34 protein-coding genes and 2 pseudogenes are annotated in these 42,520 nt (G+C 72.5%); 22 read left to right on the top strand and 14 right to left on the bottom strand.

What is annotated here, in order from left to right; genetic code table 11:
• Positions 1–156 precede the first annotated feature (156 nt).
• Positions 157–876, bottom strand: coding sequence for a ferredoxin reductase (locus ACFYXC_RS39265; protein ID WP_389557607.1), 720 nt, complete (start codon positions 874–876; stop codon positions 157–159).
• 85 nt (positions 877–961) lie between these two features.
• Entirely contained in the window at positions 962–1,567 is a 606-nt protein-coding gene (locus ACFYXC_RS39260) for a sulfite oxidase-like oxidoreductase (protein WP_388910392.1), read from the bottom strand.
• A gap of 301 nt (positions 1,568–1,868) precedes the next feature.
• Here ACFYXC_RS39260 and ACFYXC_RS39255 point away from each other — a divergent pair, with 301 nt between their 5' ends.
• Both ACFYXC_RS39255 and ACFYXC_RS39250 read left to right on the top strand, forming a co-directional pair.
• On the top strand, positions 1,869–2,789 hold the full coding sequence (locus ACFYXC_RS39255; RefSeq protein WP_389557602.1) for an NADP-dependent oxidoreductase: 921 nt from the start codon (positions 1,869–1,871) through the stop codon (positions 2,787–2,789).
• Positions 2,786–3,487 carry a GNAT family N-acetyltransferase gene (locus ACFYXC_RS39250; protein ID WP_389557600.1) on the top strand — a complete coding sequence of 234 codons (702 nt, stop codon included), beginning with the start codon at positions 2,786–2,788 and terminating at the stop codon, positions 3,485–3,487. The genes ACFYXC_RS39255 and ACFYXC_RS39250 overlap by 4 nt, the downstream gene beginning before the upstream one ends.
• Before the next feature lie 117 nt (positions 3,488–3,604).
• Here ACFYXC_RS39250 and ACFYXC_RS39245 read toward each other — a convergent pair.
• Positions 3,605–3,929, bottom strand: a pseudogene (locus ACFYXC_RS39245) (MarR family transcriptional regulator); the annotation flags it as partial.
• 240 nt (positions 3,930–4,169) lie between these two features.
• Here ACFYXC_RS39245 and ACFYXC_RS39240 point away from each other — a divergent pair.
• The 3 genes from ACFYXC_RS39240 (at position 4,170) to ACFYXC_RS39230 (ending at position 7,820) form a co-directional block, all read left to right on the top strand.
• On the top strand, positions 4,170–4,961 hold the full coding sequence (locus ACFYXC_RS39240) for a putative protein N(5)-glutamine methyltransferase (RefSeq protein WP_389557598.1): 792 nt from the start codon (positions 4,170–4,172) through the stop codon (positions 4,959–4,961).
• Positions 4,962–5,196: 235 nt separating this feature from the next.
• Entirely contained in the window at positions 5,197–7,212 is a 2,016-nt protein-coding gene (locus ACFYXC_RS39235; protein WP_389557596.1) for an FAD-dependent oxidoreductase, read from the top strand.
• A gap of 53 nt (positions 7,213–7,265) precedes the next feature.
• Positions 7,266–7,820, top strand: a complete 555-nt coding sequence (locus ACFYXC_RS39230; protein ID WP_389557594.1) for a PadR family transcriptional regulator — start codon at positions 7,266–7,268, stop codon at positions 7,818–7,820.
• Between the two features lie 146 nt (positions 7,821–7,966).
• Here ACFYXC_RS39230 and ACFYXC_RS39225 read toward each other — a convergent pair whose 3' ends face one another.
• Positions 7,967–8,503, bottom strand: a complete 537-nt coding sequence (locus ACFYXC_RS39225; RefSeq protein ID WP_389557593.1) for a hypothetical protein — start codon at positions 8,501–8,503, stop codon at positions 7,967–7,969.
• Between the two features lie 172 nt (positions 8,504–8,675).
• Positions 8,676–9,659: a fibronectin type III domain-containing protein gene (locus ACFYXC_RS39220; protein ID WP_389557605.1), complete on the bottom strand. Its 984-nt coding sequence runs from the start codon at positions 9,657–9,659 to the stop codon at positions 8,676–8,678.
• A gap of 372 nt (positions 9,660–10,031) precedes the next feature.
• On the opposite strand from ACFYXC_RS39220, the gene ACFYXC_RS39215 reads away from it, so the two are divergent.
• A complete protein-coding gene (locus ACFYXC_RS39215; RefSeq protein WP_389557591.1) occupies positions 10,032–10,790 on the top strand; it encodes a glycoside hydrolase family 75 protein in 759 nt (252 codons plus the stop codon).
• 84 nt (positions 10,791–10,874) lie between these two features.
• Here ACFYXC_RS39215 and ACFYXC_RS39210 read toward each other — a convergent pair whose 3' ends face one another.
• The 5 genes from ACFYXC_RS39210 to ACFYXC_RS39190 all read right to left on the bottom strand — a co-directional run bounded on the left by ACFYXC_RS39210 (position 10,875) and on the right by ACFYXC_RS39190 (position 15,810).
• Complete coding sequence (locus ACFYXC_RS39210; RefSeq protein WP_389557589.1) at positions 10,875–11,318, bottom strand: PTS fructose transporter subunit IIA; 444 nt, start codon at positions 11,316–11,318, stop codon at positions 10,875–10,877.
• Positions 11,311–11,910, bottom strand: coding sequence for a dihydroxyacetone kinase subunit DhaL (dhaL, locus tag ACFYXC_RS39205; RefSeq protein ID WP_388910424.1), 600 nt, complete (start codon positions 11,908–11,910; stop codon positions 11,311–11,313). The genes ACFYXC_RS39210 and dhaL overlap by 8 nt, the downstream gene beginning before the upstream one ends.
• 65 nt (positions 11,911–11,975) lie before the next feature.
• Positions 11,976–12,968: a dihydroxyacetone kinase subunit DhaK gene (gene dhaK / locus ACFYXC_RS39200; protein ID WP_388910427.1), complete on the bottom strand. Its 993-nt coding sequence runs from the start codon at positions 12,966–12,968 to the stop codon at positions 11,976–11,978.
• Between the two features lie 199 nt (positions 12,969–13,167).
• Positions 13,168–14,028 (bottom strand): hypothetical protein, encoded by an 861-nt coding sequence (locus ACFYXC_RS39195; protein ID WP_389557586.1) that lies wholly within the window; start codon positions 14,026–14,028, stop codon positions 13,168–13,170.
• Between the two features lie 333 nt (positions 14,029–14,361).
• Positions 14,362–15,810, bottom strand: coding sequence for a glycoside hydrolase family 43 protein (locus tag ACFYXC_RS39190; protein WP_389557585.1), 1,449 nt, complete (start codon positions 15,808–15,810; stop codon positions 14,362–14,364).
• 358 nt (positions 15,811–16,168) lie between these two features.
• Here ACFYXC_RS39190 and ACFYXC_RS39185 point away from each other — a divergent pair, with 358 nt between their 5' ends.
• The 6 genes and pseudogenes from ACFYXC_RS39185 to ACFYXC_RS39160 all read left to right on the top strand — a co-directional run bounded on the left by ACFYXC_RS39185 (position 16,169) and on the right by ACFYXC_RS39160 (position 22,727).
• Entirely contained in the window at positions 16,169–16,540 is a 372-nt protein-coding gene (locus tag ACFYXC_RS39185; protein WP_389557583.1) for a ferredoxin, read from the top strand.
• Positions 16,541–16,741: 201 nt separating this feature from the next.
• Entirely contained in the window at positions 16,742–17,977 is a 1,236-nt protein-coding gene (locus ACFYXC_RS39180; RefSeq protein WP_388910439.1) for an acyl-CoA dehydrogenase family protein, read from the top strand.
• Positions 17,978–18,066: 89 nt separating this feature from the next.
• Positions 18,067–18,225, top strand: coding sequence for a hypothetical protein (locus tag ACFYXC_RS39175; RefSeq protein ID WP_389557581.1), 159 nt, complete (start codon positions 18,067–18,069; stop codon positions 18,223–18,225).
• A 117-nt stretch (positions 18,226–18,342) separates the two neighbouring features.
• Positions 18,343–18,566, top strand: a pseudogene (locus ACFYXC_RS39170) (DUF2236 domain-containing protein); the annotation flags it as partial.
• 60 nt (positions 18,567–18,626) lie between these two features.
• Positions 18,627–20,867: a tetratricopeptide repeat protein gene (locus ACFYXC_RS39165; RefSeq protein ID WP_389557580.1), complete on the top strand. Its 2,241-nt coding sequence runs from the start codon at positions 18,627–18,629 to the stop codon at positions 20,865–20,867.
• A gap of 297 nt (positions 20,868–21,164) precedes the next feature.
• Positions 21,165–22,727, top strand: coding sequence for a phytoene desaturase family protein (locus tag ACFYXC_RS39160; RefSeq protein ID WP_389557578.1), 1,563 nt, complete (start codon positions 21,165–21,167; stop codon positions 22,725–22,727).
• Between the two features lie 88 nt (positions 22,728–22,815).
• Here the strand turns inward: ACFYXC_RS39160 and ACFYXC_RS39155 are convergent, their stop codons facing one another.
• Entirely contained in the window at positions 22,816–24,615 is a 1,800-nt protein-coding gene (locus tag ACFYXC_RS39155) for a serine hydrolase (protein ID WP_389557576.1), read from the bottom strand.
• Between the two features lie 181 nt (positions 24,616–24,796).
• Here ACFYXC_RS39155 and ACFYXC_RS39150 point away from each other — a divergent pair, with 181 nt between their 5' ends.
• Both ACFYXC_RS39150 and ACFYXC_RS39145 read left to right on the top strand, forming a co-directional pair.
• A complete protein-coding gene (locus ACFYXC_RS39150; RefSeq protein ID WP_389557574.1) occupies positions 24,797–25,906 on the top strand; it encodes an NAD(P)H-dependent flavin oxidoreductase in 1,110 nt (369 codons plus the stop codon).
• Complete coding sequence (locus ACFYXC_RS39145; RefSeq protein ID WP_389557572.1) at positions 25,903–27,462, top strand: acyl-CoA synthetase; 1,560 nt, start codon at positions 25,903–25,905, stop codon at positions 27,460–27,462. The genes ACFYXC_RS39150 and ACFYXC_RS39145 overlap by 4 nt, the downstream gene beginning before the upstream one ends.
• Positions 27,463–27,519: 57 nt before the next feature.
• Here the strand turns inward: ACFYXC_RS39145 and ACFYXC_RS39140 are convergent, their stop codons facing one another.
• Positions 27,520–29,979 (bottom strand): penicillin acylase family protein, encoded by a 2,460-nt coding sequence (locus ACFYXC_RS39140; protein ID WP_389557570.1) that lies wholly within the window; start codon positions 29,977–29,979, stop codon positions 27,520–27,522.
• 180 nt (positions 29,980–30,159) lie between these two features.
• Here ACFYXC_RS39140 and ACFYXC_RS39135 point away from each other — a divergent pair, with 180 nt between their 5' ends.
• Together ACFYXC_RS39135 and ACFYXC_RS39130 are read left to right on the top strand one after the other, a co-directional pair.
• Positions 30,160–31,710: an acyl-CoA synthetase gene (locus tag ACFYXC_RS39135; RefSeq protein WP_389557568.1), complete on the top strand. Its 1,551-nt coding sequence runs from the start codon at positions 30,160–30,162 to the stop codon at positions 31,708–31,710.
• 128 nt (positions 31,711–31,838) lie between these two features.
• Positions 31,839–33,992, top strand: coding sequence for a hypothetical protein (locus ACFYXC_RS39130; protein ID WP_389557567.1), 2,154 nt, complete (start codon positions 31,839–31,841; stop codon positions 33,990–33,992).
• A 64-nt stretch (positions 33,993–34,056) separates the two neighbouring features.
• On the opposite strand, the gene paaK is transcribed toward ACFYXC_RS39130, so the two are convergent.
• The gene (paaK, locus tag ACFYXC_RS39125; protein ID WP_389557565.1) at positions 34,057–35,358 is read right to left on the bottom strand and encodes a phenylacetate--CoA ligase PaaK; all 1,302 of its coding nucleotides are present in this window, start codon (positions 35,356–35,358) and stop codon (positions 34,057–34,059) included.
• Positions 35,359–35,539: 181 nt separating this feature from the next.
• Between paaK and ACFYXC_RS39120 the strand changes: the two genes are divergently transcribed.
• Positions 35,540–36,004 carry a hypothetical protein gene (locus ACFYXC_RS39120; RefSeq protein WP_389557563.1) on the top strand — a complete coding sequence of 155 codons (465 nt, stop codon included), beginning with the start codon at positions 35,540–35,542 and terminating at the stop codon, positions 36,002–36,004.
• A gap of 48 nt (positions 36,005–36,052) precedes the next feature.
• Here ACFYXC_RS39120 and ACFYXC_RS39115 read toward each other — a convergent pair whose 3' ends face one another.
• Positions 36,053–37,681 carry an acyl-CoA synthetase gene (locus ACFYXC_RS39115; RefSeq protein WP_389557561.1) on the bottom strand — a complete coding sequence of 543 codons (1,629 nt, stop codon included), beginning with the start codon at positions 37,679–37,681 and terminating at the stop codon, positions 36,053–36,055.
• Between the two features lie 197 nt (positions 37,682–37,878).
• Between ACFYXC_RS39115 and ACFYXC_RS39110 the strand changes: the two genes are divergently transcribed.
• The 5 genes from ACFYXC_RS39110 (at position 37,879) to ACFYXC_RS39090 (ending at position 42,354) form a co-directional block, all read left to right on the top strand.
• The gene (locus tag ACFYXC_RS39110) at positions 37,879–38,679 is read left to right on the top strand and encodes a crotonase/enoyl-CoA hydratase family protein (RefSeq protein WP_389557559.1); all 801 of its coding nucleotides are present in this window, start codon (positions 37,879–37,881) and stop codon (positions 38,677–38,679) included.
• 150 nt (positions 38,680–38,829) lie between these two features.
• Positions 38,830–39,801 carry a Zn-ribbon domain-containing OB-fold protein gene (locus tag ACFYXC_RS39105; RefSeq protein ID WP_389557557.1) on the top strand — a complete coding sequence of 324 codons (972 nt, stop codon included), beginning with the start codon at positions 38,830–38,832 and terminating at the stop codon, positions 39,799–39,801.
• Complete coding sequence (locus tag ACFYXC_RS39100; protein ID WP_389557555.1) at positions 39,802–40,866, top strand: thiolase domain-containing protein; 1,065 nt, start codon at positions 39,802–39,804, stop codon at positions 40,864–40,866.
• Positions 40,863–42,029, top strand: a complete 1,167-nt coding sequence (locus tag ACFYXC_RS39095; RefSeq protein ID WP_389557553.1) for a thiolase domain-containing protein — start codon at positions 40,863–40,865, stop codon at positions 42,027–42,029. The genes ACFYXC_RS39100 and ACFYXC_RS39095 overlap by 4 nt, the downstream gene beginning before the upstream one ends.
• Positions 42,030–42,111: 82 nt before the next feature.
• Positions 42,112–42,354 (top strand): DUF397 domain-containing protein, encoded by a 243-nt coding sequence (locus ACFYXC_RS39090; RefSeq protein ID WP_123962873.1) that lies wholly within the window; start codon positions 42,112–42,114, stop codon positions 42,352–42,354.
• The last annotated feature ends 166 nt before the right edge of the window (positions 42,355–42,520 follow it).

Raw genomic sequence — 42,520 nt, 5'->3', positions numbered from 1 at the left:
GCGGTGGGGGGCCGCCCCCCCCCCCCCCGCGGCGGGGCGCCCCCCCCCCGCCCGCGCCCCCCCGGGGGGGGCCGGGGGCCCGGGGCCGGGGGGGGGGGGGCGCCCGCCCCCCGGGCCCGCCCGGGGGCGCCGGGCCGAGGCGTCCGGGCGCGGCGGTCAGCCGAAGCGTTCGATGCGGATACGGTCCACCGGCTGGCCCGCGTCCACCAGCAGCCGTGAGGCATGCTCGGCGAACCCGTTCGAGCCGCACACGTAGGCTTCCCACCCGCCGTCCGGCCGGTCGGCCAGGAGCCGCTCCACCTGCGCGGCCGCCACCCGGCCCACGGGCACACCCTCCGGGGCGCTGCGCGTGAACACCGTGGTGGTCTCGGCCCCGTACTCCGAGGCGTAGATCAGCTCCTCGGGACCGCGCGCCGACACGAGCAGCCGCAGCGGCACCGTCAGGTTCCGCGCACGGTGGTGGCGGACCATCGACATCAGCGGTACGACCCCGGAGCCGGCGCCGACGAGCAGGGCGGGCCGGTCACCGGGCCACGCGAAGAAACCGCTGAGCGGTCCGCGCAGTTCGACCTCGTCGCCGGGCTTCGCGACGGTGTGGAACCAGCCGGACACCTCGCCGCCGTCGACATGGTCCAGGGTGAGTTCGATGTGTCCCCCGTCGTCGGGGGGCGAGGCGATCGAGTAGTGCCGCTGGGCGACATAACCGTCCTGCGCCCGCAGCCGCAGCATCAGATGCTGCCCGGGCAGATGGCCCGCCCACCGGGGCACGGCGAACCGGAAGGTCGACGCGAGCGCCGTCTCCCGGCGGATCTCGGTGAGGGTGGCGCGCTGCCAGGTGGCCGCCGCGCTGTCGTCGACGGCGATCCGGCCCGGCACGGCGAACCGCGTCGGGGGCGTCCAGCCCGGGGACGTCCGGTCCGACGACTCGGCGCCCGTCGCGGAAGGAGCGGAAGGCGGGGTCTCAGTCACCGGAGTACCGCTGCTCCTCCCAGGGGTTGCCGCGGTGGTGGTAGCCGTTCTGCTCCCAGAAACCCGGCTCGTCGTGGTCGAGGAGACGGATGCCGGCGATCCACTTGGCGCTCTTCCAGAAGTACAGATGCGGCACGAGCAGCCGCGCCGGACCACCGTGCTCGGCGGGCAGCGGCCCGTCCCCGTACTCGAAGGCGATCCAGGCGCGCCCGCCCGTCAGATCCGCGAGCGGCAGGTTCGTGGTGTAGCCGGTGTGCGAGTAGGCGACCGCGTGGGTGGCCTCCGCGGCAGGGCGGACCGCCCCGAGGAACGTGTCCAGGGACACGCCCCCGAAGCGCACCCCGAACTTCGACCAGCTCGTCACACAGTGGATGTCGCCCTCGTAGGCGGACGGCGGCAGCGCGTGCGCCTCGTCCCAGCTCCAGGTGCGCGGCTCGGCGACCAGTCCGTCGACGGTGAACGTCCACTCCGCCGGCGCCAGCTCCGGCGTGACCTCCGCGGACAGGACGGGCCAGTCGTCGCCGGCGTCGTACTGGCCGGGCGGCAGTCCTTCGTCGCGGACGCGCGGACGCCCGGTGAATCCCCGGGTCACGTTCATCGGGTCACGCCCATCGGGTCGCGTTCATACGAGTGGTGCCTCCAGGCCGGCCGGGCGGCGGCCCCTGATCGTGGTGTACGTCTCCCACGGTACCGAACCCGCCGGCGGGTCCCGTGCCGGGTCCGTTGCCGCCGTATGAACACTCTCCGGTCCCGGACCTGCCCGGGAATAGCGGCACCCGCGATCTTCCTTCCCGATAGTGCCCGCTGCACAGTGCCCACCGGGAGCCGGCCACGGAGCAGCGCGCACCGACAGTGCCCACACCGGCGTGAACCCCGGCGCGAAGGAGAGTGACGGAGCGATGCCCAAGGCGTACGTCTTCACCCAGTACGGCGGTCCGGAGACCGAGGCCCTCGTGGAGCAGGACCGGCCGCGCCCCGGCCCCGGCCAGCTGCTGGTCGCCGTCCGGGCGGCGGGTGTCAACCCCGTCGACTGGAAGCAGCGCACCGGCTACCAGCGGCCCGGCCAGCAGCGGCGTGAGCTGCCCGCCGTCCTCGGCAACGAGGCCGCCGGTGTCGTCGAGGAGGTCGGCGAGGGCGTCACCGGCTTCGCCGCCGGGGACGAGGTCTTCGGCAATCCCGTCGCCGGCGGCTACGCCGAGTACGCGCTGTTCCCCGTCGCGGTGACCGCGCACAAGCCCGCCGGGGTCTCCTTCACCGACGCCGCCGCCCTGCCCGTCGCGGCGGCCACCGCCTACGACGGGGTGCGTCAGCTGGCCCTGCCGGCCGGCGCGACCCTGCTGGTCACGGGCGCGGGCGGCGGTGTGGGCGTCGCGGTCGTCCAGATCGCCCGCGCCGACGGACTGAACGTCATCGGTGTGGCGAGCGCCGGCAAGAAGGACCTGGTCGAGTCGCTGGGCGCCGTGCACGTGCCCTCCGGCCGGGACTTCGCCGCCGGCGTCCGCGCCGTGGCGCCGGGCGGGGTGGACGCGGTGTACGACCTGGTCGGCGGCGAGGTCCTGGAGGCCGCGGCCGAGCTGGTGACGGACCGCACGAAGCTGATCACCGCGGGCGGCAAGGACATCGTGGCCGGCCTCGGCGGCTCGCCCGTCGTACGGGCCCGTACCGCCGCGGTGCTCGACGAGGTGGTCCGGCTCGTCGTCGACGGCAGGCTGGACCCCTTGGTGACGCGGACCTTCCCCCTCGAACAGGCCGCCGAGGCGCTGCGCACCGTCGAGGAGGGCCACGCCCGTGGCAAGGTCGTCATCGAGGTCGCCGCGTGAGCGCCGCCCCCCACCCGCTCGACCGTCCCGCGTGGGCCTCGCTGGCCGGTCCGCACGCCCACTTCGCCGAACGCCGCGGCCGCGTGCTGCGCTACCCCGTCGACGTGTCGCCCTGGCTGGCCCTGCCCGACGAACCCGACGCCGCCGACTGGGCGGACGTCGCGGTGCTCGCGGGACCGGGCCAGGACGTCGCGCTGCCCGCCTTCCGCGGCGAGGTCCCGGACGGCTGGGAGGTGTCGTGGCACGTGGACGGTGTGCAGTTCGTGGACGACGGCCTGGCCGCCGCGCCGGACCCCGAAGCGGTACGGCTGGGCCCGGCCGACGTGCCGGAGATGCTCGCCCTCGTCGAGCGCACCGGCCCCGGGCCGTTCCTGCCACGCACGGTCGAGCTGGGCACGTACCTCGGGATACGCCGGGAGGGCGCGCTGGTCGCCATGGCGGGGGAGCGGCTGCACCCGCCGGGCTGGACCGAGATCAGCGCGGTCTGCACCGACCCCGCCGTCCGCGGCGAGGGCCTGGCCACCCGGCTGACGCTGGCGGTCGCCCACGGCATCCGCGCCCGGGGCGAGACGCCGTTCCTGCACACCGGGGCGAGCAACACGGGTGCCGTGCGGCTGTACGAGTCGCTGGGCTTCAGGCGGCGGCGCCGGACGATGTTCCTGGGACTGCGGGTGCCGGAGCGGTTGCCCGTCGGCTGACGGACAGACCGGCCGGCCCGAGCTGCCGGTCAGGTCTCGGCCCGGGCTCCCCGCCCGGGGGTCCGGCCCGGTCAGCGCGTCCGTGGGTACGTCGTCGTCCGCCTGCCCGCCCGCGCGCCCGGTCGCGTCGCCGCCCGGCGCGTTGTACCGCCGCAGGTACCCGCGAACCGTCGCAGGTCCTCCTCCGCCGGCCCGCCGGCCGCTCCTGGAAGGACACCCGGCGGCTCGCGGTCACCTGGGCGAGGATCTCCGTCCCGGCCGGCGTCGGACGCAGGATTTGGACGTGCGGGTCCCGCGGATCGGGGCGCCGCTCGACCAGCCGCGCGCCTTCGAGGGCCGACACCTGCTCCGGGTGCAGCCGGCCCGCCGAGGCCCGGGCGCGACGGGCGAACGCCGTCATCCCGCGGTGGATCGTCTCGACGGCCTCGTCGGCTGCGCGCACGGGTCTGATCTTCCTGCGCCGGTGGCAGCTGATTGCACACCACAACCGCTGGTTGCACCCGCACGGTGCCCGGTGGCCGTGTACTGTTGCCGTCCGGCTGAGGACCGCCCCAGCCGTGCAGGACCGAGGAGGTGAGCCCCATTACCGCTGTGTCAGCTCGGGTGCTCCCGACTCAGGACCTCACCGGCAGCAGGTGACCTGGAGAGCGCCCTTCGGCTTCCCGAAAGGCCCCCGGCTTCCATGCCACCTTCTTACGCGCACGTCGTCACCGCGCTCCGGTCCGCAGGCTGTGTCTTCGCCGAGGACGAGGCCCGACTGATCCTCTCCACCGCCCGCACCCCGGTCGAGCTCGCCGCCATGGTGGACCGCCGTGCGGCCGGCCATCCCCTCGAACACGTCCTCGGCTGGGCCGAGTTCAGCGGTCTGCGGATAGCGGTGGAGGCCGGTGTCTTCGTGCCCCGGCGGCGTACCGAGTTCCTCGTCCGGCAGGCCGTCGCCGTGGCCCCCGGATCCCCGGTCGTCGTGGACCTGTGCTGCGGCTCCGGCGCGGTGGGGGCCGCGCTCGTCGCGGCGCTCCCCGGTGCCGAACTGCACGCCGCCGACATCGATCCCGTCGCCGTCGCCTGCGCCCGCCGGAACCTCGGCACTCGCGGCCTGGTCCACGAGGGTGACCTCTTCGCGCCGCTGCCGCGCCGCCTGCTGGGGCGGGTCGGTGTGCTGGCCGCCAACGTGCCGTACGTGCCCACCGAGGAGGTGGGGCTGTTGCCGCCGGAGGCCCGTGACCACGAGCCCCTGGTCGCGCTGGACGGCGGAGGCGACGGGCTCGACGTGCTGCGCCGCGTGGCCGCCGAGGCCCCCCGGTGGCTGGCTCCCGGCGGGGCGCTGCTCGTCGAGACGAGCGAGCGGCAGGCGGGGCGGGCGGTGGAGGTCTTCATCTCCGCGGGGCTGGTGCCGCGGCTGGAGGTGTCGGAGGAACTGCACGCGAACGTGGTGATAGGCGTCCGGGCGCGTGGCGGGGGTGCGGGCATGTAGGTGCGGGTCCGCTGTGGCTTGTCGCGCAGTTCCCCGCGCCCCTGAAGGCCCCTGGGGCCCCGGTCCTTCAGGGGCGCGGGGAACTGCGCGCTCAGCCACGACGGACCCGCACCAGAAATCCGGCACCCTCCGGGAGGAACTCGTCACATTGGCGGTCCGTCCTTTTGCAACTAGTTGCACAAACGCGGGAGTGTCGTCTACAACCAAGGGGACGACACCGCGTACGGAGGACCCCATGAGTCGCTACCCGCATCTCCTGAACCCGCTGGACCTCGGGTTCACCACACTCCCGAACCGCGTCCTCATGGGCTCCATGCACGTGGGCCTCGAAGAGGCGGAGCGCGGTTTCGAGCGCATGGCGGAGTTCTACGCGGCCAGGGCCCGCGGCGGCGTCGGCCTCATCGTCACCGGCGGCATCGCGCCCAACGAGGCGGGCCGCCCGTACGAGGGCGGCGCCAAGCTCACCACCGAGGCGGAAGCCGCACAGCATGCCGGGATCACCGCCGCCGTGCACCGCGAGAGCGGGCGGATCGCGATGCAGATCCTCCACTTCGGCCGCTACGCCTACCACCAGGACCTGGTCGCGCCGAGCGCCCTCCAGGCACCCATCAGCGCCCACGTCCCGCACGCCCTCACGGACGACGAGGTCGAGCAGACCATCGACGACTACGTCCGGGCCGCCCGCCTCGCGAGGAGCGCCGGCTACGACGGCGTGGAGATCATGGGCTCCGAGGGCTACCTGATCAACGAGTTCATCGCCACGCAGACCAACCGGCGCGACGACCGCTGGGGCGGCTCGTACGAGAACCGGACACGGTTCCCGCTGGAGATCGTGCGCAGGGTGCGTGAGGCGGTCGGCGAGGACTTCATCATCATCTACCGCCTCTCGATGCTGGACCTGGTGCCGGGCGGCTCCTCCTTCGACGAGGTGATCACCCTGGCCTGGGCCGTCGAGGCCGCCGGGGCGACCATCATCAACACCGGCATCGGCTGGCACGAGGCCAGGATTCCCACCATCGCGACCTCGGTGCCGCGCGGTGCGTACGCCTGGGTCACCAAGAAGGTCATGGGCGCCGTGTCGATCCCGCTCGTGACGACGAACCGGATCAACACCCCCGAACTGGCGGAGCAGTTGCTCGCGGAGGGGCACGCCGACCTGGTGTCGATGGCGCGCCCGATGCTCGCCGACCCCGACTTCGTGAGCAAGGCGGCGGCCGGGCGTCCCGAGGCCATCAACACCTGCATCGGCTGCAACCAGGCATGCCTCGACCACACCTTCGGCGGCAAGATCACCTCGTGCCTGGTCAATCCGCGGGCCTGCCACGAGACGGAACTCGTCCTCGCCCCGACCCGTACCCGCAAGCGGATCGCCGTCGTGGGCGCGGGCCCGGCCGGACTCGCCTGCGCGGTCGGCGCCGCCGAGCGCGGCCACCACGTCACCCTCTACGACGCCGCGGCCGAGATCGGCGGCCAGCTGAACGTGGCGCGCCGGGTCCCCGGCAAGCAGGAGTTCGACGAGACGATCCGCTACTTCCGCACCCAGCTCGCACTGCACGGCGTGGACGTCCGCCTGGACACTCCGGTCGCCGCGGGGGACCTCGCCGGATACGAGGAGGTCGTCGTCGCCACGGGCGTCGGACCGCGTACCCCGGAGATCCCCGGCGTGGACCACCCCAGCGTCGTCGGCTACCTCGACGTGCTGCGCGACGGCGCCCCCGTCGGGGACCGGGTCGCGATCCTCGGCGCCGGCGGCATCGGCTTCGACGTCGCCGAGTACCTGACCGACAGCGGCGACAAGGCGAGCGAGGACCCGGCGACGTACTTCCGGCACTGGGGCGTCGACATGGACTACCGGGCACCCGGCGGTCTCGGCGCCCCCGAGCGGCCGGCCCCGCCGCGCAGCGTCCACCTCCTGCAGCGCAAGGCGTCCAAGGTCGGCGCGGGCCTCGGCAGGACCACCGGCTGGATCCACCGCACCGAGCTGAAGCACCGCGGCGTCACCATGACGCCGGGGGTGCGGTACGACCGGATCGACGACGCGGGGCTGCACGTCACCGTCGACGGCGAGAGCTCCGTCCTGCCGGTCGACACCATCGTGCTCTGCACGGGCCAGGAACCGCGCCGCGACCTGTACGACGCGCTGCGCGCCGAGGGCCGCAGCGTGCACCTCATCGGCGGCGCCGACGTGGCCGCCGAACTGGACGCCAAGCGGGCCATCAAGCAGGGCACCGAGCTGGCGGCGGCCCTGTAGGTCCGCGGCCCGGCCCCGTGAGAACCCGTCAGGCCCGTCCCTAGGATGACCGCATGTCACTCCCGCACGCGATCCTCACCGCCCTGCTCGAGAAGCCGTCGTCGGGGCTGGAGCTGACCCGTCGCTTCGACAAGTCCATCGGCTACTTCTGGTCGGCGACGCATCAGCAGATCTATCGCGAGCTGGGAAAACTCGAGACGGAGGGCTCCATCAGGGCCCTCACGCCGCGGCAGCCGGCCCGCGGGCAGAAGAAACGGTACGAGGTCCTGCCGGCGGGCCGTGCCGAACTGGCGCGCTGGACCGCCGCGTCCCAGGATCCCAAGCCCCTGCGCGACACGCTGCTGCTGCGGCTGCGGGCGGCCGCGGTGGTGGGCACCGAGGGCATCGAGGCGGATCTGCGCCGGCATCTGGAGCTGCACCGGCGGCAGTTGGCGGAGTACGAGGAGATCCAGGAGCGGGACTTCCCGCCCGGCAAGGACGCTCCAGCGGACCGGCTGCAGCACCTCGTCCTGCGGGCCGGGATCGATCTGGAGACCTTCTGGACGGGCTGGCTCACCCGCGCGCTGGAGGAGTTCGACCGGCTCCCGGCCGAGGGCTCCGCGACCTGACCGGCCACGGCGGGTCCGGCGTACGGGAGGGGTACGGCGTGCACGAAGGGTCCGGCCCGCGCGGGGCCATCCGGCGGGTCACCGCCGCGACGGTGGGCGGTGGTCCGGCGGCCGGTCCCGGCCCGAGTGCCGGACCACCGCCGGTCTCACAGCCGGCCGGGGCCGGAGCGCCGGCGCAGGACCCAGACCGTGGCTCCGACTCCGGCCACCACCAGGACCCCGCCCACGGCGTAGGTGACGCCGCCGTAGTCCCTCGTCGTGCTGCCCATCCCGCCCATCACCCCGCGCGACGGTGACGCCGTCGCGGAGATCGTGGGCGTCGAGACCGGGGAGACGGTGACGGACTGCGTGCCCGCCGTCGAACCGTCCGCGCAGACCACGATGACGGTGTAGGTGCCGGCGGTGACGCCCGACCAGGCGGCGGACTGACTGCTGCTGATCCCGGACAGGGTCACCTGGCGGCCCTGTGCGAAGTTCGCCTGGCCGCTGGAGAGCAGTGAGGCGTTTCCCATCGAGCCGCTGGACCTGGTGACGCACTCGCTGGTGGTCACCTGCACCGTCGCGCCACTGGTGGTCACGTCGATCCCGGTGGCCGCCGCGGCCGGACCGGCGACGAGGGCCAGTGGCAGCGCGGCGACGGCCACGGCCGGGCCGGAGCGGACGAGTGTCTGAGTGATACGCATAGGACTGCCCTCCGACGGCACGGTGGCGGTACATCCCATGAGCCGCCGAGGGTGGGGAACGCCCGTGCTGCCTTCGGACCGAGCCAAAGCGACGGTCACCGTTCCCGCACCCGGCCAGGACCGTGCGGGTGAACAAATCCTTCGTCCGGCCGACCACCGATGGCGCCCGGCCTCATTCCTTGGTCGTCACCGTCCGCTCCGCCGAGAACGCGCCCCAGGTTCCGTCGGGCAGCTTGGCCCGGATCCGCACCCGCTGGGTGAGCCCGGCCTCCCGGCCGACGTAGAAGCTGTACGTGGCCCTGCCGCGGGGCGGCGTCGCGCCCCAGACCAGCGAGGTGACCGGCTTCCGGTCGAGCTGGATCTGGTACTCCGTGATCACGCCGTCCACCGCGGGCGCGGTCCAGGACAGGTCGAGGTAGTGGGCGCCGTCCTTGCGGTGCGTCGTGGCACGGAACCCGGTGGGTGCCATGCCCGTCCCGGTGGCCGTGCCCTTCTCGTCGTCAGGGCCGGCCGGGGTGGTGATCCGGACGGCGGCGCTGCCGGGCGAGACGTTGTCCGCCGCGTCGCGCGCCCGGACCGTGAACGAGTAGCGCGTGCCCGGCCGCAGCCCGGTGACCACGGTGGCCGTCTGCGCACCGCCCACACTGTGGATCTTCGTGGTGCCCTGAAGGACGTCGTACGAGGCCACACCCCGGTCGTCCGCGGACCGGGCCCAGGACAGCTGGACGGCCCGGCTCCCGGCCGCCTCGGCGCGCAGGCGCTCCGGGCGGCTCGGGGCCCGCCCGTCGGCGGCGGTCGCGGCGGGCGTGGTGGCGCGGACCGGCTCGCTCGGCGGTCCGAGCCTGCCGTCGGCGTCCCGCGCCCGTACGGAGAACGCGTAACCGGTCGACGGCTTCAGCCGGGTGACGTCGACCATGTGCTGCGAACCCGGCACTTCCTTCACCTTCGTGGTGCCGCGGTATATCTCGTAGCGGGTGACCTCGGGTTTCCCGGAGGCCCGGTTCCACATGACGTGCACGCTGGTCGCGCTGCCCGCCGCCGCGGTGACACCGGCCGGAGCCGCGGGCGGGCGGCCGTCCTCGCCCGGGCCCGGTCCGCCCGGGCCACAGGAAGCCATCGTGAGCAGTGCGCCCCAGACCACGGTGGTTCGCAGCATTGTGCCTCGCACGGCCCTGCCCTCCCTCGACGGGATTGGTCCGGACCAATATGGCGCGGCCGGTACGCACACATCAAGAGGGCCGCCGTTCGCGATATCGACCGTGCGTTACGTATGCTGATCCTTCAAGCGGCTGAACTCGCTTCTGTCGCAGCGGAGTTCATGCCGCCGGTGCGGAACGCTGTCGTCGCTGATCCCGCGCCGGCGAGGGCGGCCGGGCGGCCGGAGTCTTCGACGACCCGGCCACCCGGCCCCCGACGGCACGTCACCGGGCATGCACCGGACGGCCCCCCAGCAGTGGCCCCACGACCGGACCCCCGCCAGATTGGGCCGAGTGTCCGTCAGTACCCGCTCACGAGAGGGCCTCCTACCGTGCGAGTCCGGTCGCTGATGCTGGCCGCGGCCGGCGCCGCACTGATCGTCCCCGCCGCACTCCCCGGCACCGCCCCGCCCGAGGCTGCCCACGAGCGAACCGCGCACGCCCCCGGCGCCAGGCACGTCCCGAGCGCCGGGCACGCCAGGGGCGGCCGCCCCGGACCAAGTGCGGGGAACGTCGGGGCCGCGGAACTGCTGGCCGCGGTGCGCGACTGCGCGCCCGTCTCGAGCGCCCCCTACCGCACGGACGACGGGGAGCCCGCGGACATCGACGTGTGCGGTACGCGGGACGCCGTCTTCTGGCACGCCGACATGGACATCGACTGCGACGGCAGACCGGGCCGGCACTGCAACGAACACACCGACCCGCTCTTCGGCGACGCCACCGCCTACCAGCAGTCCGACGGACGCCAGCTGAGCGCCGAACGACTGCCGTACGTGGTCGTGCCCGCCCCGAGCCACCGCTGGAACTACCACGAGCACGACGTCCGGCGCGGGACCGTCGCCGCCGTCGTCCACGGCGACCGGGTCCGCTACGCGGTCGTGGGCGACGTCGGCCCCGACGACATCATCGGCGAGGCGTCGTACGCCCTCGCGCGTGACCTCGGCATCCGCCCCGACCCACGGGGCGGCGGGGTGCCCTCCGGGGTCACCTACATCCTGTTCAAGGGCTCCGGCGCCGCACCCATCGAGAGCCGCCGGGCGGCCGTGACCCAGGGGGAGCGCCTCGCCCGCGAGTTCGTCGCACGAAGCTGACCCCTCCCGACCCTCCCCGAGCCGCCGTCCCGGGCGGATCCGCTCCCTCTCCGTCCGGCGGGTCGCCTCCGGGCGGCCGCCCGCTCACACCTTCCGGTACGCGTACGCCTCGGCGGCCGCCGCCTCGACCGCCGCCAGGTCGGCCCCGGCGGACGCGGTGACCACGGCCGCCACCGCGCCCTCGACGAACGGCGCGTCCACCAGCCGGGTGTCCACCGGGAGTTCGTCGCCCTCGGCGAGCAGGGCCTTCACGGTCAGGACCGCGCTGCCGAGGTCGGTGAGCACGGCGACCCCGGCGCCGCGGTCCACGGCCGCCGTCGCGGCGGCGATCAGCTCGGAACTGGTGCCGAGACCGCCGTCCCCGTCACCGCCCGCCGGGGCCACCGGGGCGGTCGTACCGCCGCCCGCGAGTCCCGTCGCCAGCTCGGCGACCGAGGCGGCCACCGCCGCGCTGTGCGACACGAGCACGATGCCGACGAGCCCCGTGCCGTCCGTCGCGTCCGCCGCGCCCCGCACGACGTCACTCACCGGCCGTCTCCGCGAGCGCCGCGATCAGCAGGGCCGAGGAGGTCGCGCCCGGATCCTGGTGTCCGATGCTGCGTTCGCCCAGATAGCTCGCCCTGCCCTTGCGCGCCTGCAACGGCGTGGTCGCGAGCGCGCCCTCCTCGGCCGCGGAGCGTGCCGCGGCGAAGGACTCGCCGAGCGCGTCGACGGCCGGCACGAGCGTGTCGATCATCGTCTTGTCGCCGGGCGCCGCCCCGCCCAGCTGCATCACCGCGTCCACGCCGGTGCGCAGTGCCTCGGTGAGTTCCCGCTCGCCGACCTCGGCCGCGTCACCTAGTGCCTTGCCGGTGCGGCGCAGCAGGGTTCCGTACAACGGCCCCGACGCACCGCCCACCGTCGAGATCAATTGACGTCCGGCGAGCGTCAGGACGGCACCGGGGGTGGCCGGCTCCTCCTTCTCCAGGACGGCCGCCACGGCCCGGAAGCCGCGCTGCAGGTTGCTGCCGTGGTCGGCGTCGCCGATGGGTGAGTCGAGGGAGGTGAGCCGGTCCGCCTCGCGTTCCACGGACACGGCGGTCGCCGTCATCCAACGGCGGAAGAAGTCGGCGTCGAGCACGGGATCTCCTTGCGTGGTGGTGGGGGTGCCGGCCGCTCGGGCAGCGAGCCGAAGTGGTTCGCGCCTCACATGCCCCAGCGCAGGCCCGCCGTACGCACCGGCGCGTCCCACAGCCGCAGCAGGTCCTCGTCGACCTGGCACAGGGTCACCGAGGCGCCGGCCATGTCGAGGGACGTGACGTAGTTCCCGACGAGGGTGCGGGCCACCGGGACCCCGCGGTCGGTCAGTATGCGCTGCACCTCGGCGTTGAAACCGTACAGCTCAAGGAGGGGCGTGGCACCCATGCCGTTCACCAGGACCAGGACGGGGTTGCGCGGGTCCATGTCCTCCAGGATGGCGTTCACCGAGAAGTCGGCGATCTCCCGTGAGGTCATCATCGCCCGCCGTTCCCGGCCCGGCTCACCGTGGATCCCGACGCCCAGCTCCAGCTCGCCGGGCGGCAGGTCGAAGGTGGGGCTGCCCTTGGCGGGCGTGCTGCAGGCGCTGAGCGCGACGCCGAAGCTGCGTGAGTTCTCGTTGACCCGGCGGGCCAGCGTCTCGACCTGCTCCAGCGGCCGGCCCTCCTCGGCCGCGGCGCCCGCGATCTTCTCCACGAACAGGGTGGCGCCGGTGCCGCGCCGGCCGGCGGTGTAGAGGCTGTCGGTGACCGCCACGTCGTCGTCCACGAGCACCTTGGCGATCTGGATGCCCTCGTCCTCGGCGAGCTCCGCCGCCATGTCGAAGTTGAGCACGTCACCGGTGTAGTTCTTCACGACGAACAGCACGCCGGCGCCGCTGTCCACGGCGGCCGCGGCCCGCACCATCTGGTCCGGCACCGGGCTGGTGAACACCTCGCCGGGACAGGCCGCGGAGAGCATCCCGGGACCCACGAACCCGCCGTGCAGCGGTTCGTGCCCCGATCCGCCGCCGGAGACGAGCCCTACCTTGCCGGCCACCGGGGCGTCCCGCCGTACGATCACCCGGTTCTCGACATCCACGGTCAGCTCGGGGTGCGCGGCGGCCATGCCTCGCAGCGCGTCCGCGACAACCGACTCGGCGACGTTGATGAGCATCTTCACGGGTACCTCCTGGTGGGACTGCCGGGCGACCGCGCCGGCGGCTCGGCGGACTCTCGGGACGAACGGACGGGGGCAGGTCGAAGTGCCGTCATGGGCAGTATTGACCTTGCGGCGGCGAAGGTCACGTGCGGACGCCCGCGAAGGCCGGCCGGGCTGTCCGCACGGCGGGTGTGCCGGGGCGCCGGGAGACCTCGGACGCTCAGCGGCGGACGGCGCCGCTGTCGCCGAGCAGGCGGTGGAGCGCTGCCGTCAGGCTCGCCACGAAGGAGTCACGGGTGCCGTCGTCGAGGAGGTCCAGGGACAGATAGGGGTTCAGGTCCTCCAGTTCGACCAGCAGGAGTCCGCCGTCCGGGGCGCGGCAGGCGTCGACGCGCTGGATGCCGTGGTCGATGTCGTTCCAGTCGATGAACCGCCCGGCGAACTCCAGGTCGGCCGGGGTGGGTTCGTAGCGTTCGAGGTGCCAGCGCCGGTCGGGGCGGGGCGCGTACAGGGCGTACTGGAAGGTGTGGTCGACGTAGTAGAACGACACCTCGTACCGGAAGTCGATGCGTGGCTGGACGAGCATCCCGGGGCCCTCGCCGAGGGCCAGGGTCCGCAGCCGGTCCCGGGGGACGAACTCCAGGCCGATGGAGTCCGCGCCGAGTCTCGGCTTCACCACGTACTCGGCCGCCTCCGGGAGCAGACCGAGATCCTCCGGCCGGTCGACGGTCGGGATCACCGGGAACCCCTGGGCGGTGAGATCGAGGAGGTACTGCTTCCCGGCCTGGTCCCCCTTGCCCGTCAGCTGGGTGAAGACCCGCACCCCACGCTCGACGGCCCGCTCGCGGAAGTCGTCGTAGGCGGCCTGGTGGTGCAGGACGGGGCCGCTGTTGCGGACCACGACGGCGTCGAAGCCGGGGGAGTCCATCAGCGCGGCGGCGTCGAGCGGATGGCACAGCGCGAGGTCGAAGTCCTCACGCAGCCGGGAGGTCAGGAAGATGTCCTCGTCGCAGTAACGGCGTCCCGCGGCCTGGTAGGCCAGGTCGGTCACGAACAGCAGTCTGGGCCGGCCGGACGCCATGTCACCCCTCGGTCGATCGGTGTGTGGCCCCCATTACACACCGGGCGGTTCCGTTTGGGCGCCGCCCGCCCGCGGCGCGAAGTCGGCTGAATGCGTACTGCGCCGGGCGTTGACTAGAAAGCGCTTACCGCATACGTTCCGGTTCATCAGCGTGACCCATGTCCGGAAACCCGAACGCACGACGCGCCAAGAAGCTCCCACCCCCGGTCGGCGGTTCCCGGCCCCACCCGGAGCCGGCCGCCCGGACGACCGCCCAGGACGCACCGCCCGCGGCGGCCGGTCGGACCTCTTCTTCCCCCATGGAGGTCCGCACGGCCGCCGGTCGCGCCGGTGTCAGGCCCAGGCGGTGGTGGCGACGAACGAACTGTCCTGCCGGAACAGGTCGGTGCCGTCCGACGGGTCCACCCGCAGCTGATAGCCGTAGTGGCGCAGATAGTGCCCGGGGTAGTTGTACGACTCCAGGCGTACGGAGCCGCCGGCGCTGCCCGCCCGGGCGATGAAGGTGGCGTCCCTGGCGAACGTGGACGTGCCGTTGTTCGCGTCGAAGCGGCCCCGGAAGTCCCAGTGCCGCAGGTAGTTGCCGGCCGCGTTGCGGAAGGAGTAGCCGTTCCCGTCGGCGAGGCCCGCCACGACGGTGAACGTGGACGCCTGCTTCTCCGCGGCCGTGCTGGAGGCGGTCACCACGGGCAGGTTCAGCAGGGCGGACTGGTCCTGCCAGTAGCGGGTGGTGAAGTTGCCCGACCGCAGCGAACGCGTGACCCCCGTCGGCAGGGCCGCCCCGCCGGAGACCGTCTCCTTCAGCACGGTGAAGTGGCGCGCGGTGCCGGAGATGCCCGGCAGTGCCCTGGGCGCGGTCCAGGTGGCGAAGGTGTCGTAGCTGTCGCTGTAGTAGTAACTGCCGTCGCCGTAGCCGTCGAAGAAGATGCGCCACGCGCCGTTGTCGAGCTGGATCAGCGCGGCACCCTCACGCGTGCCGCCCCAGCCCGCCCAGTTGCCGGTCCGGCTGATGGTGTAGGGCCCGGTGAGCGAGGAGGCCGTGGCGTACTCGATGTACTTCGACGTCTCGTTCTTCGTGAAGGCGTGGTAGGTCGAGCCGGTCCGCACCACGAACGTGTCGATGTGGTTGGCGCCTATCCCGGACAGCGCGACGGGTGAACTCCACGCGGTCAGAGCGGAGTTGGTGGCCCTCAACCGGTACGGGGTGAAGATCCACTCGTCGTTGGCCGTCGAACAGGAGACGAGGATGTTCACGCTGCCGTCGCTGTCGACGAACCACTCCGGCGCCCAGGCGCGCGACAGGTTCGCGATGGGGACGGTGTGGTCGTACAGGAACGTCCAGTTGACCCGGTCCTGACTGCGGGCGAAGCCGATGGTGGTGCTGGTGTCCTGCCAGGTGTGCGTGGTGTAGGTGATGTAGTAGTGGCCGTCGGTGTGTCTGAGGATGCTGGCGTCGCGGATACGGCCGGCGGGCGGGGTGTACGCGGAGGCCCGCAGCAGCCGGAAGTCCGTGGCGTCGTCCGACTGGTAGACGTTCACGGTGCCGTCGTTGCTGTTGAGGAACGGCACGATGGTGTAGCGGGTGGCCGATCCGCTGGGCGGCGCGGCCGCCGTGGCCGTGCCGGACAGTCCGGGCAGCGCGCCCACGGCGAGGGCCGAGGCGGGCAGCGCGGCCAGCGCCCGCAGCAGGCTCCGGCGCGAGGGCGCGAAGGGTGCGTACGGCTGGACGGACGCGGGGGGCCGGATGCCCGGGGGCGGTCCGGCGGGTCGGGCGGGCGTGGTCATGTGCGGCTCTCCTCGCTGGCTGGTGGTGCGGGCCCCGCGGCCCGGGGGTCGTCCGTCCGGTGGTGAGGGAGGGCGCCGGCTCCGTGGTCGCCCGACAGTGCGGCGTGCGTCGCGGGTCCGTGGTCACCCGTACTGTTCCGGCGGTCGCCCGCACTGTTCCGGTGGTCACCCGCACCGGGTCGGTTGCCGGGGCACGTACACCTACTGACTGGACGATATGTCGAACAAGGTTCGGTAAGTCGGTCAGACCGTAGAGCGCGGCCATGGTCACGTCAATAACTTCGACACGCCTGACCTCCTGGGTCCCGCCCGCGTCCCCGGCGGGTTTGGCGGGACGGGGTCCGGCTACCCGGACCATGTGTCAGTGACAGAGCTGCAGAAACTCGTCCGTTTCCTCGAGGACCGGTTCGCCTGCGCGCAGGCATGCACCGAGTGCGCGCGAGTCTGTTCCCTGCGTGCGAGCCTCGCCGATCTCGACGGCCCCGAGGACCAGCAACTGATCCGCCGCAAGGGCATCCTGTGCGCCGAGGTCTGCGACACGACGTGCCGACTGCTTGCCGAACAGGTCACGCAGTCCGAGGACGTGATGCGCGCCCAGGTCGAGTGGTGCCGCACCGTCTGCCTGGAGACCGCCCACGCCTTCGACCGCAGCCCCGGATCGGAGGAGGACGCCGAAGCCTGCCGTGACTGCGCCCGCGCCTGCACGGAGTTCCTCGCCCTGCTGCGGTGACCCGCCCGAGTGGGCCGCTGGAGCGGCCGGTGCGGGGCCGCTCGGTGAAGTGGCCTGTCGGGCTGCCGTGCCAGGGAGCCCTCTCGCGGTGACCCCACCCGGGCCTGTCACCGCCATTCCCTATTTCTGGAACACGTTCTACGGTGTGCGCCGTCAGGTCCGGGTGGCCCGGCAGCGGGCCACGCAAGCCAGGGAGGCACCGTGCATCTCGAATACACGCCGGAGCAGCAGCGGTTGCGCACCGAGCTGCGCGCCTATTTCGCCGAGCTCGTCCCGAACGGCGTGCACACCCTCCCGCACCGCCCCGACAGCGGCCCCGACGACGCGAGGAAGACCCCTGCCGACGGCCCCGCGGCACAGAAGCGCTTCTACCGGCGGACCATCCGCCGGCTCGGCTCCGACGGCTGGCTCGGCGTGGGCTGGCCGAAGGAGTACGGCGGACGCGGTCTGACGCCCATGGAGCAGTTCATCTTCTTCGACGAGGCCGCCCAGGCGGGCGTACCGCTCCCGCTGATGGCGCTGAACACGGTCGGACCGACGATCATGAAGTTCGGCACGGACGAGCAGAAGGCGTACTTCCTGCCCAGGATCCTCTCCGGCGAGATCGACTTCGCGATCGGCTACAGCGAGCCCGACGCGGGCACGGACCTGGCCGCCCTGCGGACGAGGGCGGTCAGGGAGGGCGACGAGGAGAGCGGTCACTACACGGTCGACGGCCAGAAGATCTGGACGACGAACGGCGACACCGCCGACTGGGTCTGGCTCGCCGTCCGCACCGACCCCGACGCCCCGCCGCACAAGGGCATCACCATGCTCCTCGTGCCGACCTCCGACCCCGGCTACTCCTGCACGATCATCAACACCCTCGCCTCGCACGACACCACCGCCAGCTACTACGAGAACATCAAGGTCCCCGTGTCCCGCCGGGTCGGCGAGGAGAACAAGGGCTGGCGGCTGATCACCAACCAGCTCAACCACGAGCGCGTCACCCTCGCCGCCCACGGCACGACGGCCGTCCGGGCCCTGCACGACGTCCAGCGCTGGGCCATGGAGACCAAGCTCGCCGACGGCCGCCGGGTCGTCGACCTGCCCTGGGTGCGCCGCGTCCTGGCCCGGACCCACACCAGGCTCGACGCGATGAAACTCCTCAACTGGCAGATGGTGAACGCCGTCCAGGAGGGCACCCTCACCCCGCAGGACGCCTCCGCGGTCAAGGTGTACGGCTCCGAGGCCCGCCGCGACGCGTACGCCGCACTCATGGAGGTCGTCGCCGTCCCGGGCGTCCTCAAGGAGGGCTCGGCCGGCGCCGTGCTCCGCGGCGAACTGGAGCGCGGCTACCGGTCCGCGGTCATCTTCACCTTCGGCGGCGGCAACAACGAGATCCAGCGGGAGATCATCTCGTGGATCGGCCTGGGGATGCCGAGGGTACGGCGCTAGCCCCATGTGGCGGGAACCCGTGGTCGCCCTCCGGTCTCCCGTCGGCCTGTTCGCAGACACGCCGCGGGAAGCGGGTGCGGCGTGGCACCGTGGTCGACGACGATCTGGCGAGCGCGTCGCTGATCGTCGATCACCTGGCGCATCTGGGTCACCGGCGCATCGCCCGCATCGAGCACCCGGAGACGGATCCGACCCGGATCGCGGAGATGCCCACACGCAGCGCACGGAGGGCTGTCGACGGGCCATGAGCGCGCGGGGTCTCGCGGACGAGACGGATGCCGTCTCCACCGGCTGCACCCACAGCACGCCCGGTACACACACCCGGTACCCCCACGGACACCGCACGCGCGCCGCCGCGGCCCCCGGTGGCGCAGACCGCGTACGCCGCACTGCCGCCGTACGCCCATGAGTTGTACGCAAGATCCGTACGTCACCCCGGACGGTGACCCGGTGGCCACGTCCCACCGGCACCGTGCCGCGCTGTGTTCCCGCACGTCTGCGGCGGCCACAGCCGCCCAAACACATTATCCGCGCCATGTCACGGCTCGGCCCCGGCTCGCGCCCCGCACCGTACAAAGTCGGACCATAGCTCGCCATACTGGACGGGCCAGGGGAGGGCGGGTCCGGACGACGGGGGCGATCGCGGCAGATGGGGGAGACCAGGCTCATCCAGGGCCGGTACCGGTTGCTCGACCTGATAGGTCGAGGAGGCATGGGAGAGGTGTGGCGGGCCAAGGACGAGTCACTGGGCAGACAGGTCGCCGTCAAGTGCCTCAAACCGCTGGGTCACGGCCACGACCACTCGTTCACCCGTGTCCTGCGGGAGCGGTTCCGCCGCGAGGCCCGGGTGGCCGCCGCGCTGCAGCACCGCGGGGTGACCGTCGTCCATGACTTCGGCGAGTCCGACGGCGTCCTGTACCTGGTGATGGAGTTGCTCGACGGACGCAACCTGAGCCAGCTCCTGGAGGACAACAAGCAGCATCCGCTGCCGGTCGCCGACATCGTGGAGGTCGCCGAGCAGGTCGCCGCCGCCCTCGCCTACACCCACCAGCAGGGCATCGTGCACCGCGACCTGAAGCCCGCCAACATCATGCGGCTCGACGACGGCACGGTGAAGATCTGCGACTTCGGCATCGCCCGCCTCGGCCACGACATCGGCTTCACCTCACGCCTCACCGGCACCGGCATCGCCATGGGCACCCCGCACTACATGTCGCCCGAACAGATCGGCGGCTCCGAGGTCGACCAGCGCAGCGACCTCTACTCGTTCGGCTGCGTGCTGTACGAGATCGCCACCGGCGCCCCGCCGTTCGACCTCGACGACGCCTGGGCGGTCCTCGTCGGGCACCGGGACACCTCGCCCGAACCGCCGCGCAGCCACCGGGCCGAACTCCCCGAGTTCCTGGACCGGATCATCCTCGACCTGCTGGCCAAGGACCCCGGACGACGGCCGCACGACGCCCGCGAGCTGGGCCGCCGCATCGGCGCCGGCCGCACCACGCCCGCGTACGTGCCGACGGTGGTGTCGGCCCCCGTGCGGCGGGAGGCGACGCAGCGGCCCGTCTCCCGCGAGGCACGCCTGCCGTCCTGGACGCGCGGAATGACCACCGGCCACAAGGCGACCGGGGCGGGGCTGCGCACCACGCCGCCGGACGCCGCCGCGGGCCTCACCGGCGACTGGATCGCCCGCACCGACACCCGCCGGGCCCCGGAACCGGTGCCCGCCGAACGGCCCACCCCGGCGCCGGAGCTGCTGACCGCGCTCACCGGCCGCCACAACGCGGGCCTGAGCCTGGGACGGCTGGGCCGCTGGCCGGAGGCCGGTGAGGTGCACCGCGCCGTCGCCGCCGAACGCGAGCACGCCCTGGGGCCCGACCACCCCGACACTCTGGCCAGCCGTTACGAGGTCGGCTTCACCCTCAGCCGTACGGGCCGGCCCGCCGACGCGCTGCGCGAGTACACCCACGTGGCCCGGATCCGGGAACACGTGCTCGGCCCCGACCACCCGGACACGCTCGCCGCCCGCCAGGAGATGGCGTACGTACTGGGCCAGCTGGGGCGGCACTTCGAGGCGCACCAGGTCTACGCGGCCGTGCTCGCCGCCCGGGAACGCGCCATGGGGCCGGACCACCCAGACACCCTGCGCTGCCGCCACAACCTCGCCTTCAACCTCAGCAGGCTCGGCCGGCTGGAGGACTCGTACCGGATGGCGAGCGAGGTGGCCACGGCGCGCGCCCGGGTGCTCGGCGCGAACCATCCCGACACCCTCGTCACCCGGTACGAGGTGGCATACGCGCTCGGTCAGCTGGGGCGGTGGCCGGAGGCGCTCGGCACCTACCGGGAGGTCGCCGCGGCCCGGGCGCAGGCGCTCGGCCCGGACCACCCCGACACGCTCGCCGCCCGCTACGAGGTCGGCATCAGCCTCGGTCGGCTCGGGCACAGCGGACCGGCTCTCGAGCTGTACCGGGACCTCATCGACGACCGCACCCGCGTCCACGGCCCCGCCCACCCCGAGACCCTGCGCGCCCGGCACGGGCTCGGGGTCAACCTGGGGAGACTCGGGCGCTGGGAGGAGGCTCTCGCCGAGTCCCGTGACGTGTGCGCGATCCGGGAACGCGTGCTCGGGCCCGACCATCCCGACACCCTGGTGAGCCGGCGGGAGGTCGCCGTGGGGCTCGGCTGGCTCGGCCGCTGGGGTGACGCCCTCGCCGAGTACCGGCAGGTGGCCGCCGCGCGGGAGCGGGTGCTCGGTGCCGACCATCCCGATGCGCTGGCCAGCCGGAATGACGAGGCGCACTGTCTGGAGCAGTTGGGGCGGGGGGTGGAGGCGGCGGAGTTGTACCGGAGGGTGGCGGCGTTGCGGCAGCAGCGGGTTTCCGGGGCGTGGTGACGCCCCGGGCTACCTTTCGGTGATCCGGGGCTACGCCCCCGGGCCCCTGTCGTTCTTCGGCTGCCGGCCGGGTGTGGCCGGGCGCGCAGTTCCTCGCGCCCCTTGCGGGGCCGGTGGTCGGGTGTGGGTGGGTCGGCCCCTGTCGTTCTTCGGCTGCCGGGCGGGTGTGGCCGGGCGCGCCGTTCCCCGCGCCCCTTGCGGGGCGCCGTTCCTCGCGGCCCCCTTGCGGGGGCGGTGGGTGTCGGCCGGGTGCGTGTAGGGCTGGTCGGTGTGGATCAATCGGTGTTACCTAGGGGGATGGCTGCTCACGAGGGATATCGGGAACATGACGTCGTCATTGTCGGTGGCGGGCACAACGGGCTGGTCGCCGCCGCCTACCTGGCCCGGGCGGGGAAGTCGGTCCTCGTGCTGGAGCGGCTCGGCAACACCGGGGGCGCCGCCGTCTCCACACGGCCGTTCGCCGGTGTCGACGCCCGGCTGTCGCGCTACTCCTACCTGGTCAGCCTGCTGCCCCGCAAGATCGTCCGGGATCTCGGGCTGGACTTCCGGGTCCGCGGCCGCAACGTCTCCTCGTACACCCCCACCGAACGCGACGGCCGGCCCACCGGACTGCTCGTCGGGGGCGGCGAGCGGCGCACCCGGGAAGCCTTCGCCAAGCTCACCGGATCGGGCAGCGAGTACCAGGCATGGCAGCGCTTCTACGGCATGACCGGCCGGGTCGCCAAGAAGGTCTTCCCCACCCTCACGGAGCCGCTCCCCACCCGCGACGAACTGCGCCGCCGCGTCGACGACGAGGAAGCCTGGCGCATCCTCTTCGAGGAGCCGCTCGGAGTCGCCGTCGAGGACACCTTCGCCGACGACCTCGTCCGTGGCGTCGTCCTCACCGACGCGCTCATCGGTACCTTCGCCGACGCCCACGACCCGTCCCTGCTGCAGAACCGCTGCTTCCTCTACCACGTGATCGGCGGCGGCACCGGGGCCTGGGACGTCCCGGTCGGCGGCATGGGCGCGCTCACCGACGCGCTGGCCCGGGCCGCACGTGGCGCGGGCGCGGTCCTCGCGACCGGCCACGAGGCGGTCCGTGTGGAGACCGACGGACGCGCCGCCGAGGTCACCTACCGCACCGCGGAGGGCGAGGCGACCGTCGCGGCCAGGCACGTGCTCGTCAACGCCTCCCCGCAGGAGCTCGCCCGGCTGACCGGCGACGAGCCACCCACCCCCGCCGAGGGCGCCCAGCTCAAGGTCAACATGCTGCTGAAGCGGCTGCCCCGGCTGCGCGACACGTCCGTCGACCCGCGTGAGGCGTTCTCCGGCACCTTCCACATCGCCGAGGGATACGAGCAACTGGCGGCCGCGCACGCGCAGGCCGCGTCCGGCGCGCTGCCCGAGGCACCGCCCTCCGAGATCTACTGCCACTCGCTGACCGATCCCACGATCCTGGGCCCCGACCTCGTCCAGCAGGGCTACCACACGCTCACGCTCTTCGGACTCCACACACCCGCCCGGCTCTTCGCCGACGACAACGACGGCACACGCCAGGAACTGCTGAAGTCGACCCTGGCGCAACTGGACGCACACCTCGCCGAACCGATCGTCGACTGCCTGGCGGCCGACGCGGACGGCCGCCTGTGCGTCGAGGCGAAGACCCCCCTCGACCTGGAACGCGACCTCAGGCTCCCCGGCGGCAACATCTTCCACCGCGACCTCGCCTTCCCCCACACCCAGGAGGACACCGGCCGCTGGGGCGTCGAGACCCGGCACCCGAACGTCCTGCTCTGCGGCGCGGGCGCGGTACGAGGGGGAGGCGTGAGCGGAGTCCCCGGCCACAACGCCGCGATGGCCCTGCTGAAAGCCCCGTGAGGGAGGGCCTCCGCAAAGGACTCGGGGAAACGCGCGGGCGCCCGCCAGGCGACCCGCCGACGACTGCGGGGTCCCGACGGTGCCGGTGTCAGTCCGAGGACGGCACCCATCCCGTGGCCTCCACCCGCGCCGAGTCCCGTGGCCGCGCGTCGTCGAACACGACCCCGTCGCCGTCCCGCACCCGCAGCGCGTCCACGTACACGCCCCGCCCCACATGGAGCCGGTCCGTCGTGTACCGCCAGCGCAGGACCAGTCTGGCGGCCTGGGGAAGGTCCGCGTCGAGCCGGTGCCAGGTCCGGCCCGACCAGCCCGTCACCGATCCGGCGGGATGCGTGGCCGGCGCCTCCCCGTGGCGCACGGTCGTGAACGGCACCGGCTCCCACGTCGTCCCGCCGTCCGCCGAGGACTCCAGGAACAGCGCGTCCGCCCCCGGCTCGGTGTCCCACCACAGGGCGCACCGCAGCCGGCCACCGGCACCGACGTCCATCGCGGGCAGCGTCAGCGTCGCGGTGGTCGCGGCCGCCATGCCGGAGTACCAGGCCGTACGCCCCCGCACGGGCCGCACCGGCACCGCGCGGGCCAGGTTGTTCGCCGCGGCGACCCGGGGAGCGGAGCCGGACCGCCAACCACGCACCGGGTGGACCGAGTTGCCGAGGACGACGAGGAAGGAGTCGGTCGTCGGGTCGAGGACGAGCGAGGTGCCGGTGAAACCGGTGTGACCCGCCGTGCGCGGAGTGGCCATCGCGCCCATGTACCAGTGCTGGTTCAGCTCGAACCCGAGACCGTGCTCGTCACCGGGAAAGGCCGTGTTGAAGTCGGTGAACATCAGGTCCACCGACTCGGGCCGGAGAACGCGCGCCCTTCCGTACACCCCGCCGTTGAGCAGCGTCCGGCCCAGGACGGCGAGGTCCCACGCGGTGGAGAAGACCCCGGCGTGACCCGCCACACCGCCCAGGCTGTACGCGTTCTCGTCGTGCACCTCGCCCCACACGAGCCCGCGGTCGAGCCCCGACCACGGCTTGCGGGCGTCCTCGGTGGCGGCGATCCGGGGCCGCCAGGAGGCCGGCGGGTTGAAGCGCGTGCGGTGCATCCCGAGCGGAGCGGTGATCCCGGTCCGGAGCAGCTCGTCCAGCCGGCGGCCGGTGATCTCCTCCAGGACGAGCTGGAGCGAGATCAGGTTGAGGTCCGAGTAGAGGTACTTGGTGCCGGGCGCGGCGACGGGCGCCTCCCGCCAGATGAGCTGGAGCTTCTCCTCGTACGTCGGCGCGCTGTAGAGCGGGATCCACGCGCGGAACCCCGAGGTGTGGGTGAGCAGCTGGCGGATCGTGATGTCCTGCTTGCCCGCGCCGCCGAAGTCCGGGAGGTACGAGGCGACCCTGCCCTCCAGTTCCAGCGCGCCGCGCTCGATCTGCTGCACGGCGAGCATCGACGTGAACAGCTTCGACACCGACGCCAGGTCGAAGACCGTGTCCTCGGCCATCGCGATCTGCTGCTCGGGAGGGAACTCCACCGCGGTGTCGGTCTTCTCGTCGTACGCCGAGTAGCGCACCGCCTTGCCGATCGGCTGATGCAGGGCGACCGTGCCGCCGCGGCCCGCCAGGAGCACGGCGCCCGCGTACCACGGGTACGCGGGGGAGGGGCCGAGGAACGTCTCGGCGTCGGCCACGAGTTGCCGCAGCGGGGCGGCGAGCAGGCCGGCGCGTTCGGCGGAACCGCGGCGCAGGGTCGGGCGGCCACGGCCCCCCGTCCCGCTCCCGGCCGCCGTGCCGGGCGCCGCCGACGCCGCGGGCAGGGGCGCGAGGGTCAGCGCACCGCCCAACGCCGCCAGACCCTTGCCCAGTTGGCGGCGGGTGGGCCCGCCGCCCCTTCTGTCCGCCGTCGACGCCATAGAAGGGCCTCCCGTCACGCCGTCTGAAAGTATCTTTCCGGGTTCGCTGTGTCCGGTGAAACTTTTGTGTCAGGGGAGGGCGGTGTCAACGGTGCCGTCCCGCTCACGTACGAACCATAAAAACTGACGGGTCATCAGAATATGTCTTCCCTCGTCCGGAGGACTGCGGCATCCTGCGCCCATGCAGACGGAGTTGAGCAAGAGACTGGGAGTCGAGCACGCCCTCTTCGGCTTCACGCCGTTCCCGGCCGTCGCCGCCGCCCTCAGCAGGGCGGGCGGACTCGGTGTGCTCGGCGCGGTCCGCTATGCCGACCCCGACGAGCTGAGACGGGACCTCGACTGGATCGAGGCGCATGTGGACGCGAAGCCGTACGGGCTGGACGTCGTCATGCCCGCCAAGAAGGTCGAAGGCGTCACCGAGGCGGACGTCGAGGCGATGATCCCGGCAGGACACCGGCAGTACGTCGAGGACACCCTGACCAAGTACGGCGTGCCCGGACTCGACGAGGGCGAGGCAGCCGGCTGGCGCATCACGGGGTGGATGGAGGAGGTCGCCCGCACCCAGCTGGACGTCGCCTTCGAGCATCCGATCAAGCTGCTGGCCAACGCGCTCGGCTCGCCGCCCGCCGACGTCATCGAGCGCGCCCACCAGAACGGCGTGCTCGTCGCCGCCCTCGCGGGCAGCGCCCGTCATGCGCGCAAGCACGCCGAGGCGGGCATCGACATCGTCGTCGCCCAGGGCTACGAGGCCGGCGGACACACCGGTGAGATCGCCACGATGGTGCTCACCCCCGAGGTCGTCGACGCCGTCGCGCCACTGCCCGTGCTCGCCGCGGGCGGCATCGGCAGCGGACAGCAGGTGGCCGCCGCGCTCACACTCGGTGCCCAGGGTGTGTGGCTGGGCTCCATATGGCTGACCACCGCGGAGGCCGACATGCACTCGCCCGCACTGACCCGCAAACTCCTCGCCGCCGGCTCCGGCGACACCGTCCGCTCACGCGCGCTGACCGGCAAGCCCGCACGGCAGCTGCGCACCGAGTGGACCGACGCCTGGGACGATCCGAACGGCCCCGGCACGCTCCCCATGCCCCTGCAGGGGCTCCTGGTCGCCGAGGCGGTCTCCCGGATCCAGAAACACGAGGTGGGACCACTGCTCGGGACACCAGTGGGGCAGATCGTCGGCCGGATGACCAGCGAACGCAGTGTCCAGGAAGTCGTCGACGACCTCACACGCGGCTTCGAACAGGCCGTGGACCGACTCGACCGCATCGCCGGAAGGAGCCACGGGTGAGCCGGACACCGGGCGGTTTCTGGGCCGAGGCCACCGCCGGCCCCGAGCGGGTCGTGCTCGTCGCGGCCGACGGCGAGGAGTGGACCGCCGGACGGCTGCACGCCGAGTCGAACCGGCTGGTCCACGGACTGCGCGCCGCCGGGCTGGAACGGGGCGACTCCTTCGCCGTCGTGCTGCCCAACGGCGTCGAGTTCCTCACCGCCTACCTCGCCGCCTCCCAGGCCGGCTTCTACCTCGTGCCCGTCAACCACCACCTCGTCGGCCCCGAGATCGCCTGGATCGTCGCCGACTCCGGAGCCAAGGTGCTCATCGCGCACGAGCGGTTCGCAGACGCCGCACGCCACGCGGCCGACGACGCGAAGCTGCCCGGGGACCGGCGGTACGCGGTCGGACCGGCCGGTCCGGACGAGGGCTTCCGCCCGTACGCCGAACTCCTCGACGGGCAGCCGGGGTCGGTGCCCGAGGACCGGACGCTCGGCTGGGTCATGAACTACACCTCCGGCACCACCGGGCGTCCGCGCGGTATCCGCCGCCCGCTGCCCGGCAGGCTTCCGGAGGAGACGTACCTCGGCGGCTTCCTCGGCATCTTCGGCATCAAGCCGTTTGACGACAACGTGCACCTGGTGTGCTCACCGCTCTACCACACGGCGGTGCTCCAGTTCGCGGGCGCGTCCCTGCACATCGGGCACCGGCTGGTCCTCATGGACAAGTGGACGCCCGAGGAGATGCTCCGGCTCATCGACACCCACCGGTGCACGCACACCCATATGGTCCCGACACAGTTCCACCGCCTGCTCGCGCTGCCGGACCACACGAGGGCGGCGTACGACGTGTCGTCCATGCGGCACGCCATCCATGGTGCCGCCCCCTGCCCCGACCACGTGAAACGGGCCATGATCGAGTGGTGGGGCCACAGTGTCGAGGAGTACTACGCGGCCAGCGAGGGCGGCGGCGCCTTCGCCACCGCCGAGGACTGGCTGAAGAAGCCCGGCACGGTCGGAAAGGCGTGGCCCATCAGCGAACTCGCCGTCTTCGACGACGACGGGAACAGGGTCCCGGCCGGTGAACTCGGCACCGTCTACATGAAGATGAGCACCGGCGGATTCTCGTACCACAAGGACGAGGACAAGACGCGGAAGAACCGGATCGGGGACTACTTCACCGTCGGTGACCTGGGATATCTCGACGAGGACGGCTACCTCTTCCTCCGCGACCGCAAGATCGACATGATCATCTCGGGCGGGGTCAACATCTACCCCGCCGAGATCGAGGCCGCGCTGCTCACCCACCCGGCCGTCGCCGACGCGGCGGCCTTCGGCGTTCCGCACGACGACTGGGGCGAGGCGGTGAAGGCGGTCGTCGAACCCGCCCCCGGCCACGAACCGGGCGAGGCGCTCGCCGCGGAGATCCTCGGGCACTGCGCACGCCGGCTGGCCGGGTACAAGCGGCCCGCGAGCGTCGACTTCATCGAGGCGATGCCCCGCGACCCCAACGGGAAGCTGTACAAGCGGCGGCTGCGGGACCCGTACTGGGAGGGGCGTACGCGCCCTGTGTGAGACGCCGCCCCCCATGTGGTCCCGGCCCATGTGGGACGGGACCACACGGGAGCGCGCTCACTGGTGCACGCGTACCACCTTCAGCGCGGGCGACGCGTGGATGTCCTTCTCGCAGAAGCGGGAGGTCACCCACCTCTCGGCGGAGTACAGCCGTGTCTGGTCCGCGAAGTGCGCCGAGTCCGGGTTCGACGACTGGGAGTACGTCAGGAGCGTACGGGCCACCGGGCAGCGGCCTCCGTCCCAGCCGACCGCCTGGACATAGCTCGATCCGGTGACGACCTCCGTGTAGCCGCCGGCCGCCGCGTCCCACACCGGTTCGACCTTGTTCCACACACCGAGCGACTCCGTGCCGCCGGATATTGCGATGCGCTCACCGCCGCGCACGACGAACTGGTTCGTCCCGAGCTTCGCGTCCAGCGCGATGCCGGAGGCGCGCAACTCGGTGACGGTGTCGGCGAGAGCCCTGGCGAAGGCGGGGACCCGTGTGTCCAGCGTGTTCGGGGTGCGGACCGGGTCCGCCGCCGAGAACGGCACTTTCCACAACTGCGCGGACGGCACCGCCGCGGTCAGCTTCCGCCAGAACCGGTCGAAGAACAGCGCACCCCTGCTGCCGGTGTCCATGGAGTGGTCCCAGACCTTCAGCACACGGCACGCGCCGGTGACATCGACCGCTCTGCCGTCACTGCCGGTCGCCGCGCCGCCCGGCAGCGCGGCGCACGCGCGGGCCGCGTCGTCCGCCGCGAGATCGCCCGCCGGCACCCGGTTGGCGAACTGCTGCCGCTGGAGGTCCCGGACGGTCAGACCGCCGCGCCCGGCCATGGCCGCCACGTCCTCGACCGCGCCGCGGGTGCGCAGCGAGCGCTGGGTGCCGATCGTGCCGAAGACCCGCTCGTACCCCGTCAGCGGCTGGTCGGCGTTGGCCAGCCAGGCACTGTCGTTGGAGTTCTCCGCGTAGGGCGCGTCCTTGAGGACGGGCATCCTGGACGGGCCGAAGATGCCCGGCTGCACGGCGTCAACGTCCTTCCCCAGCGCGCAGTCGCTCCTCGAACCGTCCAGGACCGCGAGCCCGGACGAGGGGTACGTGACCTTGCCGAGCGCCGTCGAGCAGCGCTCGGCCAGGTCGTCGGTGATCCGGGGGAGTACCTGGGACTGGGTGAACAGCGAACGGCCGCCCGAGTCCGCGGCGATCGTGTTGACCCACGGCAGCCCCTGCGTCCGCTTCAGCGTCCTGAGGACGTCACCGGTGCCCCGCGCCCTGCTGAAGCCGAGCGCGGTGTCCGAGGCGCGCAGGTTCGCGGAGTTGGGGTCGCCCAGCGCGTACGCCGTGCCCGTCGTCCAGGGCAGCGGGACCTGGGCCCCGAGGGAGGTGACGACGGGCCCGTACCGCGTCCACCACTGGGTGCGGGTCACCGGCGTGCCGGCCTTCACGCCGACGGTCACCGTCCGCCTCGTCATACGTTCGCGCCTGCCGTCCACCAGGTAGGCGGTGGGGTCGGCGGGGTCGAGTGTCAGCTGATGGACGTTGAGGGTGACGCCCGTCGCGACGGTGTGGCTCCACGCCACATGTGCGTTGTGCCCTATGGAGATCGTCGGCGAGCCGAGCAGCGAGCCGCCGGACACGTCGAGTTCGCCGGGGATCGTCTGCTGGGACTGCCAGAACCGGCGGCCGCCCTGCCAGGGATAGTGCGGGTTGCCCAGCAGCAGCCCGCGCCCGTTCGCCGTCGTGCCGCCGCTGAACGCCACGGCGTTGGACCCCATGTCGGACGCCTGCGACGCGAACAGCTCCCGCGCGGCGCGTGCGACGTCCTCGGCGCCGGTACCGGTACCGGTCGCGTCAGGAGTACGGCTCTTCGCGGTGCCCGGCGCACTCGTGGCCGCCGCCCCGCTCGTGGTCGTCGGCGGCTGAGCCGCGGTGATGCCCTCCACGGCGCGCCCCTGACCGCCGAGCACGGCCAGGGCGTAGCTCCGCGTCGCCACGTCCAGCGACGTCACCGGCCGTACCCAGGCCGCGCCGCGGCACGCCGGGTCGGTGACACGGTTCTTCCGCAGCCAGGCGTTGTAGCCGGCCGCCCAGCCCCGCATCAGCTCCTCCACCTCGTGGCCCGGCCCGCGGGGAGCCGGTTCGGCGAGCAGCCTCTCCACGGTCCGTGTGTCGTGGACACCGCGGAAGTACAGGTCGCTGGAGAGGTTCTTCGCGGCCGACGAGAGCGAGCCGTCCGGCGCGGCGTCGGGGCCGAAGTACCGGGAGCGTTCACCGCGTACGGTCACGAAACCGTCGGCGAGCGTGCACACCTGGTCGGCGGCCTGGGCCCAGCCGTTGCCGAAGCCGAGATTCGCGTAGTCCTTCGCGAGGATGTGCGGGATGCCGTACTCGGTGTAGCGGATCACGGCGGACAGGCCACCGTGCGAAGGGTGGTGCCGCTGTGCGGAGCTCTGCGCGGTGGCCGCGGGCAGTGCGGTCGTGGCGGTGAGCAGCGCGGCGGCCATGACGACGAGTCGTCTGAGGCGGGTGCGCATCGTGCCTCCCAACTTCCTTGGGGGAATGGGCGGTGCAACGTCCGTGCGAGAAGGAGCGGTTGAGCGTACCAACGGGTATGTACAGCCACGGAGGCCCTGTCGGGATCGCCGTGCCGCCCGTTCCGGACCCCGTGCCGTCCGGCTTGACCTGCCGCGTGGACGGACCCAGGATCATGTGTCATGACGCCTGGACACGGCAGCACGGTTGACGGGGTGCTGCGACGCAGTGCCCGGCGCACTCCGGACCGCTCCGCGGTCACCTACCGCGAGCGCTCCTGGACGTACGCCGAACTCGACGACGCCGTCTCCCGCGCCGCCCACGTGCTGCGCTCCTCGGGGCTCGCCCCGGGGGACCGCGTCGGTGCCTACGGGCACAACTCGGACGCGTACCTCATCGGCTTCCTGGCCTGCGCCCGCGCCGGACTCGTCCATGTGCCGGTCAACCAGAACCTGACCGGCGACGACCTCGCGTACCTCCTCGGCCAGTCGGGCAGCGCGCTGGTCCTGTCCGACCCGGGCCTCGCGGACCGGCTCCCCGACGGTGTGCGGGTGCTGCCGCTGCGCGACGCCGAGGACTCGCTGCTCGCCCGGCTGGCGTCGGCGCCCGCGTACGACGGACCCGAGCCGCGCACCGAGGACCTGGTGCAACTGCTCTACACCTCGGGGACGACGGCGCTGCCCAAGGGCGCGATGATGACGCACCGCGCGCTGGTCCACGAGTACCTGAGCGCGATCACCGCCCTCGATCTGAGCGCGGGCGACCTGCCCGTGCACTCGCTGCCGCTCTACCACTCGGCGCAGATGCACGTGTTCCTGCTGCCGTATCTGGCGGTCGGTGCCCGGAACACCATCCTCGACGCGCCCGACGCCGACCAGCTCTTCGACCTCGTCGAGACCGGCCGCGCGGACAGCCTCTTCGCGCCGCCCACCGTGTGGATCGGCCTGTCGAACCGCCCCGACTTCGCGACGCGTGACCTGAGCGGGCTGCGCAAGGCGTACTACGGGGCGTCGATCATGCCCGTGCCCGTGCTGGAACGGCTGCGGTCGCGGCTGCCCGGGCTGGCCTTCTACAACTGCTTCGGGCAGAGCGAGATCGGTCCGCTGTCCATGGTCCTCGGGCCGCACGAGCACAAGGGGCGGATGGACTCCTGCGGCCGGCCGGTGCTGTTCGTGGACGCGCGGGTCGTCGGCGAGGACGGCAAGGACGTGCCCGACGGGACCTCCGGCGAGGTCGTCTACCGGTCGCCGCAACTGTGCGAGGGCTACTGGGACAAGCCCGAGGAGACCGCCGAGGCGTTCCGGGACGGCTGGTTCCACTCGGGTGACCTCGTGGTGCGGGACGCGCACGGGTACTTCACCGTCGTCGACCGGGTGAAGGACGTCATCAACTCCGGAGGCGTACTGGTCGCCTCGCGGCAGGTCGAGGACGCGCTCTACACCCACCCCGAGGTGGCCGAGGCCGCGGTGATCGGCCTGCCGGACGAGCGGTGGATCGAAGCGGTGACCGCGGTGGTCGTCCGCCGCGGTGCGGTCACGGAGGACGAACTGGTCGCCCACGCGCGCGAGAAGCTCGCGCGCTTCAAGGCGCCGAAGCGGGTGCTGTTCGTGGACGAGCTGCCGCGCAACGCGAGCGGCAAGATCCTCAAGAGGGAACTGAGGGACCGCCTCGGCGGTGAACCGCCCGCGGCCGCCGTGGTCCCCCCGCCTGTCGCGGGCGGGCCCGGCGAGTGAACCCCGACGGCCGGATCCTCGTCCCGTTGAACTGAATCCGCCGGTCGGCCGTACCAGTAACGGCGGCCCGACCACCCGAACCCGGTCCGCCGAGCCACCACCGGGTTTCGCACGGAAGGACCTTCGGGTTGTCCAGCACCACGAACTCTCCCCAGCCGCCGGACACGGACCAGGCAACCCCGGAGAACCCCGAGACACCGGAACCACAGCCTCCGGCGTCTCCGGCGTCTCCGGCGGAGAACACGCCTGCCGCCCGAGCGGCCACACCGACCGAGCGGACCGACACCCCGACCGAGCGGGCGTCCGCGCCCGCCGACGAGAAGACGCCCGTCGACGAGGGGCCGCCCGTTGGCGAGGGGCCGCACGCTGCGAGTGCGGGCGGTGTGGCCGACGCGGCGGACGTGGCGGACGCCTCCGCGGACACACCCGCGGAGGCGCGGACGCCCGTCGCGGCAGACGCGCAGCCCGAGGCGGAGGTACCCGCCGAGAGCGCCGCCGCGGCTGCGGACGGGGCGACGGCGCCCGCGCCCGCGGACGAGAACGCCCCCGCCCAGGCCGGGACACCGGCCGCAAGCGGGGCGGGCAGCGGCGGAGAGTCGGAGGGCGCGGAGCCACCCGCTCTCCGCGGATGGCGCGCCAAGCACCCCGTGGCCGCGCGGAACGTGCGGTACACCGTCACCACCCTCGCCGCCGCACTCGTCCTCTTCGCGCTGCTCATGCCGAACGAGCCCGACCGCTTCCGGCCCGCCGTGCTCACGCGCCTGCCGGTGGAGGCGATCTTCGGCGCGGCCGTCCTCATCGTGCTGCCCAGGACGCTGCGGCTGGTGACCGCGGTCCTGGCCGGTCTGGGCCTGGGCGCGCTGACCATCCTGAACCTCCTCGACCTCGGCTTCAACGAATTCCTCGGACGCGGCTTCAACGTCGTACTCGACTGGGTCCTGTTCGACGACGCGCGGACCTACCTCGAGGACTCGATGGGCAGGACCGGCGCGATCGCGGTCGTGATCGCGGTCGTCGCACTCGTCCTCGCCGTGTTCGCGCTGATGGTCCTCTCCGTCGTCCGGCTCGCCGGCCTGCTGGCCCGCAACAGCGCCCGTGCGACCCGTGCCACGCTGGTGGCCGGCACCGTCTGGGTCGCCTGCTCGGCCCTCGGCGTGCAGTTCGCGGGGGTGCAGTTCGCCGCCCGCAGCACCGCGGGAGCCGTCCAGAACCGGGTGGATCACGTGCAGGCGACGCTCAAGGACGAGGCGGAGTTCGCCAAGGAGGCCAAGAAGGACGCCTTCGCCGAGACGCCGCCGGACCAGCTCCTGACCGACCTGCGCGGCAAGGACGTCATCATCGGCTTCATCGAGAGCTACGGCCGCAGCGCCATCGAGGACCCGGTCACGGCGCCCGGCGTCGACGCCACCCTCGCCGACAAGACCGAGGCGCTGACCGAGGCCGGGTACTCGGCCAGGAGCGGCTGGCTCACCTCGGCGACGTACGGCGGCAACAGCTGGCTCGGCCACTCCACCTTCCTGTCGGGGCTGTGGATCAGCAACCAGGCCCGCTACCGGACCGTCACCGCGGGCGAGCACCTGACGCTCACCGGGGCCTTCCAGCGCACCGGAGCGTGGCGGACCGTGGGCATCATGCCGGGGGTCCAGAAGAACTGGCCGGAGGGCTCGTTCTACGGCCTCGACACCGTCTACGACTCACGCGAACTCGGCTACCAAGGGCCCAAGTTCAGCTGGTCGACCATGCCGGACCAGTACGCCCTGAGCGCGTACGAGCGCCTGGAGCACGGCAAGAAGCGCGACAAGCCGCTGATGGCCGAGATCATCCTGACCTCCAGCCACCAGCCCTGGGCGCCGATCCCGAAGACGATCCCCTGGGACGAGGTCGGCGACGGCTCGGTCTACGAGGACATCCAGAAGGACGGCAAGAAGGCGTCGGACGTCTTCTACGACTCGACCAAGGTCAAGGAGGAGTACGGCAGGTCCATCGAGTACTCGGTGACCAGCCTCGTCGACTACGTGGTCAGGTACGGCGGCAAGGACACCGTGCTGGTCTTCCTCGGCGACCACCAGCCCCTGGCGAGGGTGAGCGGCGACGACGCCGGCCGGGACGTGCCCATCTCGATCGTCGCCCGCGACAAGCCCGTCCTCGACAAGATCGACGACTGGGGCTGGACCGAGGGACTCAAGCCCGACGACACCGCCCCGGTCTGGCGGATGGACTCCTTCCGCGACCGCTTCCTCACCGCGTACGGCTCGACACCCCGACCCCAGTCCCAGCCCTAGCCCCCAGTCCCAGCCCCGGCCCAAGTCCCAGCCCGGAGCCGGCAGGCGGTCAGTGCGGGCGGGGTCATCGCGGGCGCAGGTCCTCGATGCGCCTGATCTTGCCGACCGACCGTTCCAGCGACTCCGGTTCGACGATCTCCACCCGCGCGGAGACGCCGATGCCGTCCTTCACGGCCGCCGCGATGGCGCGCGCGGCGGCGTCCCGGGTCTCCGGGGTGGCACCCGCGCGCGCCTCGGCCCGTACGGTGAGCGAGTCGAGGCGGCCCTCACGGGTCAGCCGCAGCTGGAAGTGCGGGGCGACACCCGGCGTGCGCAGCACGATCTCCTCGACCTGGGTGGGGAAGAGGTTCACGCCGCGCACGATCACCAGGTCGTCGCTGCGGCCGGTGACCTTCGCCATCCGGCGGAAGACCCGGGCCGTGCCGGGCATCAGCCGGGTCAGGTCCCGGGTCCGGTAGCGGACGACGGGCATGGCCTCCTTGGTGAGGGAGGTGAACACCAGCTCGCCCTCCGCACCGTCCGGCAGCACCTCACCGGTGAGCGGATCGACGACTTCCGGATAGAAGTGGTCCTCCCAGATGTGCAGTCCGTCCTTCGTCTCGACGCACTCCTGGGCCACCCCGGGGCCGATCACCTCCGACAGCCCGTATATGTCGACGGCGTCGATGGCGAACCGCTCCTCGATCTCCCGCCGCATCTCCTCGGTCCAGGGCTCGGCACCGAAGATGCCCACCCGGAGCGAGGTCCGGCGCGGGTCCAGGCCCTGCCGCTCGAACTCGTCGAGGATCGTCAGCATGTACGAGGGCGTCACCATGATGATCCCGGGCCGCAGGTCCTGGATCAGCTGGACCTGGCGGGCCGTCATACCGCCCGACGCCGGGACGACCGTACAGCCGAGCCGTTCGGCGCCGTAGTGCGCGCCGAGTCCGCCGGTGAACAGGCCGTAGCCGTAGGCCACATGGGCGATGTCACCGGGCCGGCCGCCCGCCGCGCGGATCGAGCGGGCCACCAGGTCGGACCACATGGACAGGTCGTTCCCGGTGTATCCGACGACCGTGGGGCGTCCTGTGGTGCCGCTGGAGGCGTGGATGCGGCGGACCCGGTCCCGCGGCACGGCGAACATCCCGTACGGGTAGTTGTCGCGCAGGTCCGCCTTGGTGGTGAAGGGGAAGCGCGCCAGATCGGCGAGCGAGCCGCAGTCCTCGGGCCGGAGCCCGGCCTTGTCGAAGGCGTCGCGGTAGAAGGGCACGTTCTCGTACGCGTGCCGCAGTGAGGCCCGCAGCCGCTCCAGCTGGAGTGCGCGCAGTCCGTCCGCGTCGAGCCGTTCACCGGCGTCCAGGGCCGGCGGGTCCGTCGAGTTCGCCACAGGCACTTCTCCCTCACCCACGTACCGTCACCGGCGACCGACCATTCGGTCGTGCCTTCGGGGATCAAGTAATCCAGCCGTGCGGGTGGCCGTCAAGGAGTGCGGCGGGAACCGGCCCCGCTCGTTCATCCTCTTACCCGCCGGCGGGATGCCCGCCGTACGGCGGAGGGAAGGGGCACTGGTGTCGCACACCCGGAAGAGGGCCGTCGCAGGGCCCGGGCTCGCCGCCGTACTGGCGCTGGCCTGTCTCGGCTGCGGAGTGGGGGCGACGGCTCCCGCCGAGCGCGCCGGGGGCGGGGACGCGCGGGGCGGGGGAAAGAAGGTGCCGTGCGGGGAGGCGCTGCGGTTCGCGGACCAGGAACGGCTGCCGGCCGGGGCCGAGGACGCCGTCTGCGTGCTGCACCACGGCATCGACACGCTGTACGACATCCGGTTCCGGATCAGCAGGACCGGTCTCGACGCCTGGCTGGCCGGCGCCCACCCCGGCCTGGAACTGCGTACGGACTGCGTCCAGGAGGACGCCGACCGCTGCGGACACCTGGACCTCACCCCGTACGCCGACGGGGGCGCCGTCGCGGTCGACCTGACGGTGCGGGACGAGAGCGACGGTCGCGCCCTCGTGCACTACCGGCCCTTCAACACGTGAACGTAGCTTCGACACGTGAACGTACCGGTCAACATGTGAACGTACCGTTCAGCGCGTTGCATCCGCCGCGGCGGCCGCGACCGACCGTGCCCACCGGTAGTCCGCCTTGCCGCTCGGGGAGCGCTGGACGGAGTCCGTGATCACCAGCTGACGAGGGATCTTGTAGCCCGCCAGCTGCGTACGGCAGTGGGTCTGGATCTCGTCCAGGGAGAGCCGCGCGCCGCCTTCGCGCAGTTGCACCACGGCCGCCACATGGTTGCCCCAGGTCTCGTCGGGCACTCCGGCCACCAGCGCGTCGTACACGTCCGGATGCGACTTGAGTGCCTGCTCGACCTCCTCCGGATACACCTTCTCCCCGCCGGTGTTGATGCACTGGGAGCCGCGGCCCAGGACGGTGACGATGCCCTCCTCGTCGACGGTCGCCATGTCACCGAGCAGCACCCACCGCTCGCCGTCCCTCTCGAAGAACGTCTCGGCGGTGGCCCGCGGATCGTTGTAATAGCCGAGAGGTACATGTCCGCGCTGGGCGATGCGACCGGGCTCCCCGACGGCGACCGGCTCGTGCGACACCGGATCCACCACCTGCGTACGGGAGTTGACCTGGATCCGGAAACCCCGTCCGGGCCCCGAGTCGGCCGTCGCCGTGCCGTTGAAGCCGGACTCCGAGGAACCGAAGTTGTTGAGCAGCAGCACGTTCGGCACGAGGGCCTGGAACTGCGCGCGCACCGTCTCCGACATGATCGCGCCGGACGAGGAGACGCTGAACAGCGAGGAGCAGTCGGTCCCCTTCAGAGGCCCGTTCAGCGCGTCGATCAACGGCCGCAGCATCGCGTCGCCGACCAGCGCCACGCTCGTGACCTTCTCCTTCTCGATGGTCCGCAGCACCTCCTCGGGGGCGAACTTGCGGTGGATGACGACGCGCTGCCCGAAGTGGAAGCCGATGAAGGCGGTGAGGGTCGAGGTGCCGTGCATCAGTGGGGGTGTGGGGAAGAACGTGATGCCGTCGCCGCCGGCCGCGACCCGCTCGGCGACCTCCTCCGGCGTCTTCACCGGCTCCCCGGTCGGGGCTCCGCCACCCAGTCCCGCGAAGAACAGGTCCTCCTGCCGCCACATCACACCCTTCGGCATCCCGGTCGTGCCGCCGGTGTAGATGATGAACTGGTCGTCGGCGGAGCGCGCCGGGAACCCGCGCCCGGCGGACGCGGCGGCCTCGGCCTGCGCGAAGTCCACCGCGGACAAGGGGGGCGCGTCCGGTGCCGGGACGCCCACCCGCAGGAGATGGCGCAACGCCGGGGCGCGCGGCAGGGCCGCCGCCACCCGCCCGGTGAACTCCGCGTCGAAGACCAGCGCCACCAGGTCGGCGTCCCGGTAGAGGTAGACCAACTCCTCCTCGACATAGCGGTAGTTGACGTTGACGGGCACGATCCGCGCCTTCAGGCACCCGAGGACGGTCTGCAGGTACTCGATGCCGTTGTAGAGGTGCAGCCCCAGATGCTCACCGGGACGGACACCGCTGTCGGTCAGGTGGTGGGCGACACGGTTGGCCGCCGCGTCCAGCTCCGCGTACGTCAGGCGGCGTTCGGCCCCCGTCCCGGGATGGTCGATGTACTTGAGGGCTTCGCGGTCGGGGACCACGTCGACGACCGACTCGAACAGGTCGGCAAGGTTGAACTCCACCGCTCCTCCTGACCCGGGCAACCGTCGGTGACCGTCGACGAGTGGACGTGCGCCGTCGCCTCGCCGGTCATCAGAGCAAAGCCCGCCACCTATGTGAAGGGTCCTCGCCCAATAAATCTGACTGTCTGTCAGAAAACCCTTGTACTGGTTCCGCGCCTCCTGCAACCTGTTCTCGTTCCCGAGACGGGAGGACGGCAATGGGTGGGACGGAACACCTCACCGTGCAGCGCGAAGGCGCCACACTGGTGCTCACGCTCAACAGGCCCGAGGCCAAGAACGCGCTCTCGCTGCCGATGCTGGTCGGCCTGTACGACGGCTGGGTCGAGGCCGACGAGGACGACGCCATCCGCTCGATCGTCCTGACCGGCGCGGGCGGCGCGTTCTGTGCCGGCATGGACCTCAAGGCCCTCGCGGGCCGGCAGATGGAGGGGCAGCAGCACCGGGACCGCCTCACGGCCGACCCCGATCTGCACTGGAAGGCGATGCTGCGCCATCACCGGCCGCGCAAACCCGTGATCGCCGCGGTCGAGGGCCACTGCGTGGCCGGCGGTACCGAGATCCTCCAGGGCACCGACATCCGGGTCGCGGGGGAGTCCGCCACCTTCGGGCTCTTCGAGGTGCGGCGCGGGCTGTTCCCGATCGGCGGCTCGACGGTGCGGCTGCAGCGGCAGATCCCGCGCACGCACGCGCTGGAGATGCTGCTCACCGGTCGTCCCTACTCGGCGCGGGAGGCGGCCGGCATCGGGCTGATCGGGCATGTCGTGCCCGACGGGACCGCGCTGGAGAAGGCGCTGTCCATCGCCGAGCAGGTCAACGCGTGCGGGCCGCTGGCCGTCGAGGCGGTCAAGGCATCCGTGTACGAGACCGCCGACATGAGTGAGTCGGACGGGCTCGCCGCCGAGTTGAAGCGGGGGTGGCCGGTCTTCGACACGGCCGATGCGGCGGAGGGTGCGCGGGCCTTCGCTGAGCGGCGCCCGGCGGTGTACCGGCGGTTGTGAGTCCGGCTGCCGCGGGGTGGCTGCCGCCGGCTGCCGTGGTTTGGCTGCCGCCGGAGGTGTGTCTGCTGCGGGTTCGTCGTGGCTGGTCGCGCAGTTCCCCGCGCCCCTTGCGGGGTGCGGGGCCGGAGGTTCCCTGTGTGAGGAGAATTCGTGCCTGATGTTCTGAAAGCTTCCCTTGTTGTCGAGTTTCCCTTCACCCGGTCCCTCGGGCCCGTGCAGAGCGCGTTTCTCACCGGGCTGCGGGAGCGGGTCGTGCTCGGGGTGCGGACCAAGGACGGGCGGGTGCTCGTTCCGCCCGTCGAGTACGATCCCGTCACCTCAGAGGAGCTGAGCGAGCTCGTCGAGGTCGCCCCCACCGGGACCGTCACCACCTGGGCCTGGAACCACGAGCCCCGCCGGGGACAGCCCCTCGACCGGCCGTTCGCCTGGGTCCTGGTGCGGCCGGACGGCGCCGACACCGGTCTGCTGCACGCCCTCGACGCGCCCGGCGGGCCCGACTCCGTGCACACCGGCCTGCGGGTCCGCATCCGCTGGGCCGCGGAACGCTCCGGCGCCGTCACGGACATCGCCTGCTTCGAGCCGTACGAGCCGTACGAGCCGTCCGCGGAAGAGGGGCCCGTGCCTCGTGGCGGCGTCGGGCGGTTCGCGGACCCGGTGACCGGGATCGTCGCGCCCGCCCGGCTCGACTACACCTACTCGCCGGGGCGCGCCCAGTCCGCGTTCCTCCACGCGCTCGACGAACGGCGGGTCGTCGGTGAGCGCTGCCCCTCGTGCCGCAAGGTGTACGTCCCGCCGAGGGGTGCGTGCCCCACCTGTGGTGTGGCCACATCGGAACGGGTCGAGGTGGGTCCGCGCGGCACCGTCACGACCTACTGCATCGTCAACATCAAGGCTTCCCATACGGCGAACCTCGACATCGAGGTGCCGTACGTCTACGCGCACATCGCCCTCGACGGCGCAGACCTCGCCCTGCACGGCCGGATCGGCGGCATCCCGTACGACCAGGTGCGCATGGGGCTGCGGGTCGAACCGGTGTGGCCGGACGGAGGCGGCCACCCCGACCACTACCGGCCCACCGGCGAGCCCGACGCGCAGTACGAGACGTACAGGGAGCTGTTGTAGATGCCCGCACCGAGGCCGATCAGGGACATCGCCGTCGTCGCGTTCGCGCAGACCGACCACCGGCGCACCAGCGGTGAACTCTCCGAGGTGGAGATGCTCATGCCGGTTCTGCACCGGGTCCTGGCGCGGACCGGGCTGAAGACCGGTGACATCGGCTTCACCTGCTCCGGCTCCACGGACTACCTCGCGGGCCGCGCCTTCTCCTTCACCATGGCGCTGGACGGCGTGGGGGCCTGGCCGCCGATCTCCGAGTCCCATGTGGAGATGGACGGGGCCTGGGCGCTGTACGAGGCGTGGACGAAGCTCCTCACCGGCGACGCGGACACCGCCCTCGTGTACGCGTACGGCACGTCGTCCGCCGGCTCCGTGCGCGACGTCCTGACCCGGCAGCTCGATCCGTACTACCTCGCGCCCCTGTGGCCCGACTCCGTCGCCCTGGCCGCCCTCCAGGCGCAGGCGCTCATCGACGCGGGCGACACGGACGAACCCGCGCTGGCGGCCGTCGCCTCCCGCAACCGCGCCTCCGCCACCGGCAACCCCCATGCCCAGCTGCGGGGCGCGGTGCCGCCGGGCGACTACGCCGTACGCCCCCTGCGCCGCGGGGACTGCGCGCCCGTCGGGGACGGAGCCGCCGCGGTGATCCTCGCCGCGGGGGAGCGGGCCCGCGAACTGTGCGAGCGGCCCGCCTGGATACGCGGCATCGACCACCGCATCGAACCGCACGGCCTGGGCGTACGGGACCTGACCGACTCACCGTCCGCACGGCTCGCGGCGGAACGGGCGGGCGCCTTCGAACGGCCGGTGGACACCGCCGAGTTGCACGCGCCCTTCAGCTCCCAGGAGGTGGTGCTGCGCAAGGCCCTGCGGCTGGACGACGGCATCGACGTCAACCCGTCCGGGGGCGCGCTCGCCGCCAACCCCGTCATGGCCGCCGGTCTCATCCGTATCGGCGAGGCGGCCGACCGGATCAGCCGCGGCGACTCCGACCGGGCGCTGGCGCACGCCACGTCGGGCCCCTGTCTGCAGCAGAACCTGGTCGCCGTACTGGAAGGAGACCCGCGATGAGCAAGGAGCCCGTGGCCGTCGTCGGGATCGGCCAGACCAAGCACGTCGCGGCCCGGCGGGACGTGTCGATCGCGGGACTCGTCCGGGAGGCCGCACGACGCGCCCTCGACGACGCCGAACTGACGTGGGCCGACGTCGACGCCGTCGTCATCGGCAAGGCCCCCGACTTCTTCGAGGGCGTCATGATGCCCGAGCTGTACCTCGCCGACGCCCTCGGCGCGGTCGGCAAACCGATGCTCCGCGTGCACACGGCGGGCTCCGTCGGCGGCTCCACGGCGCTCGTCGCCACGAACCTGATCGCGGGCCGCGTCCACGGCACCGTACTGACCCTCGCCTACGAGAAGCAGTCCGAGTCGAACGCCATGTGGGGCCTGTCCCTGCCGATCCCCTTCCAGCAGCCCCTGCTGGCCGGCGCCGGCGGCTTCTTCGCCCCGCACATACGCGCCTACATGCGGCGCACCGGCGCCCCTGACGCGGTCGGCTCCCTCGTCGCGTACAAGGACCGCCGCAACGCGCTCAAGAACCCGTACGCGCACCTGCACGAGCACGACATCACCCTGGAGAAGGTCCGGGCCTCGCCCATGCTGTGGGACCCGATCCGCTACTCGGAGACCTGCCCGTCCTCCGACGGCGCCTGCGCGATGATCCTCACCGACCGTACGGGGGCGGCCCGTTCACCGCGGCCGCCCGCCTGGATGCACGGCGGCGCGATGCGCAGCGAACCGACCCTCTTCGCCGACAAGGACTTCGTCTCCCCGCAGGCGGGCAAGGACTGCGCGGCCGACGTGTACCGGCAGGCGGGGGTCGCGGACCCGCGCCGCGACATCGACGCGGTCGAGATGTACGTCCCGTTCTCCTGGTACGAGCCCATGTGGCTGGAGAACCTCGGGTTCGCCGAGGAGGGCGAGGGCTGGAAGCTCACCGAGTCCGGGGTCACCGAACTGGACGGCGACCTGCCGGTCAACATGTCGGGCGGGGTGCTGTCCACCAACCCCATCGGGGCCTCCGGCATGATCCGGTTCGCCGAAGCCGCACTCCAGGTGCGTGGCCAGGCAGGGGAGCACCAGGTGGACGGCGCCCGCCGGGTCCTCGGGCACGCCTACGGCGGCGGCTCCCAGTTCTTCTCGATGTGGCTGGTCGGAGCCGCGCCGCCGACCTCCTGAACTGTCCCCCTCACGTGGCCTGTGCGCGGCAGTGACCGAAAGCTAGGCTGGCCGCGGACGACGAACCGGGAGGAGCACGGACGTGGCCGAGAGCACCATCCAGCAGCACCCGCTCGCGGGCTGGGACAAGCCGGAGCTTGACCTCAGCAGCGCCGACTGGCATTCGAGCAGCCGTGGGCTGGGGGATGTCCAGATCGCCTTTGTCGAGGGATTCATCGCGATGCGCAACAGTGGCCGCCCGGAAAGTCCCTCCTTGATCTTCACCCCCGCGGAGTGGGGCGCGTTCGTGTCGGGGGCGCGGGAGGGGGAGTTCGACCTCACCTGACCTCTGCCGGCCTCACGCCCGTGCCGTGCCCCGATCCGCGGTGGGGGCCCCCCGCCCCCACCCCCCGGGGGGCCCCCCCCCCCGGGGGGGGGCCCCCCGGGGGGGCGCCCCCCGGCCCCCCCGGGGGGGGGGGGCCCGGCGGCCCCCCGGGCCGGACTACCCCGCC

Source organism: Streptomyces sp. NPDC002701 (genome assembly GCF_042889045.1).
In the GTDB taxonomy this organism is placed as follows: Bacteria; Actinomycetota; Actinomycetes; order Streptomycetales; family Streptomycetaceae; genus Streptomyces.
The sequence above is the reverse complement of the archived record's forward strand: the minus strand, read 5'-3'. Positions and strand labels throughout refer to the sequence as shown.

Bases quoted from the DNA above. Each gene is read 5' to 3' on its own strand.
- ACFYXC_RS39135 (WP_389557568.1), top strand. From the start codon at position 30,160: ATGACGCCTGGACACGGCAGCACGGTTGACGGGGTGCTGCGACGCAGT.
- ACFYXC_RS39220 (WP_389557605.1), bottom strand. From the start codon at position 9,659: ATGCTGCGAACCACCGTGGTCTGGGGCGCACTGCTCACGATGGCTTCC.
- ACFYXC_RS39230 (WP_389557594.1), top strand. From the start codon at position 7,266: ATGTCACTCCCGCACGCGATCCTCACCGCCCTGCTCGAGAAGCCGTCG.
- ACFYXC_RS39240 (WP_389557598.1), top strand. From the start codon at position 4,170: ATGCCACCTTCTTACGCGCACGTCGTCACCGCGCTCCGGTCCGCAGGC.
- ACFYXC_RS39225 (WP_389557593.1), bottom strand. From the start codon at position 8,503: ATGCGTATCACTCAGACACTCGTCCGCTCCGGCCCGGCCGTGGCCGTC.
- ACFYXC_RS39235 (WP_389557596.1), top strand. From the start codon at position 5,197: ATGAGTCGCTACCCGCATCTCCTGAACCCGCTGGACCTCGGGTTCACC.
- ACFYXC_RS39255 (WP_389557602.1), top strand. From the start codon at position 1,869: ATGCCCAAGGCGTACGTCTTCACCCAGTACGGCGGTCCGGAGACCGAG.
- ACFYXC_RS39155 (WP_389557576.1), bottom strand. From the start codon at position 24,615: ATGGCGTCGACGGCGGACAGAAGGGGCGGCGGGCCCACCCGCCGCCAA.
- ACFYXC_RS39165 (WP_389557580.1), top strand. From the start codon at position 18,627: ATGGGGGAGACCAGGCTCATCCAGGGCCGGTACCGGTTGCTCGACCTG.
- ACFYXC_RS39160 (WP_389557578.1), top strand. From the start codon at position 21,165: ATGGCTGCTCACGAGGGATATCGGGAACATGACGTCGTCATTGTCGGT.
- ACFYXC_RS39195 (WP_389557586.1), bottom strand. From the start codon at position 14,028: ATGGCGTCCGGCCGGCCCAGACTGCTGTTCGTGACCGACCTGGCCTAC.
- ACFYXC_RS39100 (WP_389557555.1), top strand. From the start codon at position 39,802: ATGCCCGCACCGAGGCCGATCAGGGACATCGCCGTCGTCGCGTTCGCG.
- ACFYXC_RS39095 (WP_389557553.1), top strand. From the start codon at position 40,863: ATGAGCAAGGAGCCCGTGGCCGTCGTCGGGATCGGCCAGACCAAGCAC.
- ACFYXC_RS39190 (WP_389557585.1), bottom strand. From the start codon at position 15,810: ATGACCACGCCCGCCCGACCCGCCGGACCGCCCCCGGGCATCCGGCCC.
- ACFYXC_RS39110 (WP_389557559.1), top strand. From the start codon at position 37,879: ATGGGTGGGACGGAACACCTCACCGTGCAGCGCGAAGGCGCCACACTG.
- ACFYXC_RS39150 (WP_389557574.1), top strand. From the start codon at position 24,797: ATGCAGACGGAGTTGAGCAAGAGACTGGGAGTCGAGCACGCCCTCTTC.
- ACFYXC_RS39140 (WP_389557570.1), bottom strand. From the start codon at position 29,979: ATGCGCACCCGCCTCAGACGACTCGTCGTCATGGCCGCCGCGCTGCTC.
- ACFYXC_RS39260 (WP_388910392.1), bottom strand. From the start codon at position 1,567: ATGAACGTGACCCGGGGATTCACCGGGCGTCCGCGCGTCCGCGACGAA.